Origin of the sequence: Anabaena catenula FACHB-362 (assembly GCF_014698735.1) — a bacterium.
Classification (GTDB): domain Bacteria; phylum Cyanobacteriota; class Cyanobacteriia; order Cyanobacteriales; family Nostocaceae; genus Anabaena; species Anabaena variabilis_A.
The window spans coordinates 57,672-108,272 of sequence record NZ_JACJTQ010000020.1; the positions used below are offsets into that span (position 1 = coordinate 57,672).

40 protein-coding genes and 1 pseudogene (1 of these 41 cut by a window edge) are annotated in these 50,601 nt (G+C 39.4%); 20 read left to right on the forward strand and 21 right to left on the reverse strand.

The genetic code is table 11. From position 1 onward, the window contains the following. Together H6G68_RS14365 and H6G68_RS14370 are read left to right on the forward strand one after the other, a co-directional pair. A protein-coding gene (locus H6G68_RS14365) for a hybrid sensor histidine kinase/response regulator (protein ID WP_190907286.1) crosses the window boundary here: on the forward strand, positions 1 to 349 show its 3' portion. 4,730 nt of this gene lie to the left of the window's left edge; the window shows 349 of its 5,079 coding nt (coding positions 4,731-5,079); the start codon falls outside the window, past its left edge; its stop codon occupies positions 347 to 349. Positions 350 to 481: 132 nt separating this feature from the next. Beyond that, on the forward strand, positions 482 to 2,602 hold the full coding sequence (locus H6G68_RS14370; protein WP_190907250.1) for a prolyl oligopeptidase family serine peptidase: 2,121 nt from the start codon (positions 482 to 484) through the stop codon (positions 2,600 to 2,602). Positions 2,603 to 3,069: 467 nt separating this feature from the next. On the opposite strand, the gene H6G68_RS14375 is transcribed toward H6G68_RS14370, so the two are convergent. The 4 genes from H6G68_RS14375 to sufB form a co-directional block, all read right to left on the reverse strand. Further along, a complete protein-coding gene (locus H6G68_RS14375; protein ID WP_190907251.1) occupies positions 3,070 to 4,335 on the reverse strand; it encodes a cysteine desulfurase in 1,266 nt (421 codons plus the stop codon). A gap of 204 nt (positions 4,336 to 4,539) precedes the next feature. Beyond that, positions 4,540 to 5,892: a Fe-S cluster assembly protein SufD gene (sufD, locus tag H6G68_RS14380; RefSeq protein ID WP_190907252.1), complete on the reverse strand. Its 1,353-nt coding sequence runs from the start codon at positions 5,890 to 5,892 to the stop codon at positions 4,540 to 4,542. Then, the gene (sufC, locus tag H6G68_RS14385; protein ID WP_190907253.1) at positions 5,892 to 6,677 is read right to left on the reverse strand and encodes a Fe-S cluster assembly ATPase SufC; all 786 of its coding nucleotides are present in this window, start codon (positions 6,675 to 6,677) and stop codon (positions 5,892 to 5,894) included. The genes sufD and sufC overlap by 1 nt, the downstream gene beginning before the upstream one ends. A gap of 81 nt (positions 6,678 to 6,758) precedes the next feature. Continuing rightward, positions 6,759 to 8,198 carry a Fe-S cluster assembly protein SufB gene (sufB, locus tag H6G68_RS14390; RefSeq protein WP_190907254.1) on the reverse strand — a complete coding sequence of 480 codons (1,440 nt, stop codon included), beginning with the start codon at positions 8,196 to 8,198 and terminating at the stop codon, positions 6,759 to 6,761. 236 nt (positions 8,199 to 8,434) lie between these two features. Between sufB and sufR the strand changes: the two genes are divergently transcribed. From sufR to H6G68_RS14405, 3 genes are read left to right on the forward strand one after another with little or no spacing between them, the layout of a single operon-like run. Next, positions 8,435 to 9,118, forward strand: coding sequence for an iron-sulfur cluster biosynthesis transcriptional regulator SufR (gene sufR / locus H6G68_RS14395; RefSeq protein WP_190907287.1), 684 nt, complete (start codon positions 8,435 to 8,437; stop codon positions 9,116 to 9,118). Positions 9,119 to 9,138: 20 nt separating this feature from the next. Beyond that, positions 9,139 to 9,399, forward strand: coding sequence for a hypothetical protein (locus tag H6G68_RS14400; protein WP_190907255.1), 261 nt, complete (start codon positions 9,139 to 9,141; stop codon positions 9,397 to 9,399). 16 nt (positions 9,400 to 9,415) lie between these two features. Continuing rightward, positions 9,416 to 9,991: a YbhB/YbcL family Raf kinase inhibitor-like protein gene (locus tag H6G68_RS14405; RefSeq protein ID WP_190907256.1), complete on the forward strand. Its 576-nt coding sequence runs from the start codon at positions 9,416 to 9,418 to the stop codon at positions 9,989 to 9,991. Positions 9,992 to 10,070: 79 nt separating this feature from the next. Here the strand turns inward: H6G68_RS14405 and H6G68_RS14410 are convergent, their stop codons facing one another. Together H6G68_RS14410 and H6G68_RS14415 are read right to left on the reverse strand one after the other, a co-directional pair. Next, positions 10,071 to 10,706, reverse strand: coding sequence for a hypothetical protein (locus H6G68_RS14410; protein WP_190907257.1), 636 nt, complete (start codon positions 10,704 to 10,706; stop codon positions 10,071 to 10,073). Between the two features lie 294 nt (positions 10,707 to 11,000). Further along, on the reverse strand, positions 11,001 to 11,327 hold the full coding sequence (locus H6G68_RS14415; RefSeq protein ID WP_127054752.1) for a YbjQ family protein: 327 nt from the start codon (positions 11,325 to 11,327) through the stop codon (positions 11,001 to 11,003). A gap of 645 nt (positions 11,328 to 11,972) precedes the next feature. Here H6G68_RS14415 and H6G68_RS14420 point away from each other — a divergent pair. Further along, positions 11,973 to 12,653 (forward strand): tetratricopeptide repeat protein, encoded by a 681-nt coding sequence (locus H6G68_RS14420; protein WP_190907258.1) that lies wholly within the window; start codon positions 11,973 to 11,975, stop codon positions 12,651 to 12,653. 108 nt (positions 12,654 to 12,761) lie between these two features. On the opposite strand, the gene H6G68_RS14425 is transcribed toward H6G68_RS14420, so the two are convergent. From H6G68_RS14425 to H6G68_RS14455, 7 genes and pseudogenes are all read right to left on the reverse strand, one after another. Then, complete coding sequence (locus tag H6G68_RS14425; RefSeq protein WP_190907259.1) at positions 12,762 to 14,435, reverse strand: NAD+ synthase; 1,674 nt, start codon at positions 14,433 to 14,435, stop codon at positions 12,762 to 12,764. Positions 14,436 to 14,550: 115 nt separating this feature from the next. Beyond that, on the reverse strand, positions 14,551 to 15,297 hold the full coding sequence (locus H6G68_RS14430; protein ID WP_190907260.1) for an NUDIX hydrolase: 747 nt from the start codon (positions 15,295 to 15,297) through the stop codon (positions 14,551 to 14,553). Further along, a pseudogene (locus H6G68_RS14435) lies at positions 15,222 to 15,864 on the reverse strand (nicotinate-nucleotide adenylyltransferase). The gene H6G68_RS14430 and the pseudogene H6G68_RS14435 overlap by 76 nt, the downstream one beginning before the upstream one ends. Positions 15,865 to 15,879: 15 nt before the next feature. Beyond that, the gene (locus H6G68_RS14440) at positions 15,880 to 17,274 is read right to left on the reverse strand and encodes a nicotinate phosphoribosyltransferase (RefSeq protein WP_190907289.1); all 1,395 of its coding nucleotides are present in this window, start codon (positions 17,272 to 17,274) and stop codon (positions 15,880 to 15,882) included. A 244-nt stretch (positions 17,275 to 17,518) separates the two neighbouring features. Next, the gene (locus tag H6G68_RS14445; protein ID WP_190907261.1) at positions 17,519 to 19,102 is read right to left on the reverse strand and encodes a hypothetical protein; all 1,584 of its coding nucleotides are present in this window, start codon (positions 19,100 to 19,102) and stop codon (positions 17,519 to 17,521) included. Between the two features lies 1 nt (position 19,103). After that, the gene (locus tag H6G68_RS14450; protein WP_190907262.1) at positions 19,104 to 20,720 is read right to left on the reverse strand and encodes a glycosyltransferase family 39 protein; all 1,617 of its coding nucleotides are present in this window, start codon (positions 20,718 to 20,720) and stop codon (positions 19,104 to 19,106) included. Positions 20,721 to 21,262: 542 nt separating this feature from the next. Next, complete coding sequence (locus tag H6G68_RS14455) at positions 21,263 to 22,282, reverse strand: glycosyltransferase family 2 protein (RefSeq protein ID WP_190907263.1); 1,020 nt, start codon at positions 22,280 to 22,282, stop codon at positions 21,263 to 21,265. Positions 22,283 to 22,968: 686 nt separating this feature from the next. Between H6G68_RS14455 and H6G68_RS14460 the strand changes: the two genes are divergently transcribed. Then, positions 22,969 to 23,121, forward strand: coding sequence for a nicotinate phosphoribosyltransferase (locus H6G68_RS14460; RefSeq protein WP_127054761.1), 153 nt, complete (start codon positions 22,969 to 22,971; stop codon positions 23,119 to 23,121). Positions 23,122 to 23,252: 131 nt separating this feature from the next. On the opposite strand, the gene H6G68_RS14465 is transcribed toward H6G68_RS14460, so the two are convergent. Both H6G68_RS14465 and H6G68_RS14470 read right to left on the reverse strand, forming a co-directional pair. Continuing rightward, positions 23,253 to 24,665: an LCP family glycopolymer transferase gene (locus H6G68_RS14465; RefSeq protein WP_190907264.1), complete on the reverse strand. Its 1,413-nt coding sequence runs from the start codon at positions 24,663 to 24,665 to the stop codon at positions 23,253 to 23,255. A 293-nt stretch (positions 24,666 to 24,958) separates the two neighbouring features. Then, a complete protein-coding gene (locus H6G68_RS14470; protein WP_127054764.1) occupies positions 24,959 to 25,345 on the reverse strand; it encodes a hypothetical protein in 387 nt (128 codons plus the stop codon). 264 nt (positions 25,346 to 25,609) lie between these two features. Here H6G68_RS14470 and H6G68_RS14475 point away from each other — a divergent pair, with 264 nt between their 5' ends. Beyond that, entirely contained in the window at positions 25,610 to 26,785 is a 1,176-nt protein-coding gene (locus H6G68_RS14475; protein WP_190907265.1) for an AI-2E family transporter, read from the forward strand. Between the two features lie 37 nt (positions 26,786 to 26,822). Here the strand turns inward: H6G68_RS14475 and H6G68_RS14480 are convergent, their stop codons facing one another. Together H6G68_RS14480 and H6G68_RS14485 are read right to left on the reverse strand one after the other, a co-directional pair. Continuing rightward, positions 26,823 to 27,032 (reverse strand): proteinase inhibitor I4 serpin, encoded by a 210-nt coding sequence (locus tag H6G68_RS14480; protein ID WP_190907266.1) that lies wholly within the window; start codon positions 27,030 to 27,032, stop codon positions 26,823 to 26,825. Between the two features lie 634 nt (positions 27,033 to 27,666). Further along, entirely contained in the window at positions 27,667 to 29,265 is a 1,599-nt protein-coding gene (locus tag H6G68_RS14485; RefSeq protein WP_190907267.1) for a S8 family serine peptidase, read from the reverse strand. Between the two features lie 73 nt (positions 29,266 to 29,338). On the opposite strand from H6G68_RS14485, the gene rpe reads away from it, so the two are divergent. From rpe to H6G68_RS14505, 4 genes are all read left to right on the forward strand, one after another. Beyond that, complete coding sequence (gene rpe, locus H6G68_RS14490; RefSeq protein ID WP_190907268.1) at positions 29,339 to 30,046, forward strand: ribulose-phosphate 3-epimerase; 708 nt, start codon at positions 29,339 to 29,341, stop codon at positions 30,044 to 30,046. A 534-nt stretch (positions 30,047 to 30,580) separates the two neighbouring features. After that, positions 30,581 to 30,805 carry an addiction module protein gene (locus tag H6G68_RS14495; protein ID WP_190907269.1) on the forward strand — a complete coding sequence of 75 codons (225 nt, stop codon included), beginning with the start codon at positions 30,581 to 30,583 and terminating at the stop codon, positions 30,803 to 30,805. After that, positions 30,805 to 31,095 (forward strand): type II toxin-antitoxin system RelE/ParE family toxin, encoded by a 291-nt coding sequence (locus H6G68_RS14500; RefSeq protein ID WP_190907270.1) that lies wholly within the window; start codon positions 30,805 to 30,807, stop codon positions 31,093 to 31,095. The genes H6G68_RS14495 and H6G68_RS14500 overlap by 1 nt, the downstream gene beginning before the upstream one ends. A gap of 155 nt (positions 31,096 to 31,250) precedes the next feature. Then, positions 31,251 to 31,727 (forward strand): Uma2 family endonuclease, encoded by a 477-nt coding sequence (locus H6G68_RS14505; RefSeq protein ID WP_190907271.1) that lies wholly within the window; start codon positions 31,251 to 31,253, stop codon positions 31,725 to 31,727. A 156-nt stretch (positions 31,728 to 31,883) separates the two neighbouring features. Here H6G68_RS14505 and H6G68_RS14510 read toward each other — a convergent pair whose 3' ends face one another. From H6G68_RS14510 to H6G68_RS14520, 3 genes are all read right to left on the reverse strand, one after another. Then, positions 31,884 to 32,405, reverse strand: coding sequence for a hypothetical protein (locus H6G68_RS14510; protein ID WP_071189017.1), 522 nt, complete (start codon positions 32,403 to 32,405; stop codon positions 31,884 to 31,886). Positions 32,406 to 32,428: 23 nt separating this feature from the next. Continuing rightward, on the reverse strand, positions 32,429 to 32,869 hold the full coding sequence (locus H6G68_RS14515) for a hypothetical protein (RefSeq protein WP_127054772.1): 441 nt from the start codon (positions 32,867 to 32,869) through the stop codon (positions 32,429 to 32,431). A gap of 139 nt (positions 32,870 to 33,008) precedes the next feature. Beyond that, positions 33,009 to 33,191, reverse strand: a complete 183-nt coding sequence (locus H6G68_RS14520) for a CsbD family protein (protein ID WP_190907272.1) — start codon at positions 33,189 to 33,191, stop codon at positions 33,009 to 33,011. Positions 33,192 to 33,714: 523 nt separating this feature from the next. Between H6G68_RS14520 and hemJ the strand changes: the two genes are divergently transcribed. After that, positions 33,715 to 34,308 carry a protoporphyrinogen oxidase HemJ gene (gene hemJ / locus H6G68_RS14525; protein WP_190907273.1) on the forward strand — a complete coding sequence of 198 codons (594 nt, stop codon included), beginning with the start codon at positions 33,715 to 33,717 and terminating at the stop codon, positions 34,306 to 34,308. A gap of 57 nt (positions 34,309 to 34,365) precedes the next feature. Then, complete coding sequence (locus H6G68_RS14530; protein WP_190907274.1) at positions 34,366 to 35,226, forward strand: DUF6671 family protein; 861 nt, start codon at positions 34,366 to 34,368, stop codon at positions 35,224 to 35,226. An 854-nt stretch (positions 35,227 to 36,080) separates the two neighbouring features. Here the strand turns inward: H6G68_RS14530 and H6G68_RS14535 are convergent. Then, positions 36,081 to 38,813, reverse strand: coding sequence for a M16 family metallopeptidase (locus tag H6G68_RS14535; protein WP_242045270.1), 2,733 nt, complete (start codon positions 38,811 to 38,813; stop codon positions 36,081 to 36,083). Positions 38,814 to 39,123: 310 nt separating this feature from the next. Here H6G68_RS14535 and H6G68_RS14540 point away from each other — a divergent pair, with 310 nt between their 5' ends. The 6 genes from H6G68_RS14540 to H6G68_RS14565 all read left to right on the forward strand — a co-directional run bounded on the left by H6G68_RS14540 (position 39,124) and on the right by H6G68_RS14565 (position 49,874). After that, positions 39,124 to 39,693, forward strand: a complete 570-nt coding sequence (locus H6G68_RS14540; RefSeq protein WP_190907275.1) for a GNAT family N-acetyltransferase — start codon at positions 39,124 to 39,126, stop codon at positions 39,691 to 39,693. A gap of 200 nt (positions 39,694 to 39,893) precedes the next feature. Further along, a complete protein-coding gene (locus H6G68_RS14545) occupies positions 39,894 to 43,190 on the forward strand; it encodes a beta strand repeat-containing protein (RefSeq protein WP_190907276.1) in 3,297 nt (1,098 codons plus the stop codon). An 834-nt stretch (positions 43,191 to 44,024) separates the two neighbouring features. Then, positions 44,025 to 45,584 (forward strand): CPBP family glutamic-type intramembrane protease, encoded by a 1,560-nt coding sequence (locus tag H6G68_RS14550; protein ID WP_190907277.1) that lies wholly within the window; start codon positions 44,025 to 44,027, stop codon positions 45,582 to 45,584. A gap of 1,152 nt (positions 45,585 to 46,736) precedes the next feature. After that, a complete protein-coding gene (locus H6G68_RS14555; RefSeq protein ID WP_190907278.1) occupies positions 46,737 to 47,012 on the forward strand; it encodes a TM2 domain-containing protein in 276 nt (91 codons plus the stop codon). A gap of 131 nt (positions 47,013 to 47,143) precedes the next feature. Further along, a complete protein-coding gene (locus tag H6G68_RS14560; protein ID WP_190907279.1) occupies positions 47,144 to 47,320 on the forward strand; it encodes a hypothetical protein in 177 nt (58 codons plus the stop codon). Positions 47,321 to 47,456: 136 nt separating this feature from the next. After that, positions 47,457 to 49,874 carry a heavy metal translocating P-type ATPase gene (locus H6G68_RS14565; RefSeq protein ID WP_190907280.1) on the forward strand — a complete coding sequence of 806 codons (2,418 nt, stop codon included), beginning with the start codon at positions 47,457 to 47,459 and terminating at the stop codon, positions 49,872 to 49,874. Positions 49,875 to 50,601 lie beyond the last annotated feature (727 nt).

The window sequence follows — 50,601 nt, forward strand, 5'->3', positions numbered from 1 at the left end:
CCGGGAGTTGCTTTCTCTTACCTTTACTAAGGCAGGTTATCGCGTTGAACAGGCGCGTGATGGTCAGGAAGCTTGGGATAAACTCCGTTCCGGGCTGCCATGCGATATCGTCTTCTGCGACATCGAAATGCCCCGCTGTGATGGACTGGAATTGCTATCACGCATTCAAAAAGATAGTACTCTTAACCACCTGCCCATTGCCATGCTCACCTCACGGGGTGCAGACAAACATCGACAAATGGCAGTTCAACTCGGTGCCAGCGGCTACTTCACTAAACCATATCTAGAAGAAGCACTTCTAGAAGCTGCTTCAAGAATGTTGAAAGGAGAAAAACTCGTTACGGCTTAAGTGGGAATTGGGAAGAGGAAAGGGCGCAAGAGGGAAAACTCTTTTTCTGCCTCCAATTTCTATTCCTGGATAGTAGCCTAAAAATGCGGATATGGGGAGAATAGAGAATGCACGTCCATCATTTCTATAACTATGTCTGACTCTAAAAAACCCCTCTCCTATCCCAATACGAACAAAAGCAATCAAGTTGATAATTATCACGGTACTGTAGTTGCAGATCCTTACCGCGCTTTAGAAGACCCTGATACAGAGGATACAAAAGCTTGGATTGAGGCACAAAATCAAGTTACATTTGGTTACTTAAACGAGATTCCAGCTAGGGAAAAAATTAAACAGCGTCTTACCAAACTTTGGGATTATGAAAAGTATGGTACTCCTTTTAAAGAAGGTGAAACTTACTTTTATTTCAAAAATGATGGACTGCAAAACCAAAGTGTTCTCTATACTCTCCCCTCCTTAGATGCAGAACCAAGAGTTTTACTCGACCCCAATAAACTTTCAGAAGATGGAACTGTTGCTCTTTCGGGAATTGCAATTAGTGAAAATGGTAAACTTTTAGCTTATGGTTTATCTACTTCTGGTTCAGATTGGCAAGAATGGAAAGTTAGAGATATTGAAACAGGTGAAGATTTAAAAGACCATTTGCAATGGGTTAAATTTTCTAATGCATCTTGGACTCATGATCATCAGGGTTTTTTTTACAGTCGTTATAATGAGCAAAGTGAAAAAACCAAATTAGAAGCGGAAAATGCGGTCTTGGAGAGACCCCAAGAGGAGCAATTTTCCAAGACAGATATTAATTATTACCAAAAGCTTTATTACCATAAACTTGGCACACCACAAGCAGATGATATCTTAATTTACCATCGTCCTGATCAAAAAGAATGGGGTTTTAGTGGTGAAGTTACAGAAGATGGCAAATATTTGATTATTTCTGTTTGGTTAGGAACTGATTCTAGAAACTTGGTTTTTTACAAAGATTTGACTAACCCTAATTCGGAAGTTGTCGAATTAATTAATCAATTTGATGCAGATTACAGCTTCATTGATAATGATGATAGCGTTTTCTATTTTCGCACCGATTTAAATGCACCACGAGGCAAAGTTATTGCTATTGATACTAACAATACTACATTAGAAAATTGGCAAGAAATTATTCCTCAAACAGCGGAAACATTAGAAAGCGTAGGCATTTTAAATAATCAATTTGTCGCTGATTATCTCCAAGATGCTCATAGCCAAATTAAAATATTTGACCTAAAAGGTAACTTCGTTAGAGAAGTAGAATTACCCAGAATTGGTTCTGCTGGTGGATTTAGTGGTAAGCGTCATGATACAGAAACTTTTTATAGTTTCACCAGCTTTACCGCACCAGGAACTATCTACCGATACGACATGAAAACGGGTAAAAGTGAAATTTTCCGTCAGCCCAAGGTAGATTTTAATGCTGATGAATATGAGACTAAACAAGTTTTTTATAAAAGTAAAGATGGTACACAAGTACCGATGTTTATCACTCATAAAAAAGGCATTAAATTAGATAGGAATAACCCAACTTATCTCTATGGATATGGTGGTTTTAGTATTTCCTTAACTCCTAATTTTTCTGTAAGTCTCTTGGTATGGATGGAAATGGGTGGTGTGTATGCTGTCCCTAATTTGCGTGGTGGTGGTGAATATGGGGAAGAATGGCATCAAGCCGGAATGAAGGAGAAAAAGCAAAATGTGTTTGATGATTTTATTGCGGCTGCGGAATGGTTAATTACTAATAATTACACCCAACCTAAAAAGTTAGCTATTGGTGGTGGTAGTAATGGCGGTTTGTTGGTGGGAGTTTGTATGATACAACGCCCTGATTTATTTGCTGCTGCTTTACCCGCAGTGGGTGTCATGGATATGTTGCGTTTCCATCAATTTACTATTGGTTGGGCTTGGGTGGCTGAATATGGTTCTGCGGAAAATGTGGAGGAATTTAAAACTCTTTATGCTTATTCACCACTGCATAATTTGCAGCCGGGGACAGCTTACCCCGCTACTTTAATTACTACCGCAGATCATGATGATAGAGTAGTTCCTGCTCATAGTTTTAAGTTTGCTGCGGCTTTGCAAGAATGTCATATTGGTGATGCACCTGTTTTAATTAGAATTGAAACAAAAGCGGGACATGGTGCGGGTAAACCAACTGCGAAAATTATTGAGGAAGCGGCGGATAAGTGGGGGTTTTTGGTGAGGGTTTTGGGGGTTGAGGTTTAATTTTTGGGTGGGGAATTCCCCTAAGGGGGCTACGAAACTGGCTGAAACATAGACTCTATAAGCATCATAGCTCTTACACCTTGTTGATAATACTTTAATTGGATGAGCGAAAACGATTAACGCGGATAAAAAGTTCCGAGTTGTTATATGTTTTAGAGCATCCTGAATAGACGAAAGCATAATAATTCGGCAGAGTTAGCGGACAGGATGATAGTGCAGCGACGTAATATTAGTTATGCAACTCAAACTCTTGAGGGGACTCAGGCTGGGGTTTTATGTCTCTTGTTGCCGTTCACCTAATTCACTATTTCTTAATCTGTCTATTAATATACAATACCTATTCCATCACGATACTAGATAAAATCTCTAAAATCTTACCTATCTCTATAATATTCTCTTTGCGCCTCTGCGTCTCTGCGTGAGAAACATTCTTTCATAAAAAAAGGTGGGAAATACCCACCCTACATTTACTCAGCAAACACACCAGCAAAAAAGTCCAAAGTCTCCTTCAAAGCTTTGATGAAAACATCAATTTCTTCACGGGTATTGTAAAAAGATAAACTTGCTCGTGCAGTTCCCGCTAAACTTAAATAACGGTGTAATGGTTGAGTACAATGATGTCCAGAACGTATAGCCACACCTTCTTGATCTAACAAAGTTGCTAAATCATTCGCGTGAACACCCTCTGCTGTAAAAGCTGCTAATGCGGCTCTACCTTCTCCTTCCGCATTAGGTTTTGGTCCATAGATTCTAATTTGGGGTATTTGCTTTAATTGCGCGAACAAATAAGCAGTTAATTCGGCTTCATAAGCATGGATTTTATCCATACCGATATTAGTAAGATAATCTATCGCTGCACCAAGAGCGATCGCTTCCCCAATTGCTGGAGTACCCGCTTCAAATTTATGGGGTAATTCTGCATAGGTAGAATGGTCTAAATATACCTCAGCAATCATTTCACCACCACCGAAAAATGGCGGCATTGCTTCTAGTAATTCCAACTTACCATACAAAAAGCCGATGCCAGTGGGAGCGCACATTTTATGTCCAGAAGCTACCAACCAATCACAGTCTAGTTCTTGGACATCAATAGGCATATGGGGGACACTTTGACAAGCATCCAGTAAGAATTTCGCACCGTACCTGTGAGCAATTTCGGCGATTTCTTTGGCTGGATTTATACAACCCAAAGTATTAGAAACATGAACGATAGACACCAGTTTTGTTTTCTCAGAAATCAGAGTTTTGAACTGTTCTAAATCAAAAGTTCCTTCCGGTGTTAATTCGACAAACTTCAATACCGCGCCTGTTTTTTGAGCGACAAATTGCCAAGGAACAATATTACTATGGTGTTCCATTACCGAGAGAATAATTTCATCTCCTGGCTGTAAATTGCTCATTCCCCAACTATAAGCTACTAAGTTAATTGCTTCACTAGCGTTGCGGGTGTAAACAATTTCTTGGCGTGATTTTGCATTAATAAATTTAGCAATTTTATCTCTTGCTGCTTCATAAGCATCAGTGGCTTTTGCACTCAAAAAATGTGCGCCACGATGGACATTGGAGTTATATTGTTCGTAATAATCACGCCAAGCATTTAATACAGCGAAAGGCTTTTGAGAAGTAGCCGCATTATCGAGATAAACCAGGGGTTTACCGTGAACTTCCTGATGTAAAATTGGGAAGTCAGAGCGAACTTTATCAGCTAGACTTTTGGTAGAAGTAATGACCATTTTTAATAAAGAGTTCAGGAGAATTTTAACCTGCCAAGGAATAAATTCCCTGGCTAATAGCAAAAGTCGGTTAAAACCGACTATTAATTATTCAGAAATTTAGTTCGTTTTAACGAACTTTAGCTATGAGACTTGTACTTTAGTGCAAGGCTTCTCATTTAACCCGCCAAGGAATAAATTCCCTTGTACTTTAGTACAAGGCATTTATTTATTCGTGAGACTTGTGACGGTTTTCAACAAACTCTCACGCAAATAAGGAACAGGTATGAAGTTAATAATTTCTGTCGCGAAAGCATTAACTAATAACTTACGGGCATTATTTTCATCAATACCGCGACTTTGCAAGTAGAATATTTGATCATCTTCTAACTGACTGACAGTAGCACCGTGAGCGCATTTAACATTATCAGCAGTGATTTCTAATTGAGGTTTGGTGTCAATTCTCGACTTAGATGATAACAGCAAATTGCGGTTTAGCTGTGCTGCGTCGGTTAACTGTGCGGGTTTAGGAACGAAAACCTTACCATTGAACACACCGTGAGCGCGATCGCCTATAATGCACTTATGTAACTGTTTACTCACACCATGAGGATGATTTAAAGATAAAGCACTGTGAGTATCAGCCAATTGATTATCAGCAATAACAGTTAAACCATTCAGCGTCGTTTCCGTTTGCTCACCAGTTTGCAAAATCTCCAAATTGTGACGTGATATTTTTCCACCAACTGTCACCGCATTACAATTATAACGACTATACCGCGCCTGAGTTACCGCTGTTTTCCCAACATGAAAAGCCGCTTCACCTTCCCGCACAATTCTATTGTGACTCACCTGAGCATTTTCATTTACCCAGATTTCCGTAACACCATTAGTGAAGTAAACCTCTTCCTCTGCGTTCTCTGCGTCTCTGCGGTTCGTATACTCTTCAATTAAACTTACCTGAGAGTTACTTTCAGCTACCACTAAAACGCGAGGTTGAGAAATAGTAGCAGATTCACCCGACACAGAAACAAATAGTAAATGAATGGGATTTTCAACTACCACATTTTTACCAACCCATACCACCGCGACATCATTTAAAGCCGCAGTATTAAGAGCAGTAAAAACTTCCTTAGAACCTTCAGCTTGCGCTAAATATTCCTGGATAACTTCACCAGGTAAAACATCCAAATTACCGACTTTTAACCCAGAAGGTAAATCTGCAATGTTAGATAAATTAGGTGCATAAACACCATTTACAAAGACTAACCGCTGCGAAACTTCAGGTAAAACAAAATCATCTTGTAGGGACAATTCATGAATTGTCTCTACATTATTATTGAATGTTACCTGTTTCAGTGGTGATAAATCAGTAAATCGCCATTCTTCCTCGCGGGTATTGGGGATAACAGAATGACGAACCCAATTAGCAGCACTGTTGCGTAAATCTTGTAACCTACCATCTTGTTTTGTGGTGGTTACCAGACTTAATAAATTAGTCAAAAAAGCATCTCTATCTAACAGATTTTGTTGTAGGGGTAATTCATGAATTACCCCTACATTAATTGGAATAGACATTATACACCCACTCCCAAAGCTTCTTCTAGAACCCAATCATAGCCGCGAGATTCTAACTCCAACGCCAACTCCTTACCACCACTTCTAATAATGCGTCCCTGCGCCATAACATGAACAAAATCAGGAACAATATAATCGAGAAGACGCTGATAGTGAGTAATCATAATTGTGGCATTTTCGGAATTCGTTAACTGATTAACCCCATTAGCGACAATTTTCAGAGCGTCAATATCCAAACCAGAATCAGTTTCATCTAAAATCGCCAACTTTGGTTCTAAAATCGCCATTTGCAGAATTTCATTCCGCTTCTTTTCCCCACCAGAAAAACCCTCATTCACACTGCGGTTAAGAAAAGAAGAATTCATCTTCACAATATCCAACTTTTCCTCAACCAAATCATCAAAATCGAAAGCGTCAACCTCTTCCAAACCTTGAGCCTTTCTCCGAGAATTATAAGCCACCCGCAGAAAATCCAAATTACTCACACCAGGAATTTCCAGAGGATATTGGAAAGCTAAAAACACACCACCTCTAGCCCTGTCTGCTGCTTCCATTTCCAAAAGATTTTGTCCTTGGAAAATCACCTCACCACCAGTAACAGTATAAGCTGGATGTCCCGCCAAAACCTTAGAAAACGTACTCTTCCCAGAACCATTTGGTCCCATAATCGCGTGAATTTCTCCAGCCCGAACCTCCAAATTCAACCCCTTTAAAATTGGAGTTTCAGCAACATCAGCCGTCAAATCCTTAACCGACAAAATCAAATCACTATTCTCAATAATCATCTTCTCTCTCTCTTCTTTTTTCTTACTTCGCGTCCTTCGTGCCTTCGTGGTTCATTCAAAAAAAACCTCAAAGAAAACAGATTAACCCACACTACCTTCTAGTTTCAAACTCAACAACTTATCAGCCTCAACCGCAAACTCCATAGGAAGCTGATTAAAAACATCCTTACAGAAACCGCTAATCATCATCGAAATAGCATCTTCCGAAGAAATACCGCGTTGAGCAAAAAAGAACAATTGATCTTCGCCAATTTTAGAAGTAGAAGCTTCATGCTCAACCTTTCCAGTATTATTCTGAACTTGAATATAAGGAAAAGTATTAGCTTGAGCATTATCACCAATTAACATCGAGTCACATTGAGAATAATTTCTCGCACCCTTAGCAGTAGGATTAATCTTCACCAAACCCCGGTAACTATTGCTAGATTTACCAGCAGAAATTCCTTTAGAAATAATGGTGCTGCGGGTGTTTTTACCAACGTGAATCATCTTACTACCAGTATCAGCTTGCTGCATATTATTTGTCAGCGCAACTGAGTAAAATTCACCGACGGAATTATCACCCACTAAAACGCAACTAGGATACTTCCAAGTAATAGCTGAACCTGTTTCTACTTGAGTCCAAGAAATTTTAGAATTCACACCTTGACACAAACCACGTTTAGTCACAAAGTTGTAAATCCCACCTTTACCATTTGCGTCGCCGGCGTACCAGTTCTGCACAGTAGAATATTTAATTTCCGCATTATCTAAAGCCACCAATTCTACAACTGCTGCGTGTAATTGGTTGCTGTCGTACATGGGGGCTGTACAACCTTCTAAATAGGAAACATAACTACCTTCTTCGGCGACAATTAAAGTCCGTTCAAATTGTCCTGTATCACCGGAATTAATGCGGAAATATGTAGACAATTCCATTGGACATTTTAAGCCTTTGGGAATATAAACGAAAGAACCATCGCTGAACACAGCCGCATTTAAAGCTGCAAAATAATTATCAGCAATGGGAACAACGCTCCCCAAATATTTTTTAATCAGTTCTGGATGTTCTTGCAGAGCTTCCGAAAAAGAACAGAAAATTACGCCATCTTTGGCAAGTTTCTCTTTATATGTAGTAGCGACAGAAACACTATCAAAAATCGCATCAACAGCAACGTTGGTTAATCGCTTTTGTTCATTTAAAGGAATACCCAATTTTGCGAAGGTTTCCAATAAAGTGGGATCAACTTCATCTAAACTGTTGAGTTTTGCTTTCTTTTGTTTCGGTGCAGAATAATAAATAATATCCTGATAATTAATAGGCGGATATTTGACATGAGACCAAGTTGGTTCTGTCATTTTCAGCCATTGGTGGTAGGCGCGGAGGCGATACTCCAGCATGAATTCCGGTTCATTCTTTTTGGCGGAAATCAGGCGGACAACATCTTCGCTTAACCCACGGGGGATAGTATCAGCTTCAATATCGGTAACAAAGCCGTACTTGTAAGGTTGGTTGACTAAGGTTTTGACAGATGCGCTCATCGGTTCTCTTGTGTTCTCTTTAAAGGACGGGCGACGGGTTGCATGAAGCTGATTCCCGTTTTGTGTTACCGATTGCTAACAGGACTGCTAGAATAGGTTTAATGACTAAAACAACTCGGCTGTTGTTTAATCTAATTTCATTGTACGATAGATTAACAACAACAATGTTGTTTAAGTCAAATTTTGAGAAAAAAGTTTTTTATTTTGGGACGTTTGCGAAGCGTCTAGTAGAGAAGATGGCGACTACCCAGCAGACCTCAACTAAGCAAGATATCCTAGAGTATCTATTGAAACACTCACAAGCAACGGCTCTTGAACTGGCGGAAGTATTAGAAGTCAGTCCCCAAGCAATTCGCCGTCATTTAAAGGATTTAGAGACGGAGGAGCTAGTTCTCTATTCGGTATCAGAACAACCGAGTATGGGCAGACCGCAGCACGTTTATCAATTGAGTCGTGGGGGAAGATTACACTTGCAGAAAAGCGCCAACCGCTTAAGTGACGGCTATGGCGAGTTTGCTGTTTCTCTCCTTGACACTTTAGCGGAAACTGTGGGACGTGAGCAAGTAAAATCTATTTTACGGAAACAGTGGGAACGCAAAGCTCAAGAATATCGGGAACGGGTAGGTAATGGTTCTTTGCAGGAACGAGTAGCAACTTTGATAGAATTGCGAAAGGCTGAAGGTTTTATGGCGGAGTTTCACGCTGTTGAATCAGATGCTAGTGGTGCAGAAAGATTCATTTTTGTGGAACATACCTGTGCCATTTCTAATGTTGCTGAATCTTTTCCTAGTGTATGTGGTCATGAATTAGAAATGTTTGCGGCTATTCTACCAGATTGTACTGTAGAGCGTACCCATTCGCTGATTCATGGTGAACATCGCTGTGGTTATTTGGTTCAAGAAAGTCTCCCGCAAAGTTGAAAAATCGCAAAGTAATTTTTATGGATATCGCACCTAATCAATCATCAACTCAATTTTTATCTCTGGAAGAATCAGCCCAAGTTGATGCGGCTTTGTTATCTTCTCCTGAAAAGTTTTTAACTAGACTAACTATTTCTTCTTTAAGAATTTTACAACATATTGCTCAAGAGAATCAGGTAAAAATTGAAGATTTAACTGCACAAGAAGTCATTGCCTGGTTTGAAAAAGATGCCAAGATTAGAAGAGAGGAAGGGGTTGAAACTGCATACCTAAAGTGGTAGAAATAATCAATAAACTATGACTAAAAGGCGAGTTTTTATTAGTCCATACTTCGCTACATTTGCATTAGTAGGACTATGTCTGATTAGTTGTAGTTTTGCTGGTAATCGCAGTCAATCAAAACAGGAGGCGAAAACCATGAAATTAGCAAGTAGCGCTTTTACAAATAATGGCTTAATTCCTGCTCAATATACCTGTGATGGTGCAAATTTATCCCCACCTCTTAACTGGGATGAAGTTCCACCAGGAACACAAAGTTTAGTATTGATTGTTGATGATCCAGATGCACCTGAACAAACATTTGTACATTGGGTTGTTTACGATATTCCACCTACAATTTACCAATTAGCAGAAAAAACTCCTGCTGAGAAAACTCTAACTAATGGTGCGGTGCAGGGAGTAAATGATTTTGGCAACTTTGGTTATGGTGGCCCTTGTCCACCCAGTGGAACTCATCGCTATTTTTTCCAAATTTATGCTTTAGATAAAAAGTTGAGTTTAGCTGCTGGTGCTAGTAAATCCCAAATCATAACTGCAATGGCAGGTCATGTTTTGGCGAAATCAGAATTAATTGGACGTTATAAACGACCCTAACATCAAATAATAAAATAAAAAGCACCCTTTCCAGGTGCTGAACAATTAATTAAGCATTTTTAGTTTTTCAAAGGATTCGTTAATGATTGTAATTATTAGTCCGAGGTGTACGAGCGCCAACAACTGCACCTATGAGCGCAGTAGCTAAACCTAATAAAGAACCAAAGACATACCACCACAAGGTTCTAGAAGTGGCAGCAGCAATTTCACGAGCTTGTGCAGCCGTTAACTGAGGCACATTTTGCTGTATGGGAGAACCCGACTGCTGTACTTGATTTATCACGTCTCCGGCGTTAGCAGCAACAACACCGAAAGCACCCGTTACTCCCGTTGCTAATAGCCATGAGCTAAGAGCCAATGTTGTTGCCCAAAGAATAGCACCGTTCAGGAGTGCTGTGTTGCGATTCATGGGTCCACAACCACGGGTTGTTACCCAACCACCAACAAATAAGGAAATCAACAAAGCAATAGTTGACCAAAGCCCTACATTACTGGCAACACCCGGTGTAATCGATCTAGGTGCTAATGAGTTAGCTATTCTACCTGCTCCAAGAGCGCCAAACAATGCACTCAAAATCAATTGTGTAGCTAAACCAACCAAGACACCAGAAATTATCGGACCCCAGCGAACACGATCATGATATTCACCTACTCGACTCGCAATAGTGGTCTCGGTTGGTATCATATCATCATTTACCCGATTCACGTATGACATAGTCTATTTTGTCCCTTGCTAGTTCAGGAAATTCTCTCAGGTATATTTATGCTTTATGTTTAAAAGTAAATTACTTTTTGTCAGGTTTTATATCTATCAATAGAAGGACTTGATCACTCTGTCATTAGTAAGAATAATAACGTTTAAATTTACTTATTTAAGTTTGATAGTATAACTAAACCTTGCAGGCATTTGATATAGAAAATATCAAAATTTATATCTTTGAAACTGCATTTTCGGTAATAAAATATCCAAATATCTCAGCTTTTACTTAATTAAAAAATCAGGAAATTTTTAACGAATCTTTACAGCTGTACCTGTGGCAGTAATTAGTAATAAAACCCCAGATTGGTCAACATTTATAGTTCCTGTATCAATTTCAATGCCAATAACAGCATCTGCTCCTAAACGTTGCGCTCTTTGTTCTAGTTCTTCTAATGCTTTTCGTTGTCCTTGTTCAAATAAGCGCTCATAGCTGCCAGTACGTCCACCGACGATATCACGAATGCCGGCTAAAAAATCCCGCAGGAAATTGCTACCATAGACGACTTGTGCTGTCACAATACCCAAATATGAATCAATTACAGCGCCTTGAATTACGTCAGTAGTACTTAAAAGCATAAATTCACTTCCAAAATAGGGAGTTGCTAGGTCGGTTAGGTCATAAACTAATTATACAATCTATATTCCACAAGACTTTCCAGCTTTTTGCCTGTTAAGAGTTTCCTGCAATAGACCATATATTCTAATTTTGCATTTTCCTGATGCAGATTGCCAGAATTGGTGGAACTTTTTGGATGTTATAGTGATCCTAATGTTTTGACACTACCACAAATTTAACTGCAATTGTTATGGCGATTCCCACATTCGTGAGGTACAGCAAAAAAGATTTAACCGCAGATAAAAGAGGATAAACGCAGATGGACGCAGATAAATTTGGATATCAGGCGATTAGTAACGCAGTTAATTCAAAATTCAAACTAGTGCCGACTCCAGGCTGATTTTTTCAATTCAAAAAGTAGATTACACAAGCTTTTGAGTTGAATATGACTGAGTATTTACTTTCGCCACGCTGCACTAGGAAATGCTATATGTCTTTTAAATTTAAGTCCTAGGATCAAAAAAATGCCTAATTTACGGTATCAATGGATAAATTTCCTAAATTATTAATATTTTCAAAATGTGAACAAAGACACTTTCCAAAATTCAATATTTTTGTTTTAATGTACCAAACAAAAACTTTACGAAACTTTAAGGAAATTTACTGTGTTCAAACCAACATCATTTTTAGTAACTTTTCTATTATTAGGATGTTTCATGACTACTAGTCCCTTGATAGCGCAAGCTGAGGTACTAGTGGCACAAGCCCGAAACCCACAGTTAAAGGAACTGTTAGAAGAAGGGAGGAGGCTAGTAGATACAGGGGATTATAATGGGGCGATCGCACTTTATCAGCAAGCTGCAAATATAGACCCCAGAAATGCCAAGATACATTCTGGGATTGGCTACTTATATGCCCAACAAGGGAATTTTCAATTGGCGTTAGCTGCTTATCGACGAGCGATCGCTATTGACTCCAATAATAGTGATTTTTACTACGCTGTTGGTTATATCAAAGGTAACTTAGGAGACACCGCTGGAGCAAAAGAGGCTTATCGTCGTGCGATTCAGCTAAATCGTGGCAATCTTAATGCCTATTTAGGTTTGGGTGTAACTCAAGCCTCTCTAGGAGACTATGAATCAGCTAAGTGGGCTTATGAACAAGCACTTAATTTGAATAGGAACAATCCTCGCACTTATGAGTTGATGGGTTCAATGTTCAAACAGCGACGACAAACACAACAAGCCAGCAGCGTCCTACAAAAAGCCCGCGATTTATATCGACGTGGTAATGATCCAGACGGGGTAAACAGGGTAGACGCAATACTGCGAGAAATAGGCGGTTAATTAATTAAGGTGTGGTGTGTAGGATTTTAAGGGTATGGGGTGTAGGGTGTAGGGTGTAGGGAAAGAAGAAAAAAAACTTAATTCTTGCTACTGACAAATGACCAATGACTACTGACTACTAACTACTCTAGCAATAGGCATTCGCCAACCAGTACCAAAGGCGCGGTCAGTGATTTTCAGTCCGGGGGGTGCTTGTCGCCGTTTAAATTCAGCCCGCGCTACCATTTGCAATACTCGATTGACAATTACTGAGTCATGACCGGCTGCAACTATCTGTGCTGCTGATTGGTGGTTATGAATCAGACGTTCTAAGATATCATCCAAGATTTCATAAGCTGGTAAGGAATCTTGGTCAACTTGACCTGGTTTCAGTTCTGCGCTGGGTGCTTTGGTGAGAATATTTTGGGGAATAATTTCTGTCTGGTTATAAGCATTTAACCAATGACACAGAGAATACACACGAGTTTTAGGAACATCTGCAATCACTGCTAAACCGCCATTCATATCACCGTAAAGGGTGCAGTAACCAACAGCCATTTCTGACTTGTTACCAGTAGATAAGAGCAGATGACCAAATTTATTAGCGATCGCCATTAATAAATTACCACGAATCCGCGATTGAATATTCTCTTCAGCAATACCAAACTCAGTTCCTGCAAATAAATCAGCCAAAGTGTGATCAAACGCCTGCATTAATTCGCCAATCGGTAGAATATGAGTTTTAATTCCCAAATTTTCGCCTAAAGCCAAAGCATCACTAATAGAATGTTGGGAACTATAAGGAGAAGGCATCAAAACACCAAAGACATTTTCCTTACCCAATGCCGCAGTGGCAATTGCCGCTACTAATGCCGAATCAACCCCACCACTTAAACCTAATATTACTTGAGAAAAGCGACATTTCTGGATATAGTCTTTCACACCCAAAACCAAAGCCTGCCAAATTTCCTCATCTTCAGATTCATCAGCAGGGGAAACAGAACCTAACTGTAAATCACGCTGTATTTCATCAAACTCAACTACTACTAAATCAGCTTTAAAACCCTTAGCACGACAGATAATTTCACCGTGCTGATTTACAGCAAAACTACGCCCATCAAAAATCAAATCATCATTTCCGCCAATTTGGTTAGTATAAATTACTGGGTGTTTAAAATTCACTGCACTATGTTGCAGCATCGCTTCTCGTAACTTTTGCTTACCTACAGTGTAGGGTGATGCAGATAAATTGACAATTAAATCTACACCTAAATTTGATAAATCAGCAATAGGATTAACTGCATAACTACGTTTACCCCAAAACTCCTCATTATTCCACAAATCTTCGCAAATAGTTACGCCAATATTTATATCATCTAAAGTGAAATAATTAGCTTGTAACCCAGGTTGAAAATAACGGTTTTCGTCAAAAACATCATAAGTTGGTAAAAGTCGTTTGTGGAAATATTGTTTAACTTTCCCTGCTTCTAATAAAGCAATGCTATTAAATAAATTTTTTCCTCCTGTAATATGTGCTTCTGTATTTTTGACAACAGTTCCTACTAACACAGCTAAATTGGCAGGTAAATCTTTAGCTAATTGTTGTAATGTGAAATCCATTGCTTCCACAAAACTAGGATTTAGTAATAAATCCCTAGGTGGATAACCACATAAAGAAAGTTCTGGTGTTAATAATAAACGGACATTTTCTGATACTGCCTTTTGTGCCGTTTCCAGAATCTTTTGGGAGTTGCCGAGTAAGTCACCAATGATAGGATTAAGTTGAGCGATAGCGATTTTCATATTGATAATTGGTAATCAGATTATTAAAATTTTCTTCCTTCTTCCTTCTTCCTTCGCGTACTTCGCGTCTTTGCGGTTTATTTAATCCGTATTTCTGAATATCACTTACTTTGAATTAAATAAACACTAATGGCTTATCCTTAAAAGGCGCAAAAGCCGCAGCATCAAACTTATACAAACTAGCCGGACGACCAGCACCCCTTGAAACCTTAATACCCGTATCGCATAAAAAACCTAATTTGAGTAACCGCGCTCGAAAATTAGAATAATCAGAGAAATGTTCCCCTAAAACAGTTGTGTATAACTGATATAAATCATTCAAAGTAAAGGTTTCTGGCAAAACATCAAAAGCTACAGGACTATATTCTAATTTGTTTTTTAGTCGTCTGTGTCCATAGGTAATAATTTCATTATGGTCAAATGCTAATTTAGGTAGTTGCTTGACAGGATACCAAGCAATACCAGCAACTTTATCAGCGATTAATTCTGCTTCTTCAAACCGGACTAAAGCAAAGTAACTAACCGATAAATAACGCACACCATAACTATGAATATTTTCCCTGGGGTCACGATTTGGTCCACCAAAAGTATAAAGTTGTTCTAAATAGAGATTATGGACTTTGATTTTTTCTGCCATAATGCGATAAGCTGCATCTTCTAAAGATTCTCCTTGACGCACCAAAGTACCAGGAAGACTCCAAGAATTTAAAAATGGTTCTTGCTGTCGCATTACTAACAGCACTAATAGCCGATTTTGGGCAGTATCTACAGAAAAAATTACATTATCTACACCAACTTTGAAATCAGCCAAAGGTTGTTGATTTGTCGGATTGAAAATCTTTTTATGGTGGCGTTCTGGCATTTAAACGTACAAATGCTGTTGATGGATATAAGCAACGACATGGGGTGTCAGGGTTTCGGGATCTTTTTGTTCACGAAAAGCTGTGGAGGAGACATCTAAACCGGTTAAACTAGCGATCGCAATTTTCCCTCCTAGCTGTTTGACTCCTTCTAAACTAGGATAATCTATTACATAACCTGGTCGGGGAATCACCAATAGCTGCACTTGTGTTAACAAATCTTTGACATTATACCAGCGTGGTAATTGATGCAATAAATCTGAACCAATTACCAAAGTATATTCGGCATCATCACCCCAACATACTTTAGCTTTTTCTAAAGTTTCCAGTGTTCTCCAACTACTTAAATCTTGTTCTAAAGTAATATTTTGTTTTGGGGCATCTATATCTGTAATTAGCAGTTGTAACATTGCTGCCCGATGAGGTAAAGGTGTTTGTTGAGACTTAAAAGGATTATCCGCAGCCCAAACTGCAACCCAATCATAACCTTCAGACAACCATTTGAGAATTTTCTGATGTCCAGCAGTTGGTGGATCTGCACTTGTACCAAATAAAGCAATTCTCTTCATTTTATTTTGCGCCATTTACTTTATTTGCTGTTTTTTTTTCGTCTCTTCCGTCAACTTCTGCAAAGCATCAGAAATCTCCACTTTCACAGAAACAGAATTTTCTAATCTTCGTGTTTCTTCTGGTAAACTTGCTACAGAAGCCGCTGTCCGTTGACGAATTGTGGCTAAACTTTCCTGTGGTTGTAATTGTTTACCTTCTTTCATTACCAACTTTAATATAGGTTGTTCTGTAACTGAACTTTCCGCGACTAATCCTAATCTATCAGCTTGGATCTTATTTCCTACAAATGAGCGAAAAATTTGCTTACACCCTGGATAAGTAAATTTACCACTAGACTGTTTCATCACTGGAATACCATCAATATCTACAAGTTTATAAACTCCATTCACTGGTGTACCTGTAACTAGTTTGGTTCCTATTCCATAACTATCAATTTCCGCCCCGTTGGCTTTGAGTTTGGCAATTTCCCATTCATCTAAGTCACCACTAGCGAAGATTGACACATTTGGTAAGAGCGATCGCACTTCTTTTGATAAAGTCACTAAATCCCCAGAATCTAACCTCACCCCGCTTAATGTCATTTTCCCAGATTTAACCTTTTCCGCTAATCTTTGAGCAGCCGCAACCGTATCATATGTATCAATTAATAAAGGCGCACCGGGAAAATATTGATGAAATGCCGTAAAAGCCTGTTCTTCACTGCCTTCTAAAGCTGACAAAGCCATAACTAAAGCGTGTGCCATCGTACCACTTGGTTTTTCACCTAGCTGTAGCGCTGCTAACACATTGGAGGTGGAATCTAAACCACCTGCTAAAGCCGCCCTTGCTGCCCATAAAGAGGCTTGGGGACTAAAAGCTCTTCTTGTACCGAATTCTAAAAGTGTTGCTTTTTCTCCAGCAATATCACGCAATCTTGCTGCCCTAGTAGCAATTAAAGTTTGATAATTGAGAGTATTTAATAAATACGTTTCTACTAACTGTGCTTGCCAAAGTGGTGCTTCAACTCGTAATAATGGTTCATTAGCAAATACTGCTGTGCCTTCTGGTACTGCCCACACGTCTCCAGTAAAACCGCCCTCTGTTAATAATGACCAAAAACGCTCAGGTGCATGAGTAAAAATTCCCGTAGCTTGCAAAGCGGCAATTTGGGCGGAATTCAAGCGGAATTTAGCCAAATATTCTAAAGCTTGCGCCAACCCCATAGCAATTAGATAGCTAAACCCTTGCGGTAAGCGCCTGACAAACAATTCAAAGCTAGCGCGTTTTTGTTCTATACCTTCACCTGTGTAACAAGCCGCCATTGTTAGCTGGTAAAGGTCAGTCAGCAAGCTGTAATCCTCTACACTGAGATTTAGTTCTGGATGATAGTAGCTTTTCTGTACATAGTCCACATTGGGAAAGGTTGTCATGAGAGAGCGTCCTACAAAGAGTGCTTCTTTTATTATGGTAGAACTTACCATAATTAATGTCAAGCCTTGGTGTAATTAATAGTCAAAAATGCCATTAAGCCCTATGTTTACAGGAAAACTAATCTGTAACTAACTATTAATTTACATTTATTAATAGTGATTAAAAGTAATTTAACTGCGTATTCTTCGACAAGACATCCGTAGGGGGTCTATATCTGCGGTCAGCCCTATTACGAATTACGGATTACGAATTATTTTTTATTCGGTAGATATATGCAACAGGCAGTTCTAGAAATTGTTCCGCTTCTTGTTCAAAAGGTTTAGTATCAATAACATTAAATTGAGGCCATTGATTATTGTCCAAAAAAGCATATTGCAATTTGGGATAAATCCGATAATTTCCAGATTCACAGACTTTCGATAACTTGAAGTTTTTCTTAGTGATGTATGTATCCAAGTAATGAACCACATGATATTGTGTCCGCCACCTAATATACTGTGGATCGCAAATCGTAGAGCCAGTGGGGAGTTGGTTAAGAATATTAATCACATCAGGAATTGCGATCGTTTGATGCTGACCAAATTTGCTATCTAGATATAGATAATTGAAATATAAATTGCTCATGCATGATATGACAATGCCCAGAGTGAGAAACCCAGTTATCGCTTGCTTTATAAATCTGCGCTTATAATCTACATATGCTAAAGACAAAACTGTGAACAAAATTGGAGCAAAGAATATCACCATTTTGTAATGGAAGACATATTCTTTTTGATAGTTTGACGCAGCATAAAGATAGATAATCCAAATAGAAATTAAAGAACCTAAAATAGTTTTATTTCCTCTAAACTTAGCAATTCCTACAAACAGAATCAAAAAGAGGAAAATAAGACCAAGACTGCCATAGAACCAAGGAAACTTTGTAAAATATGTCTGTTGTCCCAATTCTAAATAGTTAAAAACTATCCGGCTCAGACGATAACCAATACTGGAACTAGGATTCTCTTGACCATCACGATTAAAGATTAACGCCAGGATTTTCTTAGTATTACTTCCCCTACGAGAAATCTCTCCTATCCAGTAGGGAGTTAGAGTAATAATGGCAGAAGCAATCGCCAATCCCGGTAAAAACCATCGATTAGAACGCTTTCGATGCTTAACAAGAAAGACAACAATACTGCCAATAAAAATAATAGGCATTACAAATAAAGTAGTGCTGTGTAAACATATGATTACAGCAAGACTGATGCCATAAAGTATCCATTGCCCAGCTTGAATAGCAAGTGATGCCTGTCCTTCTAGCAAGCGTTTATACAGCAGTAAAAATGCAAACAAGAAAAAGGGAATTGGACTAACATTCCATTCAAATGTGCTAACAAAAACTTCAGAAAAAATCAGACTGTACCATACTCCGGCTAACCCTGATAGCAATAATCGTTTAGAGGATGGGATATTTTCTATAAGTTCATAAATTAAAACCATGAATAAGAGAATAGCTAAAAAGGAAAAAATGCCATTGGGAACAACTTGTAAAGATGGATCAGCACCGAACCAACTGGCAGGAAAAACTAGGTAATAGTAAAGAGGTGGTAAACTGTAGTTACCTACGGAAGAAGATTGTCCTAGAGTGGGGAAATTTCCCGCCAGCATTTTCATATAAACAAACGCATCTCTGATTTGATCAGGAGCCGGACCAATATCAAAGGTAGTATATTGGAAGAGACTAATAATGCGGGTTAATATTCCAATAGCGATCGCCAAACCAATCAGTAAGTAAGCAACAAAGTTACCTGAAGTTAGTTTGTTAGTAATTGCTAATTTAGTCATCCTACTTTGTTCCTTTTCTTACTAAATTCCAAAGCATAATTTTGAATTCATATGTGGGGTCAACTTTGTCTTTCCAGACCTTGGTTTTATTAACCATATAATCTGGTTTTTGTTCCAGAACATTTTGTAGTATTAAGTCGGAATAATTGCGACTCATGACAAACACATCACTTGCCTCTTCAGGAATAGGATTTTGGGGAGATTGCATTTTGATATCCGTTTTTATCAGGTCGATAAACTCCCAAGGTAGACTGCCAATAAAAATCGGATGGGGAGATTGATTTATAACATCAGCGATAGCAGGAAGAGGAACACTATTATATTTATTCCACCAAATCCGGGATTGAGAGAAGATGAAACAGGAGACAATACTTACAGATATCAAGGACAGCGTTAAGCTATTCCATAGTTGACGATGCCAGAGTTTTTGAGCAGGTAACGATAAATTTGATGCCAATAAATAGGCAACTGCTAGTTGAATTCCCAAGAAAGAAGGAATCAAGTAACGGGCAACACCAGAACGTCTTCCTCCACCAATTAAATCAGGTAATACCAGAGCAAGAGCCGTAATGATGATTAATAACAGAATGAATGACCAAGTTCGCTTAGGTGTGTGACGACAGAGAAAATAAATTGCATAACCAACTAGAACTGTAGTGATGGTAATTCCGAAATAGAAAAAGCTATTTCGATAGGTGAAATTATAGTTGAAATCCATAAATAATCGGTTCACGCTTAAAAGCCAAGTTCTGACTAAATCTCCTAGCGGAACTTTTATTTTCACCCAACTAGTACCCTGATCTAATTTTGTGAAACTGGAAACGGTAGCAATCACCCACGGGACAGTTATTAACCCTCCCATTACAGCAGCAATCAGATAGGCACGAACTGTTTTACTAAACCGAAACCCCCCATTCAAAAAAACGTAGATGCCATGTCCAATGGCAACTAAAGCAGAAAACATATAAGTATAGAGACTCAACACCAGAGTTGCAGTATAGATTCCCCAACTCCATCGGGTATTAACTCGAATTGCCCGCAGTAAGGCAGCACTACTTAAGAGAATAGTCACTATCCATAAACTTTGAGGACGGGCTTCTTGAGCGTAAGCTAAATGGAAAGGTGAAATGGCAATTAAAGCAACGGCTGTCCATGCAGGTGTAGATGATTCAAATAGCTCTCGACACAACCAATAAATACAAGGAAAAGCTAGTAGACTGATCAGGGCAGAAAAACTTCTAATAGCTGTAACAGAAGTGCCAAATAACTGCGCCCACCATCGCAAAGATAGGAAATAAACTGGTGGAAGTTGAGGTTCTTCTGCTGCTAAACCTTTGACGACATCCACCCATGTTCTTTCTGATGTTAATTGCTGATATTGTTTTATATCTTCTATACCAAGTGAATAAGAACCAGAAAATTTTTCTCTGATTTCTTGAAATGTATAACCAGCAATACGACTTGAAGTACTGGTTTCATCTCCCCAATAAACTTTTTTATCAAGATTGGCAAATCGAAAGAATACACCAATAATTAGTAAAGCAATACATAATATTTTAAAAATATTTAGAGAATCTCTATTGCTTATTAAAAACTTGGGAATCGTATTTATTGACATAATTTTTGGTTACTATTCTAGTCGCAAATTTTATGATTTCTAAGAGGTTAACAATCGGAAATTTAGCAATTACATATAGAGATACAGGATCATCGGTTTTAGAATTCAACTGTAGATTAAAATACTGACAGATTAAATTTAAAATGGTCATATTTTGTATAAAGAGTAGCATACATATGTTTTTTATTTACTTTTTAATTTGACATCTTCATGTTTTTTTTATACAAGCTGTTTTTAAATCAAGATTCAGTGAAAAATAGTAGGTATTCAGAATCGCTGTATATATTTCATCTAAATTACACTTAATATTTTCTTGATATTTCAACTTGAAGTATTCAGTACCATTAGAGTCTTTGATAGTATGAACTTCGTACCAAGTGCATCCTTTGTTGGTTACTGTAGATGTTTCATTCGGGTAAATAATATACAAGCATTGATAATACTACTGTTTGAATTGAGAAAATATTACTAATATATACTTGTTGTCTAAGTAAGTATTTGTGCGCGATGCCCTGATTCAAATTTACCCACAGCCTAGATGATCAATAATGGGAATTGTTGATGATTGAGTTTTCCATATCGGTTTCAGAAACCTGGTTAGTCGAGGCTGGATTTGGGAGAAAACCGTAGCAGTTACGCACTAAGTACAGGGGACGACCTTTGACTTCCTCATAAATGCGTCCAATGTATTCCCCAAGCACGCCCAAGGTGACTAGTTGCATTCCCCCCATAAACAAGAGGGCTACCATCAATGATGCATAACCAGGAACATCAATGCCTAAGATCAAGGTACGCAGGAAAAGAAAAGCTGCATAAACAAATGCCAGCAGTGATATGGTAAGTCCAACATAGCTCCAAACCTTAAGAGGGGCAACGCTAAAAGAGGCAATCCCATCAATCGCAAAGTTCCAGAGTTTCCAGTAGTTCCATTTAGTATTGCCCTTATAGCGCTGTGGGCGATCAAAATAAATTGAAGTTTGACGATAGCCGACCCAAGCAAATAGCCCTTTCATAAATCGCGTCCGTTCTGGCATTTGTTTGAGTGAGTCAACCACTTGACGATCAATCAAACGAAAATCACCAGTGTCTGGGGGAATTGGCACTTGACTGATACCGCTAATCACCCGATAGAAAGCATTAGCAGTGAACTTTTTCAGCCAACTTTCACCCTGTCGCGTTCGCCGAGTTGCGTAGACCACATCGTAACCTTCTTGCCACTTGCTAACAAGTTCCTGAATTAATTCCGGTGGATCTTGCAAATCTGCATCGATGGGAATGATGCCTTCTCCTTTGGCATAGTCAATACCCGCAGTCAGAGCAACTTCCTTACCAAAGTTGCGTGACAAGTCAATCACTTTAATCGTAGGATTTTTTTGGTGATGGGCAATTAGGCATTGCAATGTGTTGTCTCTCGAACCATCATTGATACAAACAATTTCATAGCTGGTATGCATGGGGTCTAGAACAGACATAAGCCGTTCAAAGAGGTAGTCAATATTTGCTTCCTCGTTAAACATAGGAATGATAATGGAAAGCTCAACTTCATTTGGTGGTTTAGGCATCTTATCCTCTCTAGATGAGTTCGACGGGGTAATCGTTAAGCAAAAAAAGCTGAGACTAATATCGTGTCCGGTTGACTATTAATTAAATTGATTTAAGTGAATTTGCTACAAATTAACGTATAAGAAACATTAAAACTCGTATCTAACCAGATGTGCAACTTTTCAAAGATAAAAATCTTATCCTATGGGTGAGCTTGTATTTCTATATCAATTCAGTTAATTAAAGCTACAAATGAATCTCCGCGTCCCCCTCTCTCCGCGTCAGAGCGTCTGTCCATTTGTATCAATCTTAAAGTTAAACGGTATTATCTGTTACCAGGGTGAATGACTAATAATTCCTTGATGGTACAGAGCAAGCGGTGTTATCCGTGAGGTAAATCTAAAATCCAAAATTCTGTTAGAGGATGATCAAACCCCTTTGGAGCAAGAGAATAGGGAACAGACTACTTCTGGTGGGGTTTCCTTTCTGAGGAGGACATAGGGAAATTTTCAAATTAGCTGCTTTTCTTTCCTGTTCCTTACCCCTGCGGAGTATGTTGACTTCTCTATAAAATAAAGTATTGCAAAGACATCTAAAAAAACATTGCGGATATTATCAATATATTGCAAATATGAGCAGTTAGAAAATAAGGGAACTACAGTATAGACATCGCCACTCAAGCGAATAAAAAAGGAGTTTCAATATTATGGCTATCTTCAAAATTCTTGCTAGTATAACTCAGTTTATTTCTGAAGCGGTAATTCGGATTTTTGGACCTAATGATGATGCCTATCCTATAATTGGTTTTCAACCTTTTACGGGTGATCCTTACAAGAGAGGTAGGGCAGAGTCTTGGTAGATATTTACTTAGCAATAATTAACATTTTTAAAAGCGATCAAAACAAAGGCGTAGGATTTTTCCTCACGCCTTTTTGTTATTATGAATAATTGATTTAGTTGGGTTTCTTCCCATTAGCCATTAGCCATTACCTAATTACCAGTCTCAAAAAGAGCTTTGTTCTGCAACCAATCTTTACCCACTTGAATACTAACATCTGAACCGATATTACCGGTGCTTTCTACCCGCACTTCTCCAAATCCCAAGGTGTTACGAATTGATTCAGCGCTATCACTGTCTCCTTGTTGGGCAATAATATGAGTAGTCTCTAGCGGTTCACCCCAGGGTTTAGAGATGAAGATATTGCGATATCCAGATTTTTCCAAGGCTCGAATTAAGGGACGAATCTGAGAGCGATCGCCACCTGTACTATCCTGAATTGCTACACGCAAACTGGCAGGATCAGTGATTTGTGATTCAAGTGATGCCGATTCTAAACCAAAGTTCTGAACCATTACTTTCCTGATCGCTCGTTTCTGTGGTATCCAATAACTGGCATCATACTCACCATTCTCACTAAAACGACCAGGCAACATTAACATTTGCATATTAGAGCGATTAGTTCGTGAACCAAAACCAACTAATGCAACTAATTCTTCAACTGTTAAGTTAGTGTCAATATTATCTTTAACAGTATTAAGAATTTCAGGTAATCGGGTGAGTGTTGTTGGGTTGAGACTCTGTTCAATTAAAGCACGTAATACCATTTGCTGGCGCTGAATCCGGCCAATATCGCCCAGTTCATCATGACGAAAGCGAAGTAATTGTAATGCTTGATCGCCTTGGAGATGCTGTTTACCTGCCTTTAAATTAATATATAAATGTTGGGAATCATCTTGATATTTCATATCTTTGGGAACGTAGACACTCACCCCACCTAACGCATCAATCAGCTTACCAACTCCCAAAACATTAATGCGGACATAACGATCAATCCCCACTCCACCCAGAAGATTACTTGCTGTTTTAGCAGTTAAAGCAGGACCACCATCCACATTAGCGGCGTTAATTTTTTTCACTCCATGCCCTTCTATTTCTGTACGGGTGTCTCTGGGAATGGAAAGCATAACGATTTTTTTGGTCTCTGGATCAAATTTGATCAACAGCATGACATCAGCAAGACCGTCAAAGGAATTGACTTGGGGTAAATACCTGAGTGCTTTGCTATCAGATGGGGGGTTCTGCACATCTGGAGGCAGTACACTCATACCCATAACTAAGATATTCACAGGGCGAGTTAATTGAGAAAATTGGAATCCATTACCAGAAATGCGATCGCCATCAAATACTGCCGCCTCCTTTGCAGTCAACTGGGCTTGCTGCAAAGGCGTACTGTCCCAAGAAACTGCTAACAATGCCCCCGCCATTCCTGATACCATTGCAATCCCGCTCATCCCCACCGCAAACCATAGCCAACGCCCAGATTTTGACTTACGAGAATTTTTGCCCCTGGATTTGGTTTTCGCTGATTTGTTATTTTCTGCTGATGTTCTTTGACTAGTCACAAACTTCCTCACACTGACTGAATAAAATACCCTAAATGTGCAGACTCTATATAATATGTGGACAAATCAAACCATAATAGCTAACTCTGAATTAACAATGTTGACTTTTTTACGAGGGTAGAAACTACAAGACCTATAGCGGTCTTTCTGGATATTTGTTGCTAATCCGGAGATGTTTATTGAAGTATGGCAATAATAAACCACATTTGACCAAAGCTGGTGGCAGATTAACTGTAAAGTCGTGTATCATGAGTAAAAATCATCACAAACTTCTCACTAATCAAAATTAAAATTTAGTACTTACGTAGCATTCGCTCGGCTAAATTGCTAAATCCTGGTAATCTGTAAGACTTCCCTTGGATGAGACGAAAAATTAACCAAACACTCACTAAAAAGTAACCAGATGTAAAAAAGCTGTTAAGGATTAATAACCGCAGTGTAAAAAAATCTGAAGTAGCTGCCCCAGTCATTAAAAATAAGTAACCTAACATCCATGTAAAACTTAAAGTAATGGACAGGCGGCTCACTGCCAGTTGTTCCCTGCTACCCTGGCGACGATAGAGAGTCCATAGAGAGGGAAAAAAGCCAAGAACTGGAATCAAATATAAAAACAGCAGCCTTTTAGAGGTGGCCGTGTCTTCAGAATTTGAGTAATTTTCAATTGGTGGTAGATTGTCCATAGTGGTTAGTCTAATCTTAAAGAAGGAGGGGAGCAGTCCAGAATGCCTTTGGGTTTGGGTTTTAACCCCTTGTTTAGGTCTGTTACCATAACGTTAGATTGTCAAAGAGTCCAGAAAATTCCGTGAGGATAACTTCCACGAAGTAGTACTCCTGAATTTCTGTACTATCTAGATAAACTAGGGAAATGAATCACATTCATATAGTTAGAGATAATAGTCTGTAAAGAAGAATTCAACTTAGTTCTATCCCGCAATCAGCTGAAAATGCAGACACGCAAGCTACTCGACTGGTGGCAAACACTTACACCAATAGCGCGAATCGGGGCGATCGCGCTCTTCACTCCGTTACTATTTCTCAATGGTTGGGCTATCTCGGCAATTTTCAATTATTTCCATTCTTTGATAGTCATTTTAGTCGGAGCCTCAGTTTTAGCATTTCTGCTCAACTACCCCGTGAGTTGGATGGAACGCCACGGTGCTAGACGAGAACAAGTTGCTATCTTAGTATTTTTATTAGCTTTATCCATTTTATTAGCGCTGGGTGTCACCCTCTTTCCTCTAGCACTTACCCAAGCCCAACAACTGGTAGCCCGCTTACCAGAATTGATTGACTCTGGGCGATCGCAGTTAATGATTCTCAACGAAAAAGCCGAAAGCATGGGCTTACCGATTAACCTTGATGCGATCGTCGTCCAAATTAACGATCGCGTCAAGGGACAATTGCAAGCCATCGCCGGACAAGTTTTAAATCTGGCTGTAGTCACCTTTACCAGCTTGTTAGACTTCCTGCTGACAATGGTTTTGACTTTCTATCTACTACAGCATGGCGGAGAACTCTGGCAAAGCTTAGTCGAATGGCTACCTTCTAAATTTCGTGACCCTTTTTCAAGAACAGTACGCCTGAGCTTTCAAAACTTCTTTATCACCCAATTAATTTTATCTACTTGTATGGCCTCTGCCCTCATTCCCACATTTTTGTGGCTGAAGGTACCATTTGGGCTATTATTTGGCTTGACTATTGGCCTTATGGCTCTTGTTCCCTTTGGCGGTTCTGTGGGTATCGCCCTGACAACTTTGTTGGTTTCTTTACAAGATTTTGGGATGGGGACGAAAGTCTTATTAGCCGCAGTTATCGTGCAGCAAATTCTCGAAAATATAATTGCACCCCGCATTTTAGGGAGTTTTACAGGTTTAAATCCTGTTTGGATACTAATTTCGGTGTTGACAGGTGCGAGAATTGGCGGACTTTTGGGCGTAATTGTGGCGGTTCCTTGTGCTGTCGTTATTAAGACAGTTATTAGCGCCATCCGTCCTCCCGTAATGAGTATCGATACAGAAGATTCCTCTTCAGGGGAAATAGTTGCACCCATGACATCAGAAGCATCTACCCAAACTCAAGCTCCAAATTCCCTCAGCGTTTCGGAAGCAACTTTACCCTAAGCAATTCAAAATTCAAAATTCAAGCAGGAGAAAACTATTATTGACTGTTTTCATTTGACAAGAGAGACTCAGAACTAGGTAGACGAGATTTAGTCATTAAATTGTTTGTACTATCAACTTGGGAACACCCCAATACACCCAACAGCACAACACTAGCTGCGGCTAAAACGTAGCGTCTACCTAGACTAACACCGTAACGTCTTTGTAAGAAATTTTCTTGTACATCTCTAAACTTCTGCCCGGTCATCTGCTACCTCATTTGTGGTTTCATCTGTCTATCAAGTTAGACGTTCATAATATGTCAGATGTTCACTATCGCATTTGCCGGCAGATAAACAGTTCCTGGTTACAGTTTTGGTAACAGCTAAAAAACGCCCAATACAGCAGCTATTAGCACTAACACCCTCCTATTGCAAGGCAATGTATCAGGATTGACAGGATTTAAGGATTTGCAGGATGAAAATTCTATCAACAAAATTCATATCCCTGACTTCTTTAAGAAATCGGGGATTTTATTGTTACTAATTAATTATAAGATAGTTCTTCCTTATCAGGACAAGTATAACACATCTAAAACTCAATGTCAACGCACTTCCTTCTCTCTTTGCGTCAGGTTAAACGTAGGGTGGTACCTTGTAAAGCCAGGTTTTCTACAATAAATTTCTAATCTTCATCCTGCAAATCCTGTATCCCTTACGGGAGGCGTATGGCTAACGCCACGCAAGCTAGAGCCATTTCAGACAAATTCCTAAATTCCTAATCTTCATCCTGTAAATCCTTAAATTCTGCAAATCCTGTATCCCTTACGGGAGGCGTATGGCTAACGCCACGCAAGCTAGAGCCATTTCAGACAACAAATAATTCAGATCAAAGCTGCTGTATCAATTTGCAGGTACAGTCCACCACGCTAAAGCATAGGGTTGACTGGCTTCATTGACTTGTTGCCGAAACTGCACCCGAATTTTATAATTCCCACTAGCAGGAACTGGGCAAAAAATATGTTCTGTACTATCAATTTCGCTAATTGATGAACAAATATTCCCAGAGTCTGAATTTTTAGCATCAGCTTTTACTAAGTAGAGATCGAGGTTATTTAATCCCCTATCTTTAAAACTTTCATCGACATCATACTGTTGATTATTATTTTTATCTTCTAATTCAACTAACCGATCCCAATTTAAGGTAATAGCGACAAAACTATTCTGTATTAAAGGTTTTGCTAACCCATATTCTTTAGATGAATTAGCATTAATTGTGCTATAATTCCAACCAATGGCGGGGATAGATTCTGAAGATTGCCATTGACCAGGACTAAACTGTTGATAAGCGCGAAAAGCATTTAAATGACCTGCTCCCATTTGAGCATCCAACGGAATTTTGGGATCTTTTTTAGCATCTGAAGCTAACCAATCTTGATTTTGTTTATCAATCAATGTCCGGGTCATTCCTAAGCGCAAACCATCGCCGCTGTCTTGAATTTTGTCTGCGGAATTCATTAATACAGCTTTCATAACTTGATGATGCCGGGAATCAATGCTCCAATGAGGTTGTTTTGTTCGTAACTGGCGGTCAGCAAATTCCTGTAATAAAGCAACAGTAGCTGTAACATGAGGCGCTGCAAAACTTGTACCTGTAGATTTATTCAACTTGCCATCAGGATTAAGTAAAGGAATATTACTACCAGGTGCAACCAAACCTATAGCCGTGCGTCCATCAATATTAAATTCCTTCCCTACTAGACGGCCGGCCACTCCTTGGTTTTTACCTGCCAGATTAGAAACATCTACTTTATTAAAAATTCCCCCTCTCCGGGATGAAAAAGCGACGTTGACTCCGTTAAAATTATCTGTAGGAATGGGAATCCCGCCTTTGCCTTGATTACCTGCGATCGCATACAAGACATTATGAACCCGACTAGACCAGTCAATACATAAAGTGAGTAAAGCTTTACCATCCAAAATAGCTTCTGGTCTGGGGTCACGATTGAGAGGTTCGCCAAAACTGAAGTTAATAGCGCGAACATCCCCACCGTTTTGTAGTGCTATATGTTGCGCTGATAAACACTCTTCTGGTTGACCCATATTTTTGGTAGAACCGACAGCAGAAGAATATAATCGCGCTTCTGGAGACACTCCCGGCCAGGCCTTATCTTGACTCACCATCACAGCAGCAACATTATAAGCGTGAGGGTCAACACCGCTATTGGACTTAGCTGGGGTATTACGTAAAAACACAGCCACTGGAGTTAAAGCTCGGTTTTTAGATACCGCTTTATCCCAACCAAACATTCCTGGCCGCCCAATTTCAACTTGACCAATGGCAATTTTTCGACCAGCTAAATTGTAGGGAGATTGATGTAGTTTCAGCGCATCAATACCATTAATTCCCAAAGAACTACCAAACTTAATAGCAGCCAATACCGGTACAGTCAAACAGGAAACACCCAAGCCCCAAATTACCCAAGTTAGTTTTTTGTTCATAGTCACCAATTACCAAAAAGTCCATATTTTGTTACGATGCTTACAGACGAGGACGCTTAAAAACCCACCAGCCATGACCCAAAACTCATCTCAAAAGCCTATAGTTATCGCTCCATCTATCCTATCAGCCGATTTTAGTCGGTTAGGTGACGACATTCGCGCCGTAGACAAAGCCGGAGCAGATTGGATTCACGTTGATGTAATGGACGGTCGTTTTGTACCTAATATTACGATAGGGCCCCTGATTGTGGAGGCGATTCGTCCAGTTACAACCAAGCCTCTGGATGTCCACTTGATGATTGTGGAACCAGAAAAGTATGTAGAAGGTTTTGCTAAGGCTGGTGCTGATATTATTTCCGTACACGCAGAACACAACGCTTCCCCTCACCTGCACCGCACCCTCGGACAAATCAGAGAACTCGGTAAGAAAGCTGGAGTTGTACTCAATCCTGGTACACCTTTGGAGTTAATTGAATATGTCCTAGAATTGTGCGATTTAGTGCTAATTATGAGCGTTAACCCCGGTTTTGGTGGTCAAAGCTTCATTCCTAGCGTAATTCCTAAAATCCGCAAGTTGCGTCAAATGTGCGATGAACGCGGTTTAGATCCTTGGATTGAAGTTGACGGAGGATTGAAAGCTAATAATACTTGGCAAGTTTTGGAAGCAGGAGCTAATGCTATTGTAGCGGGTTCGGCTGTATTCAATGCTCCTGATTATGCTGAGGCGATTACCAATATCCGTAACAGTAAGCGTCCTGCACCAGAATTAGCTGCTGTTTAATTTAATACTGCTAACTGAATAATACTTAAATCCTCGATTTCTTTGGGAAGTCGGGGGTTTATTTTTGTTTTGTAAACTGTTGACAACTAGAAAATGACTTGCTATATTTATTTATATTGGGTAAATATGTAATTTTTGGCTTGACATCCCGAATGCTCTTGTGGTAGTTTTATAGAGCGGGTGGAGGGAAAAATATTTTGATCTAACATCCCATAATTAAATGTCAGCAATAGCTCGCCAAATCCTTGGTGACACTTGTTTTCCTAAAACTTTAACTCATTGTATATATCAGTCACTCAATTTCTTTTTTGTTTAAAACAGAGGAGTCTATTTCATGATGCCACAAAATACCGAATGTTTGCAACCACTTGATTTTGATTTCACTTCATATTCTCCCATAGGAGACTTACTATTTGCGTGAGTCTCTGATGGGGATATATTGACACGCGCTTAATTATCACCCCTAGTCCGTAGGGTAGGTTAAGCGCATTTATGCTAAGATGCCATTACTGTACTCTGTAAGGAGTTTTCTGTATGGCTAACGTTACTTACGATGAAATTTTTGGAGCAGTATTAACCTTACCTCCTCTATACAGAGCGATGCTTGCTGAACATCTTCTCAAAAGTCTTGATGAAATTAATCCTGAAGTTGAGGCTGCTTGGGGAACAGAAATTGCAAATCGCATACAGGCGATAGATGAAGGTCGAGTTGCGTTAGTTCCAGCCGATGAAGTATTACAAAGACTAAGGAATCGCTGATGTTTCTTGAATTCGATCCTCATGCACAAATAGAACTTGAAGAAGCGACTTTATATTACGACAGTATTAGTTCTAAACTTGGCAATACTTTTCTTGATGCGGTTGAACGTACACTTAACCGCATAGTTAATTTTCCCGATGCTTGGACACCAATGATCCAAAATGCTAGACGTTGCCATATTGATGGTTTTCCTTATGGCATTGTGTACAGAATTTATGGTGAAAAAATTCAAATCCTAGCCGTAATGCACCTTCAACGTCAGCCAAACTATTGGATAGATAGAAAATAGGAATAATCATTTCGCAGTTTTCATGTATTTAGACCACATTCTAAATTAATCTCTTTTTTCCTTTGTGTCTTGGCGCGAAACATTTACCTGAAAATAGCTGTATATTGAAAAATTAGTTAAGATAATATTGATCTGATCACTCTAGGTAATTGGCTATGAGATGGGAAGAAGTTTGTGACCATAAACAATTACAAGATTTACCCTTCAAGATAGAATTAAATAAATGGGGACAAATTGTAATGAGTCCGGTAAAGATTAAACACTCATTTTATCAAGGAAGAATCCAACGTTTATTAGAATCTTTACTGAATACTGGAGAAGTGATGCCAGAATGTGCAATCAACACATCAGATGGAGTTAAAGTTGCCGATGTGGTTTGGTGTTCAGAGGAAAGATTTGATCAAATTCAAGATGAAATATCAGCTTCAATCGCACCAGAAATTTGTATAGAAGTTAAATCCACTGGCAACACTGTTGATGAAATGGAATTTAAGAAAAAATTATATTTAGAAGCTCAAGCAATTGAAGTATGGTTATGTAATGAACAAGGTAAAATACAATTCTATAATGGACAAGGTGAGTTAGAAAAATCTTTGTTAGTTCCTGACTTTCCTGAGCAAATTAAACGATAATTTCGAGTTTAACTTTAGCTTATTGTTTACGGTAGCGTCTGGAGTAAAAGTTATCGGCGTTATCACCATAGTTCTAAAAAGCATAATTGGAGATTACCCTAAATCCCCTTTAGAAAGGGGGGCTTTTGAGGAATTTAGCCCACCCCACCTACATTATTACTTCCGACTACCCAACCATTTAGCAGCTGCAATACCGATAATTCCTGCCACAACAGGATTACTGAAGAACTTGAGAATACCAGGTTGCTCCGCTAACACTTCACGGAAAATATCAGGATGATTGTGATAAGCAAAGGATGCAAGTTTACTTACATCATCAGCAGTCATGCGGTTAGAGTTATGAGTAGAGAGAGCCAACTGTTGTTCTAAACGTTTTTCGTCGAACCCTCTGGTTTTTAATTGTTTGAAAAAGGCGCGCGCTACATCATCTCGTTCATTAGGTTTGATTTGAGAAATTGCCTTTTGTAATTCTGGCTCCATTTGGCTAGGAGGGATGCGTTCTGAATGTAAAGATTGATCAAATAATTGCCGACGTTGATCTGTTGTTGTCCGTTGGGCAAAATCATCAAAAGTTTGATATTCGTTTGCTGTATCGGCGGAAATATTATCTAAAGATTCGACATTTCCCTGAGCCAAATCTTTCATGATTTCGCGTTTATATTGTTCACTACTTGTCATTTTATTAATCTCCTGTATGAGAATTAACTGTACTTAACTTGATTAGTTTGAAGATCATAATCAGCAGTTAAAATCAGTTTTTTGTCGGCAGCATAAACTAAAACTTTTAAGTCTTGATTAGGGAAATTTTTGCGAAAACCCTGAACTAAAGATGTTGCTAATGGTTTCACATCACTAGGACGAACTTGAGGAGAAATCACAACAGCTAGTTTATTATTATCCCGGACATATGCATCCTGAACTAATCCTTGAGAAGTTTGGATAACCCAGTTACCAAAACTCTGTCCCCCTGGAGTATTACCACGCTGTAGTTCTGCATAAGTAACATCTCTACCAATGGCTGTTGGGGCATTTACGCGGTCGGCTTCTGTCGTTGTTCCACCGCCGCAAGCAGTAGTTAAAGTCACCACTAAAATCAAGACAAAAGCAATCAATATTTGACGACTCTGCTGAAGCCGATTCATATTTTATCTCCTCATGAATAAAGCACATTACATTTAACAATTCCTAAATTAAGGAATCTGTAATTTAGCTAAAATATCTCCAAAACCCTTTATGGTTCGTAATTGCTTTGCAAATGCAACTACGAACTAGATTATTTATCTAATCAATGTTTTTCTTAACACTATCTTTCACATCTTCAACAGCGTGTCTTACTTCACTTTCTGCCTGTTTAGCTTGACCCTCAGCTTTATCTTTTGGATCGCCAGTGACATTTCCTACGGCTTCTTGGGCTTTCCCTTCAATATTTTTAGCTGTGGCTTTAGCCCGTTCTTCTAAACTCATGGGAATGTTCCTCTGTGACTTAACTTACCTTTATAATTTAGCTTAACTATTGGCTTAATTCTTCCGTCATAAGGTACATCAAGTAGATTTAGTAGTTATGCAAAAAGATAGATAATTCTATTTGCATGAACTACAAATAATTTTTTTTAATGGTTGTCTGAGCCATAAAAAATAGCATTACAATGCTACTGAGCGTGACATAAATGATTTAGGACTTACGCTAAAAACCTCTCAAACTCTTATTTCCCTATATACTCTGTGTTCTCTGTGGTTAATTTTGACATTACTTGTGGGTAATATCAATTTACTGAATTAACGCTACAAATGAATCTCCTTCCGCGTCCCTGCATAAGAGCATCTGTCCATTTGTATCAACTTTAAAGTAAAACGGGATAAGTCCTGAGATTTATAATCGTCCTAGTTATGCTGCAAAATGTAAATTAACCTATCTGTATCCTTGCCACAAAGTCCCCTAACCTGATAATGAGAGTTAGGACAATTGCAGAAAGGTGGGTTACGATTCATGGCTTATTCATGGTTTAAAGCGTTTCACATTATTGGCTTTGTGGTTTGGTTTGCAGGGTTATTCTACCTAGTGAGGCTGTTTATCTATCACGTTGAAGCCAACCAGGAACCAGAACCAGCAAAAACGATACTGAAAAATCAGTATCAAATTATGGAAAAGCGTCTTTATGACATTATTACTACTCCAGGGATGTTTGTGACGGTAGCAATGGCTATTGGTATCCTCTCTACCAACCCAGATTTGTTAAAAGAACCCTGGTTACATTTTAAATTAGGGTTTGTTGCCATTTTAATAGGCTATCATCATTATTGCGGTAGGTTGATGAAGCAATTAGCAGCAGATGAATGTAAGTGGAGTGGTCAACATTTACGGGCTTTAAATGAAGCACCAACTCTTTTGTTAGTGGTGATTGTGATGTTGGCTATATTCAAGAATAATTTGCCTACAGACCTCACTGCTTGGTTAATTTTTGGTTTAGTAATTTTCATGGCTGCAAGTATTCAGATGTATGCCAAAATCCGCAGACGCAATAAGGAAAAGTTGATGGCTGAATTAAGCCAAGTAAATCAAGTTCCCCAAGCACAAAATTAAGATGTGTGGTGGGCATTGCCCACCTTATTTTTTAGGCTCAAGGAGTTAAAAGTTAAGATGACAAAGCAATTATTTAATAATCGTCTGGCTGTATTAGCAACAATGCACCATAAAGAAAGAGTAATTGCTCCTATTTTACAGCAAGCATTAGGAATTAAAGTTATTGTACCCGCAGATTTTAATACTGATGCTTTTGGTACTTTTACCAGAGAGATAAAACGCCCAGGAACGCAAATTGCAGCGGCTAAATTAAAAGCGGAGAAAGCTATTGAAATTACAGGAAAAACTTTGGCGATAGCTAGTGAAGGTAGTTTTGCGCCTCATCCTAGTTTTCCTTATATTTATGCTAACAGAGAAATTATTGTTTTTTTAGATAAAGAGAATGATTTAGAAATTATTGGTGAGGTATTTTCAACAGAAACTAATTTTAATCATCAGGTTGTTAACAACTTACAAGAAGCAGAAGAATTTGCGCTCAAGGTTGGTTTTCCTGAACATGGTTTAGTAATTAGGTTTGAAAAATCAGATCATGAGACTCCTGAAATTATTAAAGGTATTAATACTGGGGATAAATTGAGAGCGTCTGTAAATTTCGCTTTGAGTAATTCAGCTAATGGAAAGTTGCATCTAGAAACCGATATGAGGGCGCTTTATAATCCTCAGCGAATGAAAAATATAGAAAAAGCTACTCAAGATTTACTAAATAAAATTAATAGCTGCTGTCCAAAATGTTCTACACCTGGATTTACTATAACTGAAACTATCAAAGGATTGCCATGTGCAAGTTGTCTTCAACCTACTACGCTGATTCGTGCGGTAGTTTACCAATGCAAAAAATGTAATTTCATGGAACAAAAATTATTTCCTGATGGGATAAGTTTAGCTGATCCTGGTTTATGTAATTATTGCAATCCTTAAATAAATACCTTCATTAAAATAATTCGTAATTCAGGCGTTACTGATTAAGAGTATGATTTTGTTTCACGCAGAGGAGCCAGTGCGTTGCGCGGGTTCCCCGCGTTGTAGCAACTGGCGTAGCGCGGAGTCACAGAGAGTAGCTGAAGTACAAATTTATCCCCGTTTATATAGGACTCCTATTTGATTTTTGAACAAACTCAGTACACCTTTATTCCTTCTTTTCTGTTCCCTGTTCCCTGTTCCCTGTTCCCTACCTCTACGAGTAAATTCAGGAATCAAACCGGATTCCTATATGTGGTTAATTATTTCTTATTGTACATCACGAATGTTGACTAGATAGGAAATAGAAAATACTAACTAATAACTGATTTAATAAAGCCTCCTCCTGAACGGTTAATAACAAGAGGAGGTTTGAAGCTAAAGTCCGGTAGGGTAATCGGGCTACTTAATATTTAATATTTAATCTCTCCATATCCAGTCTTCCTTTAGACAGATAAATTTATTATTAATATTGCTGTTTGGTATAATTAAAAAAAAATCCCCCGTTGTCAGATATCAACAGGGGAAATGCATTAAACTTCGTCAGGTGATCGGAATAGTTAATTATTTAGTATTTATGCTATGTATCTTGATTCCTCCATTAGATAGATAAATATTGGGATATATGTTTAAATTCGTATATTAAAATACTGGGCTTTAATTTGTCAGAAAATCAATACAGTATATAGCAGCGTACAAGATTCAGTCAGTAGGAGTTTATAGCAATAGTATTTGAATTTTGAAAAAATCTAAGTATTTGTAGGGTACGTTAGTGATAGCGTAACGCACCCTACGTATCTTTCAAAAATCAAATATTAGTTTCCAGGCCCCGCAGTGACAATGACCAGATTTTCTGGTTTGATTAACTCTTCAATTGCTTTTTGCACTTGAGTCATGGTTACTGCTTGAAGACGCTGGGGAAATTCGCGGAGTTCTGCGGTGGATAATCCCAAAATTGCATTTTCCAAAATGATGCTGGCCACTTGACTAGGACTAGCTAAATCTACAGGATAACTGTTGATAAGAGAACGTTTCGCTGTCTTAAATTCTGCTTCAGTTATACCTTGTTCCCGAAATTGTTTCAGTAATGCTAGGGTACTGGAAATCGCTTTTTGAGTGTCTTGGGGTGCTGTCTGCATTGAAATCACAAATGGACCAGGATTAATACCCGCAGCAAAGCCACTGTAAATACCATATGTCAAACCCAAGCGATCGCGCACTTCTGTTCCTAACCGACTCGATAAGGTATCACCACCCAAAATCTGATTAAGGATAAGTGCAGCATAAAAACGCGGATCTTTGCGAGAAATGCCGTTGTATCCTAGATAAGTAACAGACTCTGTTTTCCCAGGAATTACTGTATTTAATTGTTGTGAATTGGATGGAAATGTTACAGATGGTAGGTTCAGCACTGGTGGTTTACCCTCAGCAGTCCATTGACCAAAAGCTTTATTTAGCAAGGTTTTAACTTGGGTTGGTTCAAAATCACCAACTAAAGTAAGTGTTGTAGCATCCGGTCGATAGTGTTGTTGATAGAAACTCACCACATCTTCACGAGTAATATTCTGTAAACTCTCAATTGTGGGGAAACTGTGGAAAGGGTGATTTTTTGGATAAATTGCTTGCTGAAATACCCTTCTTCCCAGTCCTCTGGGGTCATCTAGTTGTACTTGAAGACTGGTTAATTCTCGTTGACGACTGAGTTCTAATTGGTCAGCAGGGAAGTTGGCGTTTTGCAGCACATCTGCTATGGTTTGAATCAGTAGTGGTAAGTTAGCCGATAATCCTTGACCGCTAATACTCACACCTTCACGACTAGCACTAAAATCTAACTCAGTGCCTTTGTTTTCTAATGTCTGCGCTAAAGTGAGAGCATCTTGAGTTTTAGTACCATTCATTAAGTTGGTAGCAGTCAAATTCGCTAAACCTGCTTTTTGATTATGATCAAACTCATTACCAGCGTTAATTTGTCCACTGATATGAATGGTGGGTAAGCTGGAATCTTTTAACAGCAGTACTTTCAAGCCATTGGCTAAGGTAAACTGTTCTGGTAAGGATTGTTGATTAGAATTGGTAGCTGATGTTGTCGGTGGCAGATATTTCGCTAGTTCTGCGGGGTCTACAGGTTGACCAGGACTAAAGTTTTCCGTAGTCCGACCAGCACCACCACTAGAAGTTCCTGGTTGACCATCTGCTTGAGTTGGTTCAAAGAAACCGATAGTTTGTTTTGCTGGGTTGAGGTAAGTTTTGGCTACTCGTTGGACATCTTGGGGAGTAACTTGAGCGATCGCACTCAAATACTTTTCAATATAATGATAGTCTCCGGCAATAACTTGGTTATACGCCAATTGACTAGCTTGACTGCTAATATCCTGATTATTCAAGATAAATCCAGCTTGAAGTTGTGTCTTGGCTCGATTTAACTCTTCTGAAGTAACAGGTTGTTGTTGTAATTTTGTCAAAGATTGCTGAATCACATCCGCAATTTTGCTGATTTCTTGCTCTGGTGCAGCTGTGGCGCTAATGTCATACCAACCCGGTTCTATCAGTTCCGCAGCGCTACCACTGACTGAACTAGCCAATCCAGATTCTATCACGGCTTGATACAAACGAGAACTACGTCCACCTGTGAGAATAGCATCCATGACATCAATTGCGGGAACATCGGGATGTTTGATATCTGGTAAAGGATAGACAGCTTGTAGTAATGCTGCGCTTCCCGGTTGTTTGAGAACAATTGGCGCTTTTTGAGGAGTACTCACCGCAGTGACAGCAGGAGAAACTGGAAAATTGGTCTTTTTCCCTTTTGGCAGTTTTCCAAAAGTGGCTTGGATAGATTTTAGAGTTGGTTCGGTGTTAAAGTCCCCTGTGACTACTAAAGTCGCATTATCCGGACTGTAGTAATTTTGGTAATAATTGCGTACTTGTTCAACCGTGAATTTCTCGACATCGGCTTTTGTGCCTCCTACGGGTAAACCGTAAGCACGGTTAGGGAAAGCGGCTTTTCTGACTTCTCGATCTAAACGATATTCTGGTGAGTTTTCATATCCTTGTAACTCAGAAATGACTACACGCTTTTCACTGGTGAGTTCCTCTGAGCCTATTAAAGCATTTTTCATGCGATCGCTTTCCAGAGTCAACAGTGCTTCTAATTTATCTCGCTGCACTGTACCAAAATAAGCCGTTTCATCAAAACTAGTAAAAGCATTGAACTGACTACCCAAAGCACTAAATAACCTGCCAAATTGCACCGGACGGTCAGTAGTACCCTTAAACATTAAATGTTCGAGTTGGTGAGAAATACCACTTTCTCCATTTCCCTCATTGCGAGAACCAACTTTATACCAAACCTGCACACTTACCACAGGTGCAGTATGCACTTCTTTGGTGAGTACAGTTAAGCCATTTTCTAACACTGTTTTCTGCACACCTTGGGTAAAAGAGAGTGCTGCTGGTGTAGCAGCATTAGTGACATTCCCGGAAAATGGCAAAATACTCAGGAAAAGGCTGAGAAACAACCCTAAAAACATATATGAACGTAGTTTCATAAGCGGTGAATTTGAGACAACAAAACCCTGAAATATGCGGTAAAAGGTGAATTACGAAATCTCTCTTTTGGGTGATGACAGGTATTTATCGAAAGTTAGGATGTAAATGACTAAGCAGGTTTTGCTATTCCTCTAGTGTAGTCATGAAATTCTAGCGTGAAGAGGAGAGGAAGAAAAACGAACCGCAGAGGATATATAGGACTCCTATTTGAGTTTTGAGCAAATTCCTACACAAGAAGCCCTGACGAGTAGGGGTTTAGTAATGCTAAACCCCTAGATAAATCAAACCGGAGTCCTATAGAAAAGAGATATGTTAGAAAATTATCTGCGCTTAGAAACACCAAGGTTGCTGCTGCGTACCTTTGAAAATAAAGATATAAACACCTTTATTACATATCGCAATGATCCTGAAGTTGCAAAATATCAAAGTTGGGATATACCTTACCCAGAAACAGCGGCCAGAGAGTTTATAGAATATCTGCAACAGGCTAAACCGGGGACTTTGGGTGAATGGTATCAGATAGCTATTACACTCAAAACCACAGGTAAAATAATTGGTGATTGTGCCTTTTGCATTTTAGCTGACGATGGACAACAAGCGGAAATTGGTTTTACCCTGTCACGTCAGTATCAAGGAAAAGGTTATGCAACGGAAGCTGTAACTTGTTTATTGGCATATTTATTTACAGAGTATAAATTGCATCGTATCCGGGCAAATTGCGACTCGGCAAACATTGCATCTGTTCGACTTCTGGAACGTTTGGGAATGCGACGGGAAGGGCATTTTGTGAAGAGTTTGTGGTTTAAGGGTGAGTGGGCAGATGAGTTGTGGTTTGCTATTTTGCGTGAGCAATGGCAAGTATATGGAAATTTTTCGTAAACAAGAGCAAGCATAAACATTAGTATTTTTTCATACTAACAAGTAATTGTATCACAAATGTGATTTATGAGAATATGTCACTTTTTATAAAAAAGCAGTTATCGAGATATACTATTACCAGTAATGCTTATAATACCAGCACTAGTCAATCTTATTTGACTGCTGATACATCCTGTTAATACCAATAATTACTCAAATCTATGAATATCCTACTTAAACCCGTCCTCACTCTGACCTATGACCAACTCAGCACTTTTTCTAGTTTTGATAACTTCTGGAATTTATTCGATACAGCTTTTGGCACACAATATGATCGTACTGTAGCTGTAACTCTGCTTTCTCAATGGCAAGCTGGTGATTTTAGTTCACTTCCGCAAATTGAGATTCTTGATAGTAGCATTCTTGGCAATGCTAACGGTGCTTATGCTAGTAGCACTAATACAATTTATCTATCAGATAGCTTTGTTAACACTGCCACAACAGCAGCGATTAGTGCGGTTCTGTTAGAGGAAATTGGGCATTTTGTAGATTCTCAAATCAATCTGACGGATAGTGCTGGTGATGAAGGAGCGATTTTTGCTGAGTTGGTTCAGGGTAATAGTCTGGATACTGAGACTTTACAGGCTTTGAAGGCTGAGGATGATCACGGGACGATGACGGTAAATGGGCAACTTATTCAGGTAGAACAGCAGAATTTTACGGGAACTAACGGGAATGATACGATTACAGGAACTTCTGGCAACGACACGATAAACACTGGCTTAGGTATAGATAGTGCCAATGGAGGAGCAGGAGATGATTTACTAATTATTAATTACTCCATAGGTGATACTGGAAGTGAGATGAACTTATCTACCTCCACAGGTACTGAAGGATTTTCTGGTACAGCTTATCGCTACGATTCCACTGGTAGCTACGAATTAGACAGAGTTGATTTCGATGGGATAAATCGGTTTCAGATTACTGGTACAGGTAAGAATGATACTATCACTACTGCCAGTGGTAATGACACTATTAATGCGGGTGCTGGTGATGACACCGTTAATGGTGGAGGCGGTGTAGATACATTAGATGGTGGTGCTGGTAGCGATACCTTGATATTGAACTTGTCGGCTCAAACAGGGAATATCGTTATTAACAATGCCACTGCTGGGATTAATTTAACTGGCATTGTCAAAGCAACTAACTTTGAGAACTTTACCATCGCTACTGGTAGTGGCAATGATACGATTACTCAATCAGGATTAGTTAATAACATTGTTATTCGTGGCAATGATAATATTAACGGTGGGGCTGGTAACGACACGATAAACACTGGATTAGGTAATGACATTGCCAATGGAGGAGCAGGAGATGATCTACTAATTGTTGATTACTCCATTGGTGATACTGGAAGTGAGATGAACTTATCTACCTCCACAGGTACTGAAGGATTTTCTGGTACAGCTTATCGCTACGATTCCACTGGTAGCTACGAATTAGACAGAGTTGATTTCGATGGGATAAATCGGTTTCAGATTACTGGTACAAGTCAAAATGACACTATCACTACTGCCAGTGGCAATGACACTATTAACGGTGGGGCTGGTAATGACAATATTAATAGTGGGGCTGGTAATGACACTATTGATGGTGTTAACGGAACACTCCTGACTCCAGGATTAGGAGAAATAGATGTTCTCACAGGTGGAACAGGAAGCGATAGATTTATCTTAGGAAATGCTACCAAGGCTTATTATGATGATGGCAATACTTCTACTAATGGTAGCAACGACTATGCCGACATTACCGACTTCAACACCGGAGATATTATTCAACTGCAAGGAACAAGCAGTAATTACCTTCTAACTGTTGTCGGTGCAGACACTCAAATATTCATCAATAAACCCGGAACAGAACCAGATGAACTCATTGGTATAGTCAGAAATAAAACAGGCTTGAGTCTGACTGGAAGTAACTTCACCTATGTTACATTACCCACCATTACCCTAGCTGTATCTCCCAGCAGCGTTACAGAAGATGGAACAGGCAACCTAGTTTATACCTTCACCCGCACCGGCAGTACAACCAATGCCTTAAGCGTTAACTATGGCATCACTGGCACAGCAGCTAGTACAGACTATACTGGTGCAACACCCGGAACTGGAAAAACCATCACCTTTGCTGCTGGTTCGAGTACCGCAACATTAACTATTGACCCCACAGCCGATACCATCGTTGAAGCTAATGAAACTGTTGCTTTAACTTTAGCTACAGGCACAGGTTACACCGTTGGTACAACTGCTGCGGTAACGGGAACTATTACCAATGATGATGTTGCATCATCTGTCACTATTAACCTCAGTGCTGACCAGACCATAGTCGAAGGCAAAACTAGTCCTCAAAACGTTTCTTATACGGTTACTCTTTCCAGCACCAGCACCCAAACCATTACCGTGAACTATGCCACCAGTAACGGTACAGCTATAGCAGGGTCAGACTATACCAGCAAAACAGGAACATTAACCTTCAACCCAGGAATCAAAACTCAAGTTATCAATATCCCCGTTGTTAATGATTCCATCAATGAAGCAAATGAAACCTTTACTCTAACGGTGATATCTCCTACCAATGCCAGCTTGGGAACTAAAACCACCGCCACTACAACCATAACCGATACCCTTACATCCTCCATTACCACTACCCTACCAACCAATGTTGAAAACCTGACTCTCACAGGAACAACGGCTATCAACGGTACAGGTAATGCAGGAGATAACGTCCTCACGGGTAATAGTGCCAATAATACCCTTACAGGTCTGAATGGTAATGATACTTATGCTTTTGTTGCTAATACCGCATTAGGAACAGATAAGATTGTGGAAACAGCAACAGGTGGTATTGATACGATTGACTTGAGTGGTACTACTGCTGCTGTGAAGGTTAATCTGGGTGTCATCACATCACAAACGGTTAATAGCAATCTCAAACTCATCATTTCTGCTAACAACGTTGTCGAAAACGCAATCGGTGGTACAGGTAATGACCGTCTGACTGGTAATGCCCTCGATAACCGGCTTGTTGGTGGTGAAGGCAATGATCAACTGCAAGGGTTAGCGGGAAATGATAGCCTTTGGGGAGGATTGGGTGATGATGTCCTCATCGGAGGACTTGGTAATGATAAATACTTATTCCAAAGCAGTGGTGTTTTTGGTAGTTCGTTAGGTGTTGACTTAATCACCCTGTTTGAAGCCGGACAAGACCAAATTGTATTAAGTAAAACCACCTTTAATGCCATTACTAATACTGTGGGACAAGGGTTAACTGACTTTGCGGTTGTTACTGATGATCAATTTGTGGACGCTAGTAATGCTCGTGTTGTCTTTAGTCAAAGCAGTGGTAGTCTGTTCTATAACCAAAATGGCAATGTTCTGAATCCAGAAGCCGTGTTTGAATTTGCTTATTTAGGTAATGCTGATATCACCCTCAGTAGTAGTAATTTTAGTTTGGTTGCCTAGTGTCGTAGGGGTTTAGCATTGCGCTTTACCCCTCTCAGATTTGCCATACTCAAGCCGACAAGCTCTTTAGGGATTAAAGTCTCAATTTTTCTGTCAAAAAGTCGAGATAAATCTTGATTAAATGTGAGTATTTGTTAGCTTTTTTTAGTACTGTTAACCCCTTACTCCTGATAGTTCAGCTTGTCTCAGATGCAAATCCTTTCTTCATATATGTTTCCTATGGATTTAATCAGTTCAATTGCTTGTTAAAGATACTCGTAGTCTATCAACATCCTCTAAGATAGAAAGTTGGATTGAGAAAGGAAACCTAAAACCAACTTCTAAAAAGCATCTACTAATTCAAAACGGATTTTCTTACCAACAACTCTAGTAGCCTTATCAATTGTCTCTAAAAGTAACAATACCTTTGCCATTTTTTTGTAGGTTGGGTTTAGGCACGAAACCCAACGCATTTGTTGGGTTTTGCTACGCTCAACCCAACCTACGAATCAAGGCTTTTTCAATTTGGCAAAGGTATTGAAAGTAATGGAAGAATTATCAGGATCTAAAAGTCTATCAACAGATGATCTACTTGTTTTCATTTTCTCAGCCAGCGAGAGGAAAGTTTCCAGATAGCTTGGATGAATTGATGAATTGTTAGTAGATTGTGAGGTGACACTCAATGAACCGGAGTAGGATTTAGAGCGATTCCAGGGCGTAGCGCTGAGTGCAAGGCACTCCCGTCAGGGATACGCTATCATACACACCAACTTAACCAATTTTCCCCAACCTCCCAGACTAGCTTATAATTTCCAAGGGACGCACGCTCTCCACAGGTAAGTCAAAGGGGGATAGATGACACTTAAGCGGTTGCTGTTAATTGGGCTGACACTGTTAGCAATGATGTTGTCGGGGCTGTCTTTATTTGCTAGTTGGCAAAAACCTCAGTTCCAAAGTCGTCTGGAACTGTATCAAACCAATATTGTGCTACAAGCCCAAGCATGGCAACCAGAAGATAGCAACGACGGGAATTTCCAAGCCATTCGGGAAGCCATACTGGGGGATAAACCTTTAGAAAGTGCTACCAAGCAATATCAAGAAGCGCGAGAATCTGTCCAAATTAATTTAGATAAAGTCGAAAACAAACTCTCAAAACTGCGTGTCACACCTCCTCAACCCCTACCAAATGAAGCGCTTGATACCAAAACCTCTTCCCAAGAAGAGCAACAGTTAGAGAAGTCTGTCAACCAGCTGCAAAAATTGCGGCATGAATTAGATTTGCGGCTAGGAATCTTACAAGCAAAGCAGGGTAAAATAGATAGCGCCCTCAGTACTTGGAGTCAAGTTCAGGAAACCTCAAATATAAATCCAGAATTTGGCAAAACTGCTGACACATTAAGCGGAATTTGGAGTAACCCCCCTCGTCTACTCCCAAATGCCCAACAACTGATTCAAAAAAATTTAGAAGGTTGGTTTCGCTCTACTGCCTTGATTCAGTTATATGAAATTCAGCAACGTCAAGACGCTCTATCAGCCATTCAAGCTGCTCAACAAGTATCTGCCACGGACGCAGTTTGGAAATTAGCAATAATTGCGACTATCCCCAGTTTAACGGCGTTAATTGGCGTAGTACTGCTGGTAGTTTTAGTTATTCAGCGTTTACTGAAGGGAAGAGAATCCATATTGGCTGAAAATGGTGAAAAGCCTTGGTCAACACCTTGGGACGTGGAAACAATTTTACAGGTTTTTGTCCTGGGATTTTTCTTGATGGGACAATTATTTATACCTGAATTATTAACTCTTCTTCCTATTCCCCGTTCTACAGGTAATGCGCGAGTTCAGGCTTTCTCAGTTTTGGTGAGTTACTTGTTAGTTGCCTTCGGTGCGTTGTCAGTGCTGTATTTGTCTATCAAACGCTATTTCCCCCTCCCAGAAGAATGGTTCCGCTTCAGGTTGAAAGGTAATTGGTTTTTGTGGGGACTGGGTGGCTATTGCACCGCTTTACCCATTGTGGTGATAGTGTCTTTAATTAATCAAAAATTATGGCAAGGACAAGGTGGTAGTAATCCGCTCTTACAACTGGCGCTAGAAAGTAGAGATAACATAGCATTGGGAATATTTTTCTTTACAGCTGGTATAGCTGCACCACTGTTTGAAGAACTTCTATTTCGCGGCTTTTTGTTACCTTCCCTAACTCGTTACATTCCAGTTTGGGCAGCCATTGTCGGCAGTAGCTTGTTATTTGCTGCGGCTCACCTGAGTTTGTCGGAAATTCTACCTTTAACTGCCTTGGGAATGGTCTTAGGAATAGTGTACACGCGATCGCGCAATCTCCTCGCCCCTATGCTTCTCCACAGCCTCTGGAATAGCGGTACATTACTCAGTTTATTTCTTTTGGGTAGTGGAAATAATTAATACTCTATCTTATGGATGCAAAAATGCCTAATAGCCTCATATTTGCTCATGTAACTAGTCAACAAGAATAAGTAGCAAAATAAATGCACTCTTCAAACCGGATATTCTCCCCCAAAATGCAACTCAGCTACTACTGTTAAATATGTCACTAAATATCTGGATAAAATTCAATATTTATCTAGATGTTTGAGCAAACAATGACTCATATTTAGCAATCCGATCTGATTTATGTATCCCTTGGGGGAGGCGTAGCCATATTTATTTCATCTATCTTTATCTGCATTTATATGCGGTAATTGCACTTTAAACCTGATTCTATGCAGCTTCATCTAAAAAAAGGTATCAGACTCTGCAACGATATCCATGGGGATCATTAATTGCCAAGGGTTGCAAAAACAAAAAAAATCTGTGTGCATATGCACTGACAAAACCAAGATAAAAGTGTATCCTTATATTTACAGCAAACTCAAAAAAGTCCGGATCTACTAGCAGTAGACTTGTAGGAAATAGTAGGGTGTAGTAGTTTTTAGAGATGATTAGGGTTAATGATCCTCAAGAGAAATTTTAAGCCTATAAATCTGCAAACTTGCTGCATTTAAATTTGTAAGCAAATTGACCAAAATTCATTGATAACCGTGATATTTTCAGGTGTTATGAGACTATTTCCTCATATAGCAATCCTTGCTGAGGTTGTGAACATATTGTAGGTTAGGTTTAGACGAGGTCATTAACTGATAACACTCACAGATAAATCACCAAAGTCCGTCTTCACCCAAAATTCACTATAAAATATGTGTTCACGATTCCTGATTAATCGCTATACCAAGTTGGGATAGTTAGTATTATTTTATATCTCTTGAACAGCCTATTAGCATAGGTGCAAGTTGAGCAATTATATCTATTACTGATAGATATCGTGGGTGAAAAATTCTCTACTGTCACTCCCCAATCTAAAATCTAATATTGGTATCAGTCCCATACTTCCAAGATATTGATGGAAATGTGGCATCTTAGCTTTGGCTATTGATATGAAGAATTGCTTTTACTATCACAATGAAAATATATTTAGTCATTAAATAATATATTTTCTTATTCTTATGACAAGTAGGAATTAAAACTTATACAACGTACATCAAGGATGATAACTTAAATATGGCGAATCTTAACCCTTCTCACTCTACCAAACAACTTTTAGCTGGTTACAGTGGCATTATTTTTGGGGGATTTGGACTGCATAAATTTATTCTTGGTTATGCCCCGGAAGGTTTTATCATGCTAGCAATTTCTGTGGTTGGAGGTTCTATCACTTTTGGTTTTACATTGCTGATTATGCAATTTGTTGGTTTAGTTGAAGGCATGATTTATTTAAACAAGAACCATGAAGAATTTGTTAATACCTATTTTGTGAATAGACAAGGCTGGTTCTAGAGTTTTGATTAAACAGCTATAGGAATCAGGTTTGATTCCTATATGTATTTTCAGTTTATTTATAAAATTGACTAATTTGTCAACAATCAAATCAACAGTATTCTTAATCTAAAATCTATAATTGGTAAGATATGCCAATCCTTAAACCTAAGCAGGTTAACTTAATTATTTTATTGCTGATGGGCATGGCTTATTTCAGCACTATGTCTAATTTAGAAATCAACAATTTCTACAAAAGCCTGATTTTCATGATGCCTATACAGATAGCGACTGTCATCTATGTAACTTATAGGCGTTGGAGTCGTTGATGGTAGTTCACGATTTAAATATTTAAGTATTTCAATATTATTGACATTTGGTCATAGTTACAGATTTCGCCTAATCTCGAAGTAGAGATACCTGTTGTCAAGGATAGAATTTTTATAGCGAATCTAAAAACTTGCCATGCAACTTCTCCCAGAAACTAAACTTGCCCCAGAATCTACCCCAATGACAGAAAAAATTATTTTAGATGTTGGGGGCATGAAGTGTGCTGGGTGTGTAACAGCAGTAGAAAAACAGCTAAAGCAACATCCAGGAATCATAAGCGTCTGTGTCAACCTAGCGACAGAAGTCGCCGTCGTAGAGGTAGAGGCAGGTGTGGCAGATCCAGATGCACTAGCAAAGGGGTTGACAGTCACGGGATTCCCCACCCAAACCCGTACAACTAATAGCAAAATAGCAGGTGAGACATCTGCTAGACAAGACCCCGCAATCAGACAGCGCCAAGAAATGGTGGGGGCGATAGGGCAGTTAGCGATCGCTGGGGTGCTACTGCTATTATCAGGAATTGGACATTTTGGTAGTACAGTTTTCCCCATATTCAATAACATCTGGTTCCATTGCGGACTAGCCACCGTATCCCTGCTAATCCCCGGCCGCCCAATTTTAATCGATGGCTGGCGCGGTTGGCGACGGGGTGCGCCCAACATGAATACCTTGGTCAGTTTAGGAACTCTGACAGCCTACACTGCTAGTTTGGTAGCGTTGTTGTTCCCCCAAATGGGTTGGGAATGCTTTTTTGACGAACCAGTGATGATGCTAGGCTTTATCCTCCTAGGAAGGACATTAGAACAACAAGCTAGAGGTCGTGCCGCTGCGGCATTTAGACAATTACTAGCACTCCAGCCGCAGATAGCCAGATTGATTGCTAACCCAGAAGCAGAGAAATTAATAGTGGGGGCCAATATTGTCGAGATACCTGCTGAACAAGTGCGGATTGGTGAATGGTTGCAGGTGTTACCAGGAGATAAAATCCCCGTTGATGGTGAAGTTCGCTTTGGACAAACTACGGTGGATGAATCGATGCTGACTGGGGAAGCTGTACCAGTTATGAAGCAAGCTGGAGATGCAGTCGCAGCAGGAACTCTCAATCAGTCGGGTGCGATCGCTATTCAAGCTACTCGTACAGGCAATGATACTACTTTGGCGCAAATTGTGGCTTTGGTAGAAGCTGCCCAAACTCGGAAAGCGCCAGTACAAAAATTAGCAGATACGGTTTCTGGTTATTTTACCTATGGGGTGTTAACAGCTTCTTTGGTAACTTTTCTTTTTTGGTATGTTTTCGGTACTCACATTTGGCCGGAAGTTACCGTTTCCAGTGGCATGGAAATGATGAGTCACTCGGCACAACACCCAGCCCCCAACACACATTACTCCTCACTGTTAATTAGTTTAAAATTAGCGATCTCTCTGATGGTAGTCGCTTGTCCCTGTGCTTTAGGACTAGCAACCCCCACAGCCATTCTTGTCGGTACAGGTTTGGGTGCAGAACGGGGTTTGTTAATCAAAGGTGGTGACGTTTTAGAAAGAGTCCACCAACTAGATACTGTGGTTTTTGATAAAACAGGAACTCTGACTACAGGTCATCCCACGGTGACAGATTACTTGGTATTTGCAGAAGATGGAGAGGAAAATTCACCTCAGTCCCTTCTCCAACTAGCAGCAGCAGTAGAAAGCGGCACTTACCATCCTCTCGCCAGAGCAATTCACCAAGCAGCACAGCGACAAAAGTTATCAATTCCCCATGCTGTAGATTTTCATACGGAACCAGGACTAGGAGTGTCTGCTGTAGTCGAAGGCAAAAAAGTACTTTTAGGTAATTGGGATTGGTTGAATAACCACGGAATTGCGATTAGTGAAACTGCACAACAGCAAGGGCTAAAATTGGCAGTAGAGGGTAAAACAGTCATTGGTGTTGCAGTTGATGGCACTTTAACTGGATTAATTGCTGTGAGTGATACCCTCAGACCAGATGCAAAAGCTACAGTAGACAAGTTGCGTCAAATGGGTTTACGGGTCATCCTTCTCAGCGGTGATAGATTAGAAGCAGCCAGTGCGATCGCAGGGCAACTAGGACTAGATAGCAGTGATGTCATGGCAGGTATCCTCCCAGCGAAGAAAGCAGAAGCAATACAGTTTCTTCAGAATGGAGAAAGTGTAAGCATACCCAAATCCGTTGTTGCAATGGTAGGAGACGGCATCAATGATGCTCCCGCTTTATCTCAAGCAGATGTCGGCATTGCTTTAAACTCTGGCACAGATGTGGCTATGGAAACAGCCGAAATCATACTCATGCGTGACTGTCTGAGCGATGTTGTACAATCAATCTTACTCAGTCGTGCAACGTTCAACAAAATACGTCAAAATTTATTCTGGGCTTTTGCATATAATACGATTGGTATTCCATTAGCAGCGGGTATTTTCTTACCCAGCTGGGGATTTGTTCTGAGTCCATCCAGCGCAGCTGCGCTCATGGCTTTCAGTTCAGTTAGTGTTGTCACTAACTCAGTTTTATTACGCCGCTTTGCACATCTACCTTAAAATTAAATTAGGTCAACATAATTACTAATTCGTAATAATGCCGACCGCCTGCGGTCGGCATTATTACGAATTAGTAATTATTTGGTCAAAGCCGCTACCTTACCAGAGGAGAGGTGTACCAGAAAGGTCTAAGATTTAATTCAGTTGATCTACTGATCACTGGTAGGCAAAACCTAAGTAAAATCTATCTTGGATCATACCGCTCAATTCAGGTGTTATGACAGGGAATAGGTTACTATTAACAGGCTTCAAAGTATAAAAAGTGTCTGGGTTTTATGATGGCTGCTCTCTCTGCCAGACGCTAGGTGTAGCTTGCTTCTCCAGAGGGGTACGCCGAAGGCATCAGTCTATGTCAATACTGTACCTGTCAACGGACATAAGTTAACAAAAGCTATCTAAACTCCTCCCAGAGACAATATACTCATATAGGCAAAAACAATATACTATTCTCTTCTCATGTCATGTGTAATTTCAATGTTGATTAGATTTAATATGAGATAATTTTCTCTAAAAGTATGGTAGAAAAAGATACTCATTCAATGCTTGTGTATCCAAGTTCAACAAATTTTAGTAACCATCTGTCAATGGCAGCAGAACTTAATGAAAACCATCTACTGATTAGACATCTCCGGAAATAGCTAAAGTGTTACTGCCACTGCTTTTAAAAGTGAGATGCCCCAATGCAAAGGTAGCTGGCTGGTACGCTAAAATAAGCGTTAGAGATGCC

What these genes read in the sequence shown, in the direction of transcription:
- H6G68_RS14370 (WP_190907250.1), top strand. Translation starts at nt 482, where the DNA reads ATGTCTGACTCTAAAAAACCCCTCTCCTATCCCAATACGAACAAAAGC.
- H6G68_RS14375 (WP_190907251.1), bottom strand. Translation starts at nt 4,335, where the DNA reads ATGGTCATTACTTCTACCAAAAGTCTAGCTGATAAAGTTCGCTCTGAC.
- sufD (WP_190907252.1), bottom strand. Translation starts at nt 5,892, where the DNA reads ATGTCTATTCCAATTAATGTAGGGGTAATTCATGAATTACCCCTACAA.
- sufC (WP_190907253.1), bottom strand. Translation starts at nt 6,677, where the DNA reads ATGATTATTGAGAATAGTGATTTGATTTTGTCGGTTAAGGATTTGACG.
- sufB (WP_190907254.1), bottom strand. Translation starts at nt 8,198, where the DNA reads ATGAGCGCATCTGTCAAAACCTTAGTCAACCAACCTTACAAGTACGGC.
- sufR (WP_190907287.1), top strand. Translation starts at nt 8,435, where the DNA reads ATGGCGACTACCCAGCAGACCTCAACTAAGCAAGATATCCTAGAGTAT.
- H6G68_RS14400 (WP_190907255.1), top strand. Translation starts at nt 9,139, where the DNA reads ATGGATATCGCACCTAATCAATCATCAACTCAATTTTTATCTCTGGAA.
- H6G68_RS14405 (WP_190907256.1), top strand. Translation starts at nt 9,416, where the DNA reads ATGACTAAAAGGCGAGTTTTTATTAGTCCATACTTCGCTACATTTGCA.
- H6G68_RS14410 (WP_190907257.1), bottom strand. Translation starts at nt 10,706, where the DNA reads ATGTCATACGTGAATCGGGTAAATGATGATATGATACCAACCGAGACC.
- H6G68_RS14415 (WP_127054752.1), bottom strand. Translation starts at nt 11,327, where the DNA reads ATGCTTTTAAGTACTACTGACGTAATTCAAGGCGCTGTAATTGATTCA.
- H6G68_RS14425 (WP_190907259.1), bottom strand. Translation starts at nt 14,435, where the DNA reads ATGAAAATCGCTATCGCTCAACTTAATCCTATCATTGGTGACTTACTC.
- H6G68_RS14430 (WP_190907260.1), bottom strand. Translation starts at nt 15,297, where the DNA reads ATGCCAGAACGCCACCATAAAAAGATTTTCAATCCGACAAATCAACAA.
- H6G68_RS14440 (WP_190907289.1), bottom strand. Translation starts at nt 17,274, where the DNA reads ATGACAACCTTTCCCAATGTGGACTATGTACAGAAAAGCTACTATCAT.
- H6G68_RS14445 (WP_190907261.1), bottom strand. Translation starts at nt 19,102, where the DNA reads ATGACTAAATTAGCAATTACTAACAAACTAACTTCAGGTAACTTTGTT.
- H6G68_RS14450 (WP_190907262.1), bottom strand. Translation starts at nt 20,720, where the DNA reads ATGTCAATAAATACGATTCCCAAGTTTTTAATAAGCAATAGAGATTCT.
- H6G68_RS14455 (WP_190907263.1), bottom strand. Translation starts at nt 22,282, where the DNA reads ATGCCTAAACCACCAAATGAAGTTGAGCTTTCCATTATCATTCCTATG.
- H6G68_RS14460 (WP_127054761.1), top strand. Translation starts at nt 22,969, where the DNA reads ATGGCTATCTTCAAAATTCTTGCTAGTATAACTCAGTTTATTTCTGAA.
- H6G68_RS14470 (WP_127054764.1), bottom strand. Translation starts at nt 25,345, where the DNA reads ATGGACAATCTACCACCAATTGAAAATTACTCAAATTCTGAAGACACG.
- H6G68_RS14475 (WP_190907265.1), top strand. Translation starts at nt 25,610, where the DNA reads ATGCAGACACGCAAGCTACTCGACTGGTGGCAAACACTTACACCAATA.
- H6G68_RS14480 (WP_190907266.1), bottom strand. Translation starts at nt 27,032, where the DNA reads ATGACCGGGCAGAAGTTTAGAGATGTACAAGAAAATTTCTTACAAAGA.
- H6G68_RS14485 (WP_190907267.1), bottom strand. Translation starts at nt 29,265, where the DNA reads ATGAACAAAAAACTAACTTGGGTAATTTGGGGCTTGGGTGTTTCCTGT.
- rpe (WP_190907268.1), top strand. Translation starts at nt 29,339, where the DNA reads ATGACCCAAAACTCATCTCAAAAGCCTATAGTTATCGCTCCATCTATC.
- H6G68_RS14495 (WP_190907269.1), top strand. Translation starts at nt 30,581, where the DNA reads ATGGCTAACGTTACTTACGATGAAATTTTTGGAGCAGTATTAACCTTA.
- H6G68_RS14500 (WP_190907270.1), top strand. Translation starts at nt 30,805, where the DNA reads ATGTTTCTTGAATTCGATCCTCATGCACAAATAGAACTTGAAGAAGCG.
- H6G68_RS14505 (WP_190907271.1), top strand. Translation starts at nt 31,251, where the DNA reads ATGAGATGGGAAGAAGTTTGTGACCATAAACAATTACAAGATTTACCC.
- H6G68_RS14510 (WP_071189017.1), bottom strand. Translation starts at nt 32,405, where the DNA reads ATGACAAGTAGTGAACAATATAAACGCGAAATCATGAAAGATTTGGCT.
- H6G68_RS14515 (WP_127054772.1), bottom strand. Translation starts at nt 32,869, where the DNA reads ATGAATCGGCTTCAGCAGAGTCGTCAAATATTGATTGCTTTTGTCTTG.
- H6G68_RS14520 (WP_190907272.1), bottom strand. Translation starts at nt 33,191, where the DNA reads ATGAGTTTAGAAGAACGGGCTAAAGCCACAGCTAAAAATATTGAAGGG.
- hemJ (WP_190907273.1), top strand. Translation starts at nt 33,715, where the DNA reads ATGGCTTATTCATGGTTTAAAGCGTTTCACATTATTGGCTTTGTGGTT.
- H6G68_RS14530 (WP_190907274.1), top strand. Translation starts at nt 34,366, where the DNA reads ATGACAAAGCAATTATTTAATAATCGTCTGGCTGTATTAGCAACAATG.
- H6G68_RS14535 (WP_242045270.1), bottom strand. Translation starts at nt 38,813, where the DNA reads ATGAAACTACGTTCATATATGTTTTTAGGGTTGTTTCTCAGCCTTTTC.
- H6G68_RS14540 (WP_190907275.1), top strand. Translation starts at nt 39,124, where the DNA reads ATGTTAGAAAATTATCTGCGCTTAGAAACACCAAGGTTGCTGCTGCGT.
- H6G68_RS14545 (WP_190907276.1), top strand. Translation starts at nt 39,894, where the DNA reads ATGAATATCCTACTTAAACCCGTCCTCACTCTGACCTATGACCAACTC.
- H6G68_RS14550 (WP_190907277.1), top strand. Translation starts at nt 44,025, where the DNA reads ATGACACTTAAGCGGTTGCTGTTAATTGGGCTGACACTGTTAGCAATG.
- H6G68_RS14555 (WP_190907278.1), top strand. Translation starts at nt 46,737, where the DNA reads ATGGCGAATCTTAACCCTTCTCACTCTACCAAACAACTTTTAGCTGGT.
- H6G68_RS14560 (WP_190907279.1), top strand. Translation starts at nt 47,144, where the DNA reads ATGCCAATCCTTAAACCTAAGCAGGTTAACTTAATTATTTTATTGCTG.
- H6G68_RS14565 (WP_190907280.1), top strand. Translation starts at nt 47,457, where the DNA reads ATGCAACTTCTCCCAGAAACTAAACTTGCCCCAGAATCTACCCCAATG.